We start from the raw sequence: 56,117 nt of genomic DNA, 5'->3' as shown, positions 1-56,117 counted from the left end.
TCCCGGTTCCCGGTCGAAAGAAGCTGTGGCCCGGTGTAAGGGCTGCTCACGGCTTCGCCATCGGCGTGTGCGGAGATGACCGCCGGTCAGGACGAGACGAGGAACTGCGTGGCGGCGAGCTCGCGGTAGAGCGCGTCGGCCGCGACCAGCTCGTCGTGGGTGCCCCAGGCCCGCACGCGACCGGCCTCCATGACCACGATCCGGTCGGCTCCGGTCACGGTGGACAGGCGGTGGGCGATCACCAGGACCGTCGTCTCGCGCGCCACCTCCGCCACGACCTCCCGCAGCCGCATCTCGTTGACCGCGTCGAGCTGGGAGGTCGCCTCGTCGAGCAGCAGCAGCCTGGGCCTGCGCAGCAACGCCCTGGCGATGGCGACCCGCTGCCGCTCGCCGCCCGACAGCAGGATGCCGCGATGGCCGACCGGCGTCTCCAGTCCCTCGGGCAGCCGCTCGACCAGGTCGTCCAGGCGCGTACGGGCCAGGGCGCGGGCGACCTCCTCGTCGGTCGCACCGGGCGCGCCGAAGACGAGGTTCTCCCGGAACGTCCCCGCGAGCACGGGGGCGTCCTGCTCGACGTACCCGAGCATGGCCCGCAGTTCGCCGAGCGGCCAGTCGCGGATGTCGCGCCCGCCGACCGTGATCGCCCCCTCCTGCGGCTCGTAGAACCGCTCGATGAGGCCGAACACCGTCGACTTGCCCGCGCCCGAGGGGCCGACGAGCGCGGTCATGCCGCCGGCCGGCACCTCGAACGTCACGTCGTGGTGGACCACGGGCCGGTCCTCGCCGTAGCGGAAGACGACCCCGGAGAAGGTCACCCCGACAGGCTCGCCGCCGGCCCGCGCCACGGGTGCGGCGGCGGGCTCGGTGCGCAGCATGGCGATCTCCTGGATGCGGGTCACCGCGGCCAGGCCGTTCTGGATCTGGGTGAGGCTCTGGATGATCTGGCCGATCGGGGAGACCAGGTAGAACAGGTACAGCAGGAAGGCGATCAGGGTGGAGATCTCCATCTCCCCCGACGCGACCCGCGCGCCGCCCACCCCCAGCACCGCGAGGAACGCGAGCTGGACCGACATCCAGGCGCCGATGCCGGCCAGCGAGGTCCACGCGGCGGCGGTCACGCCACGGTCGCGCGCCTCGACGGCCGCCGCGCCCACCACCGCGGTCTCCCGCGCCTCCGCGCCGCTGGCCTTGACCGTACGGAACGCCTGGAGGGCGCGGTCGAGCCCCGAGCTCATCTCGCCGAGCGCCACCTGCGCCTGGAGCGAGGCCCGCCGGATGCGCGGCGCGATGGCGGCGCCCATGACGGCGACCAGGCCGACGACGGCGAGCGTGACCCCGAGCAGCAGGCCGTCCATGATCGCCATCATCACGGCGGCGCCGAGGAACATGAAGACGGCCCCGACCAGGGACGCGAGCGCGTCCGTGCACACGGCCCGCAGCAGGGTGGTGTCGGAGCTGACCCGCGACAGCAGATCGCCGGGCTTGAGCCGGTCCACGTCGGAGACCGTGAGCCGCAGGATGCGGTCCACCAGGCCCCGTCGCGAGTCGAGCACGATCGTCTCGCCCATCCGCTCCAGCAGGAACCGCCCGGCCGCCGAGATCAGCGCGCCGACCAGAACCGCGGCCGACAGCCCGAGCACCGGGCCCGCCAGCGCGCCGCCCGCGCCGAACGCGTCGATCACCCGCTTGGCCATGACCGGCATGGCGAGCCCGGCGAGGCTGCCGACGAGGCTGAGCAGGCCGCCCAGCAGGAGCACCCGCCGGTGGGGGCGCACCTGGTCGAGCAGCAGCCGCCAGGAGGCGCGCTCCCCCAGGGACGCCTTCGGCCGTGGCGCGGGCCGACCACCGTCAGGGCCGTCGCCCTCCATCCCCATGGAGCCCCCTTCGCGCGAACCCGGCGTGCGATCTTCCGGAGACCCTAGTTCACCGGAAACGCCGGTGCGCGCGGGGATTTCGACGTCCTGGATCAGTCCACGTCGGGGACGTCGAGGTCGAACTCGGCGTCGCCGTCGTCGACGCGGCGCAGCTTGATGTCCTCCGCCCAGGCGTACGCGAAGCGGCGCACGGCGGCGACGCCCTCCTCGTCCAGGCCGCCGAACGCCTCGTCGGCCAGCAGGTCGACGGTCTCCAGCCGCTCGACCAGGTCCTCCACCCGCCACTCGTCGTCGTAGCGCGCGCCGAGCTGTTCGAGCAGGCGGAAGGAGTACAGGCCGGACACCGCGGCCACGTCGGCGAAGTCGCGCGGCAGCCCGCGGTCCTGCAGGGCGCGGACCTTGAGGCCCACCGCGTCGTCCAGGCCGAGCACCCGGCAGGGGCCGACGTCGGCGGGGCGGTCGCGCAGCGGCTCGCGGAGCAGCGCGACCTCGCACGACTGGCCGGTGATCTCGTCGGTGACGACGACGCGGCCGATGCGGGCGCCGGCCTCGCACACCTCGGCCGACAGGCCGGTGCTCCCGAACGCTTCGGCCAGCGCCCGGCCGACCTCCGCCAGCGGGGCCTCGCCGCCGGTGGCGAAGGTGAGGTCGTCGACGGGGCGCGAGGTACACCCGTGCGCCAGCAGCGCGTAGCCGCCGGCGAGCAGCAGGCCGTAGCGGTCGAGGACGGGCCGCGCGTCCTCGATGAGGCGCAGGTGGAACGGCGGCGCCGGGAAGGCGGAGGACGCGGTCACCACCTCAGTATCGCCCGCGCACCCACCGTGACGATCCCTCATCCCGGCACCCCGTAGAACAGGCGGATCTCCCGGATGGTGTCCATGATCTCGTACCACGTGAGGCACAGGTCGGCCTCGGCCTCCTCGCCGTGTGCCTCCGCCGCCATCAGCCGGTCCCCTGTCAGCAGGGCCGCCTCCCGTTTGAGTTGTGCCGCCATCCGTTGGAACACGAACCGCTCGCGAGACTCCATTGCCGCCCCTCCCGCCCCCCCAACAGCTCTTACCTAGCGTGAAATACCCACAGAACCGGCCGAAATGCTCTTTGAGCGATCAACACACGTCCCGGTAGGGCGTTCCTGGCAGATAGCGCGCCCATTCCTCCCTGGTCAGGGTCCGCCCCGCCCGCGCGCACACCGCCCGCACCATCGGGTCGCCGCCCACGGGCAGCGTGTAGAGCGTGCCGCCGGTGTCCGCGATGTGAAGGCGGGATCCGTCCGGGCCGAAGGCGAGCGTCACGACGACGACGTCCTCCGGCAGCTTGAGCGCGGCGCCGATACGGCGCCTGCCCCGGACGTCCCAGAGTTGGAGCGTCGCGCTCTCGCTCACCGTCGCGAGAACGTCCCCACGCGGGGAGAAGGCCATCGCGCCGATCGTCTCCATCGTCCCGTGCAGCGCCGGCGGCAGCGGGGTGGGTCCCTTCGCGCTCCACAGGAAGACGCGCCCGGTGTACCCGCCCACGGCGATCAGCCCGTCGGCGGGGCTGACCGCGAGAGTGGTATCGGAGGTGAAGGAGCTCCCGGCCTGCTTGCCGGTGACCGCGTCGACGAGTCGGCCGTCGGTGACGACGGTCCGGCCGTCGGGCTCGAAGGCGATCTCGGCGATTTCCCCGTCGACCCGCGTGCTCGCGACCGGCCGGCCGGTCCTGGCGTCCCACTCGCCCAGACGGCTCTCGTTCTGCGCGGTGATGTGGTCGTTCGACTCCTCCCGGAGCTGCGCGTCCCTGTCGGCCTCCTGGTTCACGCGGCTGAGCGACGCGGCGAACAGCCGCCCGTCAGGGGTGAAGGCGCCGCCGTACAGGACGAAGCCGGGCGGCATCCCGTGCTCCCACAGCGGCTTCAGGGTGGCGACGTCCCATGCCCGCAACCGCTCGTGGACCGTGTTCTGCGTGATCAGCGTACGGCCCGCCGGGTCGGCGGCCAGATATTCCCAGTCCGACGAGTCGGGCAGCACGCCGGCGTATCGGCGCCGCCGCGCGTCCCACAGCCGGAGGGGGCCCGTTTCGCCCGCCCGTGCGACCACCCAGCGGCCACCGGGCCCCACCACGCTGTCCATGGCCTTCCCGGGCAGGTGAACGGCCTCCGCCCGGAGGCGGATGTCGAGGGTGACGACGGTGTTGTCCTCGAGGAGGTAGCGCAGGGTGTGCCCGTCCGGGTCGAGACGGGCGTCCTGGACGTCGTCCTCGGCCTGGTAGGCGAACACCTGCCGCTGGTCGGCGGTCCGCCACACGCGCATCGTCCTGCCCGCGAACCCCAGCAGGAACGCGCCGTCCGGGCCGAACCTCAGCCCGGACGTCGCCGCGCTGCCGGGTCCGGCCGCTCCCTTGTCCGCCCAGCGCCACTCGTCCACGTCGAGGGGCACGGGTCTGCCCGTGGCCGTGGACACGAGGGTGACCGTCCGTCCCGCGCAGGCCAGCGACCGGCCGTCCCCGCTGACCGCCACCGCGCCCAGGACTCCCGGGCACGCCTTCCGGAAGCGCGGGTCCGCCGTCCCCGAGGGAAGGCGCCGCACGGCGAGCCTGCCGGTCTCCCTGTCGAGGACGGCGGCGAGCCTTCCCGAGGGCGACACGACGGGCACGGACATGGGCCAGCCGCCCTCGCCACCCACCGCCCGGCCGAACGTCGCGCCGCTCACGAGGTCCCAGACGAAACCGTTGGAGCCCTCCCGTACGGCGAGCATCCGGTCGCCGTCCCCGAATTCCACGTCGCCGTCGACGCCGGCAGGCGTGCGGAGCCGCGCCCGGAGCCTGCCGGTCCGCAGATCCCACACCAGGATCCAGCGCTCGGTGAACACGGCGGCCGCCTTCCCGCCGGGGCTCAGCGCCGCGTCGGTCTGGATCTCCTCGCGGAGCTCCGGAGCCGGCACACGCCGCAACTCCCGCCCGCTGACCAGGTCGTAGAGGCGGATCTCACGGTCCGACACCGTGACGAGTCGCCGCCCGTCCGGGCTCAGCGCCTCGAGCCCGTCCCCAGGCGGGCGGAAGACGGCGACCTCCGGCTGCTCGTAGGCGGCCGTCAGGCTCGACCGGGCCTCGGAGCCGCCGTCGAGGCGCCAGGCCGCCACGCTCAGCAGCATGGCGGCGGCGGGGTCGGTGGTCCGCAGGGTCCCGGCACGCAGCGCCGCCTCCCGGCCGTTGGCCCGGTCGCGCTGGGCGGAAATCTGGTCGCGCTGGACGGCTATCCGGCTGCCCTGGTAGGCCGCCAGGCCGCCGCCCGCGAGCGACAGCGCGAGCAGCACGGCCAGGGCGGTCGTGAGCAGACGGCGGCCACGGGCACGCCGGCGGGTCAGCGCGGCCGACGCGTCGAGGAACTCGCGTTCCAGGGCGTTCAGGGCGAGACGCCGTCGGCCGGTGGCCGCCCAGCCCACGGCCGCGTCCAGGCGGCCGCCCTGCATGAGGTCGGCGGGACGGCGACCGGCCGCGGCCCACTGCCGGGCCCGCAGGCGGATCTCCGCGTGCACCGGCAGGCCGTCCCACTCGTCCGTGAGCCAGGCCCGCAGCCTGGGCCAGGCGCGCAGCAGCGCCGGGCGGCCGAGGCCCACCTCGCCGTCCTTGCGCGACAGCACATAGGCGAACATCCTGAGCACCTCGCCCGATCCGGGCGGCAACTCGTCCTCGGCCGCCCTGCGGGTGGCGAGCTCGCCCTCCGGGCCCACCGCGACCATCCGGAGGAAGATCTGCGGCACCAGGTCGCGCTCCACGGGGCCGAGCGCGTCGTACGCGTCCTCGGCGAGCGCGCCCAGCGCGGGGTCGGGATCGCCCTCCGCGTGCACCGCCCGCGCCGCCCGGCTGCCCTCCGCGAGCAGCCGCGCCGTGTCCACCCGCGAACCCCCGCTGATCAGCGCCATCAGCAGGTCGCGGGCGGACGGGCGGGCGGACGGTTCCTTGACGAGAGCCGCGCCGACCAGCGGGCGGATCGGCTCCGGCAGCACGGACAGGTCGGGATCGACCGACAGCACGCGGTGCATCACCCCGCCCAGGCTCTCCGCGCGGAACGGATCCTCGCCCGTGGCCGCGAACAGCACGATCCCGCCCCAGGCGAACACGTCGGCGGCCGGCCCCGCGCGCTGCCCGGTGAACACCTCCGGCGCCATGTACGTCGGCGTTCCGGCCACCAGGCCGGTGCTGGTCAGCGACATCTCCAGAGTCCTGGCGACGCCGAAGTCGATCACACGGGGGCCGTCCGGGCCGAGCAGCACGTTGTCGGGTTTGAGGTCCCGGTGGACGACGCCGGCGTCGTGGATGGCGGTCAGCGCCGTGGCGATCGCGGTCGCCAGCCGGTGCAGGCCGTCCCCGGCGAAGACCTGCCCCTCCTGCACGGCCCGGCGCAGGCTCCGCCCCTCGACGTACTCGCTGACGATGTACGGCCTGGGCCCGTCCAGCTCGGCGGCGATGACCGGCGCGGTGCAGAACGACGCCACCCGCCGGGCGGCCGCGGCCTCCCGGCCGAACCGCTCCCTGAGCTCCGGGTCAGTCGCGGCGTCGCCGTGCAGCACCTTGACCGCCACCCGGCGGCCCTGGCCGTCGTACGCCTCGTAAACGACGCCCTGGCCGCCGGAGCCGAGCCGCCCCGACAGCCAGTAGTCCCCCAGCCGCTCCGGATCCTCGGGCAGCAGCGTCCCCGTCATGCGTCCACCCCCCCGCGCCGGCACGTGGGATTGGACGCCGACGGGCGCGAAAGGGTTCTGCCGGATCCTCGGCGCGTACGCGGATTTCGATCACATCGCGGCGGGCATCGTCACCATCGGTGCCAGGAGAAGACGAAGCTGACGCCGAAGACGAGCATGGCGAGCAGGAGGGCGATCCCCACGAAATTCCCGGCCAGCCCACCCAGGCCGGTGTCCTCCTCGCTCCTGACGACGTTCACGCTCTCGGGGTCGTAGACGATGCGGACCTTCTCCCCTGTCGCGTACCAGCCGGAGATCTCCTCGACGTGCCGTTGCGTGCCCACCGTGAAACCGATCTTCGTGTAGTTCACGGTGATGGGATGGCCGTCGGTGTCGTTCCATGTCTCCGACCGGGTGGAGAGGGCGACGCCGGTGGTGCGGACGCCGTGCCGCCCGAGGTCCAGGGCCGACACGATGTCGAAGACCTGAGCGACGAGCATCACGATCAGGATGCCGAACCAGGCCGCGAAGAACGCGAACGACCCGACACCCGATAAAGAACGCCGGGATAACCATCGAGCCATCAGTCACAGGCCCCCTTGGCGAAGGCGATCGGGAAAGGCGCGGCTGCCGCCCTGTCTCCTACGACTCCTCCCCGGCCCCGTAGGTTCGGTGACGGTTCACGGTCGCCGCGAGGGGAGAGGTCCCGGCTTCGGGGGTGGCCGGTGGGACTGCGCGCCCCGGGGCGCAGCCCCGAGGCGCACCCGGCGTGATCGCCGGAAAGCTCGGCACGGCATCGGCACCTGTCGCGCAGGCGCGCGGAAACACCCGGGCAGGTGAGATGTTCCCGCGCACGGTCCCGCCGCGGAGCCGCTCCGCGTCAGCAGTTGTGCAGGGCGGAGAACTTGCCCGGCCACTTCCAGGACCAGTTCCAGGTGTGACCGGGGGCGTAGTACGTGCACTTGAAGTCCCTGCGATGGGCCAGGATCACCTTGAACCAGTGCCCCGCGCCACAGCCGTTGGTCACGCTGAGGTGGTCCGTGACGCCGCTGCTCGACAGGTGCCAGTGCACGCACCCCGGAAGAGGGCTGCGCGCCTGGGCGGTGGCCGCGGAGGCCACTCCGCCCGTGGGCAAGAGCAGCGCGGCGACTCCCGCGGACGCCGCGATGGGGAGTGCGATCTTCTTACTGAGTCGCATGGCTTCTTTCTCCTGTCTCCGGTGAAGCAGTTCGCCTGGACTCGGGCCAGGCATGGCCAGCTCACCTGGGAAGACAGGTGTCCGACAAGCGACGCAACAGAATTGGACGCGATTGGCCGATCTTGTACGGCAGGCGTAGAAGTGAACCGCCAGAGGGGACCATGTGACCGTCCCGTTCCCGTCCCTGGAAAGGTGGGTCCACACATGGGCGACGCGGTGACCTCGCCTCCGCCGGATCCGGCGTCGGCAGACAGCGCTCAGGAATTCATCGACTTACTCAAGCGGCTCAGGACCTGGGCAGGGCAGCCCTCACTGCGCCGCTTGCGTCACCTGGCCGGCCGCTCGACCACCTCCGACGGCCACGAGGTGGACGCCCTGCCGTCGAGCACCGTGTCCTACACCCTCAACGGCCGGGGGCTGCCCGGCCTGCCGCGGCTGGCCTTCGTCGAGGCCTACGTGGCGGCCTGCCTGTCCGCCTGCGAGCTGTCGTCCGCGGAGATCGAGGCTCAGATCGCCCGGTGGCAGGACGCCTGGCGGCGAATAGCCAGCCCTGGTGATCACGAGCCCGCCATGGAGCAGACCAAGGGACAGGCCGAGGAGACGACACCCTCGGATGACGCCCGGGGCCCGTCCTCCGAGTCGGCGCTCACTGAGCCGACTCTCACCGGGCCGACGTCCATTGGGCCGAGCCGTACCCGCGTCCTGTCGGCCGGCCTCGCCGGGCTCGTGGCGGGCGCACTGATCGCCACGGTTGTGACCCTGTTCCTGAGGCCCGCCGGCAACGAGATCCCCTTGGTCCGTGGTGAGGATCCCAACCGGTGCGACGCGCCCAGCGTCTGCTTCTACGACCGCGGGCAGACCGGCCGGTTCCACGACGTCACCGACGACTACCAATCCCTCAACGACAGCCGTGACACGGTGGCCATGGTCAACCCGCGCAAGGACGACGTGGTGTGGCTGCGCTGGGAGGACGGTCACAGCGAGTGCACCATGCCGTTCGCGACCTACCGGCTCGCCCCGGGGGTGGCCGAGATCCGCATCAGCCGCGACTACCGCTGCCCTCCGGACGAGAAGGGCAAGCGTCGCGCCGTCCTGGACCCGGCTGCGGTGGTTCCGGCGCCCCTGCCCCCCTGCTACGTCACCGCCTCCCGGCGGCAGGCGACCGAGGAGACGTCATCGGCCTCGACGGTGCCGACCGGAAGATCCCGGTCCGCTACGTAGGTCGGCTCCACCAGCCTGGTCAAGGATCACCGCACACGCCACCCGGCTTTCGGACGGCGGCGTGGACTCAGCGGGCGCGGGGCCGGCCCGACCGCCAGGGGCGCCCGGGGTGGTCCGCCCCCGGCCGGGGACGCGGGGAGACGACCCGCCGCCGTTGGTGCCGGGCGGGCAGCGCGGGCGCGGGCAGGTCGTGGCGGCCGGAGACGAACTCCTGCACCGCGATCTTCGCGCGGATGACCGGGCGGCGCCAGCGCTCCTCCCGGTGGATCGCCTTGGCCATCAGGCGCGGCCGGGGCCGCCTCGCCCGCTCCGAGTAGCACCAGCGGGCCCAGGGCGAGCCGGGACGGGCCACCCGCACCGCCCCCACGTACAGCAGCGGCGGCACGAACAGTCCCAGCAGGCCGCTCCAGATCTTCCCCTTGAGCAGTGTGATCATGGCGAAGACGAGGTTGACGAAGAGGAACGCGGGGGCCGTCCAGCCGCCTCGGCCGTCCGCGCCGTTCCAGGCGAGCGGGCGCAACCCGAGCAGCAGCAGGCCGGTGGCCGCGATCGCCACGAAGACCGCGTCCACGGAGGTGCGGCCCTCTTCCTGCCAGTAGACGTCGCGCAGGTGCAGGATCAGCGCGAACTCGTCGAGCACGAGGGCGGCGCCCACGCCGAACACGGCCGAGGAGAAGGAGTACCACCCCGTGGACACGTCCGACAGGACCAGCCCGGCCACCCCGCCGAGCAGCGTCAGCACCACGCCGAACACCACGTGGTGGATGTGCATCTCGCCGACGCTCACGTTGCCGAGCCACCGCACCCGCGCCCTGATCAGCCGTACGTTCACCCGCGTGAAGACGAACGCCGTGATCAGCGCGACGAAGAAGCAGAAGAGCGGCAGGCGGTGCGCCTCGATGATGCGTTCGCGAAACCAATAGGTCATGAAGCGATCCCCCGGCCTCCGATGCTACGACGCGGCGGGAGTGGTCAGGCGAGAAAGCCGCGCAGCAGGGCCGCCGTGCCCTCCAGGTGCTCGGCCACCGCCCGTTCGGCCGCCTCGGGGTCGCCGTCCAGGATCGCGGCGGCGATGGCGGCGTGCTGGACGGCCGCGTGCTCGATGTTGGGCCGCAGCACGGGGATCGCGTTGAGCAGGTCGGTCACCCGCAGCCGGGCGTCGGCGCACGCGGCGGCCAGCAGCGGCGAACCGCTCAGCTCCGCGATCGCCAGGTGGAACGCGATGTCCATCCGGCGGTAGTCGGCCGGCGCCGCGTCGTTCACCCCGGACAGCCGGGCGGCCAGCGTCTCCCGCTGCCGCGGGGTCAGCTCGGTGGTCGCGAGCACCCGGGCCGCCCCGCACTCGACGGCCATCCGGAACGTCAGCGCGTCCTCGAGATCGTCTTCGCCCATGCGGGTGACGGCCCTGCGCAGGTCGCCCTTGCGGGGGCTCGGCGGCCGGTAGACGACGAAGGCCCCGCCGTACCGGCCGCGCCGTACGTCGAGGTAGCCGGCCTCCTGCAGGGCGCGGATCGCCTCGCGCAGCGTGACCCTGCTGATGCCGAGCCGGGTGGCCAGCTCGCGCTCCGGCGGCAGCTTCTCGCCGTGCGGGACGACGCCGAGCTTGATGGCCTGCAGCAGGCGCTCGACGGTCTCCTCGAACGCGTTGCCCGCCCGCACCGGCCGCAGCAGCGACACCGCGCCGGTGATCCCCACGGCCGCGTCCCGCGACGCGGACGCGGCCGGAGTCCGGGGGCCGGAGACGGACGCCTCCGCCGGGGTGATCTCCATGCGCATCGTCCCTCCACCCGTCACCGCGGGTCCCCCGTCCCTGCGATCGAGGTTAAACCCCCCGGGCATTGTTGACGACGAGGGGAACATGGTGCTTGCATGCCCTCAATGGTCTGATTCCAGACTTTTGGACGGGAGGCACCGTGCTCAGCGTGGAGCGACTCCGCGATGACGTCGAAGCGGGCCGCGTGGACACGGTCCTGCTCGCGGTCACCGACATGCAGGGGCGGCTGCAGGGCAAGCGGCTGTCGGCGCGGTACTTCCTCGAGGAGGTGCTGGACCACGCCGCCGAGGGCTGCAACTACCTGCTCGCCGTGGATGTCGACATGAACACCGTGGACGGCTACGCCATGTCGTCCTGGGAGCGCGGCTACGGCGACTTCGTCATGCGGCCGGACCTGTCCACGCTGCGCCGCGTGCCCTGGCACGAGGGCACCGTGCTGCTGCTGGCCGACCTGGTGTGGGAGGACGGCGCGGACGTCGTGGCCTCCCCCCGGCAGATCCTGCGCCGCCAGCTCGCCCGGCTCGCCGAACGCGGCTGGACCGCGTACGTCGGCACCGAACTGGAGTTCGTCGTCTACGACGACAGCTACGAGCAGGCCTGGCAGCGGGGCTACCGCGACCTGACCCCGGCCAACCTCTACAACGTCGACTACTCGCTGCTCGGCACCTCCCGCATCGAGCCGCTGCTGCGCAAGATCAGACTCGGCATGGAGGGCGCCGGGCTGTACGTCGAGTCCGCCAAGGGCGAGTGCAACCTCGGCCAGCACGAGATCGCCTTCCGGTTCGCCGACGCGCTGACCACTTGCGACAACCACGTGTTCTACAAGAACGGCGCCAAGGAGATCGCCGCCCAGGAGGGCAGGTCGATCACGTTCATGGCCAAGCCGAACCAGCGCGAGGGCAACTCCTGCCACATCCACATCTCGCTGCGCGACGCCGACGGCACCCCCGTGATGGCGGGCGGCGAGCCGTACGGGCTGTCGGAGACCGGCCGGCGCTTCGTGGCCGGGCAGCTCGCGGCGATGCGGGAGCTGACCCTGCTCTACGCGCCCAACGTCAACTCCTACAAGCGGTTCGTGCCCGGCAGCTTCGCCCCGACCGCCGTCAAGTGGGGCGTGGACAACCGCACCTGCTCGCTGCGGCTGGTCGGCCACGGCCCCTCCCTGCGGATCGAGAACCGGGTGCCGGGCGGCGACGTCAATCCGTACCTCGCGGTCGCGGCCATGATCGCGGCCGGGCTGCGCGGCATCGACGCCGGGCTGGAGCTGGAGGAGCCGTTCGGCGGGAACGCGTACGACTCCGGGGCGGAGCGGGTGCCCGCCACGCTCCGCGACGCCCTGGCGCTGTGGGAAGGCTCGCCGATCGCCGAGGAGGCGTTCGGCAAGGACGTGGTCGAGCACTACGCCAACAACGCGAGGGTCGAGCTGGCCGCCTTCGACGCGGCGGTCACCGACTGGGAGCTCTATCGGGGGTTCGAACGGCTGTGAAGATAGTCAATCCGGCGACCGAGGAAGTGATCGCCGAGGTCGAGATGGCGGACGCCGCCGAGGTGGACCGCGCGGTCGAGCGGGCCGCCCGGGCCTTCCCCGCCTGGCGTGCGGTCGCCCCGGGCGAGCGGGCCCGGCTGCTGCGCCGCTTCGCGCAGGTCGTGGAGGACCACACGGAGGAGCTGGCGCGGCTGGAGATCAGCGGCGCCGGCCACACCGTGGGCAACGCCCGCTGGGAGGCGGGCAACGTCCGCGACGTGCTGAACTTCTACGCGGGCGCGCCCGAGCGCAACCACGGCAAGCAGATTCCGGTGCCCGGCGGGGTGGACGTCACGTTCGCCGAGCCCCTGGGCGTGGTCGGGATCATCGTGCCGTGGAACTTCCCGATGGTCATCATGACCTGGGGAGTCGCCCCGGCCCTCGCCGCCGGCAACACGGTGATCGTGAAGCCCGCCGAATGGACCCCGCTGACCGCGCTGCGGCTGGCCGAGCTCGCCCTGGAGGCCGGGCTGCCCGAGGGCGTGCTCCAGGTCGTCCCCGGCGAGGGTGAGGTCGCCGGCGCCCGGCTCGTCGAGCACCCGGACGTACGGAAGATCGTGTTCACCGGCTCGACCGAGGTCGGGAAACTGATCGGCGCCAAGGCGGCCGAGCAGGTCAAGCGGGTGACGCTGGAGCTGGGCGGCAAGAGCGCCAACATCGTCTTCGCCGACGCCGACCTCTCCCGGGCGGCGGAGTCCGCCCCGATGGCGGTCTTCGACAACTCCGGCCAGGACTGCTGCGCCCGTTCGCGCATCCTGGTGGAGCGTTCCGTCTACGACGACTTCCTCGCGCGGCTGTCGCAGGCCGTGCGGGAGGTCAAGGTCGGCGACCCGAACGACCCGGCGAGCCAGATGGGCCCGCTGGTCAGCGCCGAGCACCGGGAGCGCGTCGCGTCGTTCGTCACCCAGGCCGACGTGTACGCCGCCGGGTCGTGCCCGACCGGCCCCGGCTACTGGTTCCCGCCCACGGTGCTGGCCGGCTCGTCCTCGGAGTCCTTCCGCAGGGCGTTCACCGAGGAGATCTTCGGGCCCGTGGTGTCGGTCGTGCCGTTCGAGGACGAGGCCGACGCCGTACGGATCGCCAACGACACGGCGTACGGCCTGTCGGGGTCGATCTGGACCCGCGACGTGGGCCGGGCGCTGCGCGTGGCGCGGGCCGTCGAGGCGGGCAACCTGTCGGTCAACTCGCACTCCAGCGTCCGCTACTGGACCCCGTTCGGCGGCTTCAAGCAGTCGGGCCTCGGCCGGGAGCTCGGCCCGGACGCCCTGTCGGCCTTCACCGAGACCAAGAACGTCTTCATCTCCACGGAGTAGATCAATGCAGCGTTTGCAGGACCGCGTCGCCGTCATCACCGGGGCGGGCAGCGGCATCGGGCTGGCCACGGCCCACCGGTTCGCCCAGGAGGGCGCCAAGGTCGTGGTGGCCGACCTCGACGAGGAGGCCGGCGCGAAGGCGGCCGGGGAGGTCGGCGGCCTGTTCGTCAAGGTGGACGTGGCGAACGAGGACGACGTGGCCCGGATGTACCGGACCGCGTTCGAGGAGTTCGGCAGCGTCGACATCGCGTTCAACAACGCGGGCATCTCGCCGCCGGACGACGACTCCATCCTGGAGACCGGCATCGACGCCTGGCGCCGGGTGCAGGAGGTCAACCTCACCAGCGTCTACCTGTGCTGCAAGCACGTGATCCCGTACATGCAGCGGCAGGGCAAGGGCTCGATCGTCAACACCGCGTCGTTCGTCGCGGTCATGGGTTCGGCCACCTCGCAGATCTCCTACACCGCCTCCAAGGGCGGCGTGCTCGCGATGAGCCGCGAGCTGGGCGTCCAGTTCGCCCGCGAGGGCATCCGGGTCAACGCGCTGTGCCCCGGGCCTGTGGACACCCCGCTGCTGCGGGAACTGTTCGCCAAGGACCCCGAGCGCGCCCAGCGCCGTCTCGTCCACGTGCCGATCGGCCGTTTCGCCCGGGCCGAGGAGATCGCCGCGGCGGTCGCGTTCCTCGCCTCGGACGACGCGTCGTTCATCACCGCCTCGGAGTTCCTGGTCGACGGCGGCATCTCCGGCGCGTACGTCACTCCGCTGTAAGGGGTATGCCCATGGCCCGTCCCGTGATCGGCGTGACGTGCTACGTCGAGCCGGCGAGGTTCACCGTCTGGGACATGCCGGCGGCGCTGCTGCCGTACATGTACGTCGACCACATCGCGCGGGCGGGAGGCCAGCCGGTCATCCTGCCGCCCGCAGGGGAGCCCGCCGCTCTGGCCGGGCGGCTGGACGGGCTGATCATCGCGGGCGGGGGCGACATCGACCCCGCCCGGTACGGCGCGCCGCCCGCCGAACAGACCGGATATGTCCGGGAGTTCCGCGACGAGGCGGAGTTCGGGCTGATGGAGGCCGCCCTGCGCACCGGCCTGCCGTTCCTCGGCATCTGCCGGGGCCTGCAGGTGCTCAACGTGGCGCTGGGCGGCACCCTCCACCAGCACCTGCCCGACCTGGTCGGCCACACCGCCCACTCCCCCGCCCCCGGGACGTTCGGCCGCCTCCCCGTACGGCTCTCGCCGGGGTTGGCCAAGATCTACGACGGCGAGGACCTGACGCCCGCCCACTACCACCACCAGGCGATCGACCGCCTGGCGGACGGGCTGGAGGTCACCGCCCGCTCGGACGACGGCACGATCGAGGCCGTCGAGGTCACGGGCGCGGCGTTCGCCCTGGCCGTCCAGTGGCACCCGGAGGCCGACGAGGACGGCCCGCTGTTCCACGCCCTCGTCGCCGCCGCCCGCCACTGAAGGTCCCGCGGGATCGACGCCGTCTTCGCCGGCCATCCCGTCGAGCGCGCCGACCGGCTCCCGGAAAACCTCGTCCGTCATAAGCCGTACCTCCCCGGGCCGGCGCCGCACCGCGCCGATCATCGCGTAATCGGCGTCACACTCTCACTCCGCGGGCATGGACAGTCGGCGAGAGCTTGATCTGTAACCGATTTCATTTAGGTTATCGGCGTATCGGCGCGCACGGGGGCGGGCATTGCGGCCCACAGAGCGGCGTTTATGGGCTCCGGAGCGGCCGGCATACAAACGACATATTTTTGACTCAAGCCGCCGGAGAGAGATATGGTCAAATGGCGATCAAAGCCGCATCGTCGGCGCGTTCACGCTGCTTTCGTGCGAGGGGAACCGTGTTATACGCCGTACTCGGACCGTTCCTGGCCATGAAACCCTCAGGGGATGTCATCGCCGGGCTCGCCCCGAGGCACCGGCAACTCCTCGCACTGTTCCTGCTCAATCCGAATATCGCGGTTCACCGGGACCGGCTCATCGATCTGTTGTGGAATGGCCGCCCCACTAAATCGGCGCCGCGGAATCTTACCACCTACATCGCACAGGTGCGGCGGCGGCTCTCGCCACGCGACCCCGGCCTTTCTCCGCTGCACACCGTGGACGGCGGCTACCTTCTTTCCGTCCCGCCGGGATCCGTGGATGCTGCAGTATTCAACCATTTCGCGGCACAGGGCAGAATCGCTCGCGAAAATGGCGATTACCACAATGCGGCGAGGATGTTCGAGAACGCACTGAGCCTGTGGCGGGGCGACGCCCTGCTCGCCATGAGGCATGTGGACGAGCTCTCCGCGTGGGCCGAACGGCTCGACGAGGACCGGCGCGCGGTGACCGAAGACCTCTTCGACGTACGACTGGCGCTCGGGCACCATCATGAGATCGTCGGCGGCCTGGCCCAGTGGGCCCGGCGCCACCCGCTGCGTGAACGGCCGCACCGGCAGCTCATGCTGGCGCTCCACCGGTCGGGCCGCACCCACGACGCCTCGGCGTCCTACCAGCGACTGCGCCGCACCCTGGTCGACCGCCTCGGCACCGAGCCGTCCCCCGACACGCAGGCCCTCCACCAGCGGATCCTGACCGGCGACGACCTCCCGTCCGCCCTGATGCGCCTCCGCGCGGGGCATCGGCCGCCGCGCGAGTGCGATCACAGGCCGTAACGAAAGCCCGCGAGGACGGATTTCTTGATCGAGGAAATCGGGGCGATCCTGCCGGTTACGGGGATGCCGGCGAACCACTAGGCTTGCAGCACACCGGTGATCCCGTGCGGGAGAGCGTCCTGGCATCCGGTCAGGGCCCCTGAAGGAGCAAGCCCTCCCCGCGAACCTCTCAAGGCAAAGGACCGTGCGGGCCAGGTGACCTCTGGAAAGAAGGCCGGAAGGCCTCGCCGAAGGTGAAAGTCCGGCAAAGATCGGACGAAGCTCTCAGGCGCCGATGACAGAGGGGGAGGATGCCCGATAGTCAAACGCAGCATCCGTCCTTCCGAGGTGCGCATGTCCCGATCCACCCCGCTCCGCGGGGTCCACGAAAGTCTGGGCGCGACCCTGACCGACTTCGCGGGCTGGCAGATGCCCCTGCGCTACGGCAGTGAGTCGGCCGAGCACAACGCGGTGCGCACGGCCGCGGGGCTGTTCGACCTGTCCCACATGGGGGAGATCTTCGTCGTCGGCGCGCAGGCGGGCGAGGCGCTCGACCGCGCTCTCGTGGGACACCTCAGCGTCCTCGCGCCCGGCCGCGCCCGCTACACGATGATCGTGAACGAGACCGGCGGCATCCTCGACGATCTCATCGTCTACCGCCTCGACGAAGACCAGTACATGGTCGTCGCCAACGCCTCCAACTACGCCCTCGTCGCCCGTGAGCTCGCCGACCGGGTCCGGGGCTACGACGCGCGGGTGACCGACCGGTCGGACGAGTACGCGCTGGTCGCGGTGCAGGGCCCGCGCAGCGCCGAGATCCTGACCGCGCTGACCGACGCCGACCTCGACGATCTGAAGTACTACGCCATCGTCCCCGGCGTCGTCGCGGGCACGCCCGCCCTGATCGCGCGCACCGGATACACCGGCGAGGACGGCTTCGAGCTTTTCGTGCTGAACGAGCACGCCGTGCCCCTGTGGAACGCCCTCGCCGAGGCGGGCAAGGACGCCGGGCTCGTCCCCGCCGGGCTGTCGGCCCGCGACACGCTGCGCCTGGAAGCCGGCATGCCGCTGTACGGCAACGAGCTGAGCGCGGCGATCACGCCGTTCGACGCGGGACTCGGCCGGGTCGTCCGCTTCGACAAGCCCGGCGACTTCGTGGGCAAGGCCGCCCTCGAGCGGGCAGCGGAGAACGGCACCAGGCGGCGCCTGGTCGGGCTGGTGGCGCGCGGCCGCCGCGTGCCCCGCCACGGCTACCCGGTCACCCGCGAGGGCGCCGTCGTCGGCGAGGTGACCAGCGGCGCCCCGTCGCAGTCCCTCGGCCGCCCGATCGCCATGGCGTACGTCGATGAGGGCGCCCTGGAGAAGGGCAGCCTGGCCGTGGACATCCGGGGCAGCCAAGAACCGGTCGACGTCGTCGATCTGCCTTTCTACAGGAGGAGCAAGTGAGCACCATTCCGGACGACCTGAGCTACACCAAGGAACACGAGTGGGTGGCCGGGATCGAGGACGGCCTCACCGTGACGGTGGGCATCACGGCGTACGCGGCCGAGCAGCTCGGCGACGTGGTTTACGTGGAGGTGCACTCGGAGGTCGGCTCGACGGTCGCGGCCGGCGACGCGGTCGGCGAGGTGGAGTCCACCAAGTCCGTGAGCGACATCTTCGCGCCGGTCGGCGGCGAGGTCGTCGAGATCAACTCCGCCGTCGTGGACAACCCCTCGCTGGTCAACTCCGACCCGTACGGCGAGGGCTGGCTGTTCCGCGTGCGCGTGGAGGAGGAGCCGGAGGACCTGCTGTCGGCCGCGGAGTACACCGCGCTGACCTCCGGCGAGTCCTGACAGCCGGCTGAGAGGCGAGGGTCAATGGCGATCAGCGTCTTCGACCTGTTCAAGGTGGGGATCGGGCCGTCCAGCTCGCACACGGGCGGCCCGATGGCGGCGGCGCACAAGTTCGTCCGCGGGCTGCACCAGGACGGGCTGCTGGAGAAGGTGACCCGGGTCGACGCCATCCTGTACGGCTCGCTCGGGCTGACCGGCAAGGGCCACGGCAGCGACAAGGCGGTCCTGCTGGGCCTGTCCGGCGACAAGCCGGAACTGGTCGACGTCGACACCGTCGACGAACGACTGGCGGCGATGCGGGCGAGCGGCACGGTCACCTTGTACGGCGTGCACGAGATCCCGTTCGTGGTCGGCGAGCACCTCGTCTTCGAGCGCAAGCTGTCGCTCCCCCACCACCCGAACGGCATGCGGTTCACGGCGTACGCCGACGACACGGTGCTGCGCGAGAAGGTGTACTACTCGGTCGGCGGCGGCTTCGTGGTGGACGAGAACGCCACCGGCGCCGACCGGATCAAGCCGGACGACACGGTGCTGCCGTACGCCTTCACGACCGCGCACGAACTGCTCGCGCACTGCGCCGAGACCGGCCTGTCGATCTCCGGCCTGACGATGGAGAACGAGAAGGCCTTCGGCCGTACGGAGGAGGAGATCCGGGCCCGTCTGCTGCACCTGTGGGCGGTCATGGCCGAGTGCGTACGGCGCGGCACCGGCCGCGAGGGCGTCCTGCCGGGCGGGCTCAAGGTGCGCCGCCGGGCCCACCAGCTGTACCGGCGGCTGCAGAGCGAGGCCGACGGGACCGACCCGCTGCGGGCGATGGACTGGGTCACGCTGTTCGCGCTGGCCGTCAACGAGGAGAACGCCGCGGGCGGCCGGATCGTCACCGCGCCGACCAACGGCGCCGCCGGCATCGTCCCGGCCGTCCTGTCCTACTACATGCGCTTCCTCCCGGGTGCCGACGAGGACGGCGTCGTCCGCTTCCTGCTCACCGCGGGCGCGATCGGCGTGCTGTTCAAGGAGAACGCCTCCATCTCCGGCGCCGAGGTGGGCTGCCAGGGCGAGGTCGGCTCGGCCTGCTCGATGGCGGCGGCGGGCCTCACCGAGGCCCTCGGCGGGACGCCGGAGCAGGTCGAGAACGCCGCCGAGATCGGCATCGAGCACAACCTGGGCCTGACCTGCGACCCGATCGGCGGGCTCGTCCAGATCCCGTGCATCGAGCGCAACGCCGTCGCCTCGATCAAGGCGATCGCCGCCGCCCGCATCGCGCTGCGCGGCGACGGCCGCCACTTCGTGTCGCTGGACAAGGCGATCAAGACGATGCGCGACACCGGCAGGGACATGCTCGACAAATACAAGGAGACCTCGCGCGGCGGCCTCGCCGTCAACGTCATCGAGTGCTGAACCTCGCGTCGCCGGCGAGCGCCATGATGTCGCGGATGTGACGCATGTGCGGCTCGCCAATATCGTGGTGACTTCCCGTCGAGGAGGAGGGCCGTCACGTGAGGTGGCGCGAGGCGCTGCGCCCACATCGGGCGTTCCTGATCGTGCTGGCGGCGGGCGTCGCGCTGCGCGCGCTCGCCGTGCTCGGCTACCGGCCCGCGCTGTGGTTCTGGGCCGACTCCTTCGCCTACCTCAGCTCGGCCCTCGACCTGCGGCCGCTGCCCTCGCGGCCGTCCGGCTACTCGCTGTTCCTGGCGGTGCTGAGCCCACTGGGGAGCATCACCGCCGTCGTGATCGTGCAGCACCTGCTCGGTCTCGGCATGGCCGTCTGCGTCTACGCGGTGCTGCGCCGGCGGACACGGCTGCCGGGCTGGGGAGCGGCCCTGGCGGCGGCGCCGGTGCTGCTCGACGTCCACCAGATCCAGCTCGAACACCTCGTCATGGCGGACCTGCTGTTCACCGCACTGGTCGTGGCCGCCGTGACGATCCTGCTGTGGCGCCCTCGCCCGGGCGCGTGGTCCGTCGTCGCGGCCCTGCTGCTGCTCGGGTTCGCCACGGCCACCCGCACCCTCGGGCTGCCCCTGCTCGCGCTGGCGCTGCTGCCGGTGCTGTTCGCCGGACGCTGGAGGACCGCGCTCGCCGGGCTCGCCGCCGCGTCCGCCGTGCTCGGCGGGTACGCCGTCTGGTTCCACGACGCCCACGGGTCGTACGGGATGGGCGGCAGCAGCACATGGCTGTGGTCGCGCACGATGACCTTCGCCGACTGCTCGGTGATGAAGCCGCCGAAGGAGCTGGCGGTGCTGTGCCCGTCGGAGCCCAGGCTCGCCGCGCCCGCCTACATCTGGGCCGCCGACTCGCCCATCCAGCGGGTGAAGAAGGACAAGGACCGGCTGGCGAGCGAGTTCGCCTCGCTGGCGATCCGCAGCCAGCCCCTCGACTTCCTGACGACCGGGCTGCACGACGCCATGTGGGCGTTCGAATGGGACCGGAAGGTCTACCCCGCCCCGGGCACCCAGAGCGCGTACGTGTTCCCCGCCTCGGTGAAGCCGTTCACCTCCAAGGTCGCCTCCGGCGGCCGTACGGCGAGCGCGCTGACCACCGCCTACCAGGGGAGCTCCGGGGACACGAAGGTGGCCGAGCCGTTCGCGGGGTGGCTGCGCGCCTACCAGGAGCAGGGCTTCCTGCGCGGGCCGCTGCTGGCGGCGGTCCTGCTGGCCGGGCTCGCCGGGCTGGCGGCCCGGCGGTGGACGGCGCTGCTGCCCTGGGCCGCGGCGGCGGTCCTGCTCCTGCTGCCGCCCCTGATCGCCGCCTTCGACCACCGCTATGTGGTGCCCGTCGTGCCGCTCGCCTGCCTGGCCGCCGGGCTCGCCCTCGGCACGGGCGCGACCCCCGCGCCATGGCGCGCAGAGGGGAGATCAGGGGGCCGGTCAGCGGCGGCGGACGTGCAGGCGAACGACCGCAAGCGCGTCGTCGCGGCCGACCGCGCGGCGAACGCGTGAGACCGCCGATTCGTCCAGCCGCCTGATCACCTGTCGCAGGTCGGCCGACCGCCGGAGCGACACCGACACCCGCAGCCTGCCGTCGCGCACGAGCCTGACCGAGATGTGGCCGATCCCGTCGATCCCCTTCAGCGCCACGCCGAGCATGGCGATGCCGGCGCCGGTGCGGCTGCCGACCCGGCCCCAGCCGAGCGCCATGAAGAGCCAGCGGGTCGCGACCAGGGCGAGCACCATGGCCGCCCCGGCCAGCAGGGGCAGCGCCCACGGCTTCCCTTCGGCCACGCTCGCGCCGGCCACGCTCGCGTCGATCAGGGCCGCGCCGGGCCGCCCCCGCACGGCGGTCAGCAGGCCGAAACCTCCCGCGACCAGCGCGAGGCCCACCAGCAGGAGCCCGACGCGGTTTCCCCAACGCGGACGCACGTCAGCCCCCTCTCCTGCGCAGCCGTACGACCACCTCCTGGCGGGACCGGACGCCGAGGCCCGACAGCCGGTCCCCGACCGCGGCGCCGACCTCGCGCAGGAGGGCGCCGGTCGTGTCCGCGTCGGCCACCACGGCGACCTCGATCCGCCTGCGGAGGATGTGGACGTCGGCCCGCCGGACATGCTCGACCTCGCGGGCCGAGGCGGCGAGCGTCCGGCGCAGACCGGCGCGGGTCAGTCCCATCGCGAGCAGCGGGTCCCGGCATTCCAGGGGCATGAGCCGAGGACGGCCGGGAACGAGCGCGAGGGCCACCAGTCCCGCCCCGCACACGATCATGCCGATCGCGGCGACGGGGACGGCGGGGTCGGCCGTCGTGAGGTTCAGCAGCCGGGGCGGCAGCCGCCAAGGCGGGGACACGCCGAGCATGACGGCGACGACCACGGCGGTGAGCACCCAGCCGAGCAGCGCGATCACGGCGGCGACCACGACGGCGGCCGGGGTCCGGCCCGGCCGCAGGACGCGCACGGCGCTCCGCCGGCCCGCGGCAGCGCCCCTGCCGCCTGTGTCGCTTCCGGCACCCTCGGCGCCCTCGGCGCCCTCGGCGCCCTCGGCGCCCGAGCCGCTGCCCGCGCCTCTGGCGCCCGAGTTGTTTCCGGCGCCCTTGGCGCTCCTCGCCGACGAACCCGCCAGGATTCCCTGCACGACGCTCATCAGCCGTTCACCCTTCCCGCTCACCGGGCCGCGTCCGCTCGGTAGTCACCTCACCATGGGTACACGGAGCGGTGGCGGGACGGGCGGGTCACCCGCCGCCTTGCGCGATCATGGCGGCGCCACGGCGGAGTTTTTGCCCGGGCCCGGTTAACGTGAACCTCGCTCATGTATTTCCGGGCGACGCCGTACTAGGCTGCGCCCATGGACGACCGACAGCGCCTCGACCAGGCGACGGCCCACCTTGAGCCGCCCTTCGCCGTCCTCGACATGGACGCGCTCCGGTCGAACGCGGCCGCCATGGTGCGCCGGGCCAGGGGCAAGCCGATCCGGGTGGCCAGCAAGTCGATCCGCTGCCGGGCGGTGCTCGAACGGATCCTGGCCATGGACGGCGTCTCGGGCGTCATGGCCTTCACGCTGCCCGAGGCGCTGTGGCTGGTCTCCACCGGCCTGCGGGACGTGCTCGTGGCCTACCCCACGGCCGACAGGACCGCGCTGCGCGCCCTGGGATCGGACGAGGTCGCGGCACGGGAGATCACCGTCATGGTGGACTCGCCCGAGCACCTCGACCTCATCGAGAGCCTGCGGCTCCCCCACCGGATCCGGGTGTGCCTGGACGTCGACGCGGGGTTCGTGGCCTTCGGCGGCGCGTTCCGGGCGGGCGCGCTGCGGTCGCCGATTCGCGAGCCCGAGCAGGCCGCCGAGATCGCCGCGCACATCGCCAAGCGTCCCGGGCTTCGGCTGACCGGGCTCATGGCGTACGAGGCGCAGATCGCCGGGGTGGGCGACGACGTTCCGGGACCGTACGGCCGCGCGGTGCGCTGGATGCAGGAGCGGTCGCGCCGCGAGCTGATCGTGCGGCGCGGCCGGATCGTACAGGCCGTACGTCAGGTCGCCGACCTGGAGTTCGTCAACGGCGGCGGAACGGGAAGCATCGAGAAGACCGTCGCCGAGCGGGCGATCACCGAGGTCGCGGCGGGCTCGGGGTTCTTCCACCCCCGGCTGTTCGACTTCTACCGGGGCTTCACCGGCCGTCCGGCGGCGCTGTTCGCCCTGCCGGTCGTGCGCAAGCCGGCTCCGGACGTCGTGACCGTGCTCGGAGGGGGCTATCCCGCCTCCGGGGCCCCCGGGCCCACCCGGCTGCCCCAGCCGTACCTGCCGGCGGGGCTCAGGTATCACTCGGACGAGGGGGCGGGTGAGGTGCAGACGCCGCTTCTGGGCGAGGCCGCGGCCGACCTCCGCCTCGGCGACCGCGTCTGGTTCCGCCACGCGAAGGCCGGGGAGCTGTGCGAGCGCTTCGCCGCCTTGCACCTCGTCGAGGGCGATCGGGTGGCCGAGGAGGTCCCGACCTACCGCGGCGAGGGCAAGACCTTCCTGTGACCGCCGGCCCGGCCCTCTGATCGTCTCTGTGCTCGTCCCTGTGCTCGTCCCCGCGAGAACGCGAACGCCGCCGTGAACCGCGTCACGGCGGCGTCGTCCGGCGGCGGGTCAGCGGGAGCGGCGGCGCAGCAGCACGATGGCCGCGCCCACGACGACGACCACGCCGATCCCGATCAGCACCGGAGCGATGTTGGGCGCCGCATACTCAGCGGGCTGCTCGCCCTCGCCGTCGGCCGGGGCGTACGTGCGCGGCCCCAGGACCATGTCCTCCACGGACGCGACGAAGTCGCGCGCGTTGGCCTTCGCCTTCTCGACGCCGCGCTCCGCGACCCGCTTCGGGCTCACCCGGTCCGCGATGGCGTCGACCGTGCGAGCGAGCTCCGCCCGCGTGCGCTCGATCTTCCGTTCCAGCGCATCGGGATCGGTGTCCGCCATGCGATCCCCCTCCTGTGGTATTCGTGTGTGATCAGTCTGCCAGGTCCGGCGGTCGCCCCGCACAGGGGCTGAGCCGGTAGTTTGGTTGACGCTTGCCCGCCGATCGCCGCGGGTCACCTTTTTCCGGAGGACGTGATGAGCAAGCTCCAGCCCGGCGACGCCGCGCCGGACTTCACCCTGACCGACGCCGACGACAACGAGGTCGCGCTGGAGTCGTTCCGCGGCAGGCGGGTCATCCTGTACTTCTACCCGGCGGCGATGACCCCGGGATGCACCAAGCAGGCCTGCGACTTCCGCGACAACCTCGGCGCGCTGACCGAGCAGGGCTTCGTGGTGCTGGGCGTGTCCAAGGACAAGCCCGCCAAGCTGCGGCAGTTCCGCGAGCGCGACGCGCTCACCTTCCCACTGCTGTCCGACACCGGCCTGGACGTGCACAAGGCGTACGGCGCGTACGGCGAGAAGACGAACTACGGCAAGACCATGATGGGCGTCATCCGCTCCACGTTCGTCATCGACGCCGACGGAAAGGTCGAGAAGGCCCTCTACAACGTGAAGGCCACCGGCCACGTCGCCCGACTCACAAAAGAGCTGGGGATTTCCTGAAATACCCCTTTCGCCACGCTCCCGGAATTGTCGGCGGCGGCCGATAACTTCCGGGGCATGGCGAAGTACAAGTACACCCCCGAGTTGCTCGCCGACGCGGCGGCCGCCGCGAGCAGCATCGCCGACGTGCTGCGCTATCTCGGCATCCCATGGTCGGGTGGCGCCCACGCCCACATCAGCCGCCGCCTCAAGCACTTCGGTATCGACACATCCCACTTCCTCGGCCAGGCCCACAGGCGGGGGCAGGCCTCGCCGCGACGGAGCCTTCCGGCAGAGGTACTGGTCCTGAACCCCCCGGGCGCTCCCCGCGAGAAGCCCACCAAGCTCCGGCGGGTGTTGCGCGAAGTGGGAGTCCCCTACCGCTGCGCAGACTGTAAGATAGGCGGCACTTGGCACGGCCGGCCGCTGACATTGCACATCGACCACATCAACGGAAACTGGCTGGACAACAGAAAAGAGAATCTGAGATTCCTCTGCCCGAACTGCCATTCTCAAACCGAGAATTTCGCAGGAAAAGGAAGAGGAAAAGGGGTCGTAGTCCAACGGCAGGAGACCGCGGCTTTAGGTGCCGTACAGTGCGGGTTCGAATCCCGCCGGCCCCACAACAAATCAATTGAAGATAACGGCGCATCGAATACCGTCGAAGAAGTCGATTCTTTCAGCCGAGAGAAGGCGCCCGCGAAGATGGCCGTGATGGTCACCGCGGACGACCTCGCCTTTCTCGAGCGTCTCGTGTCGACGCAGGGCGCCCCGTCGCGGTCCTCCGCCATCCGGACGGCGATCGCCCTGCTCCGCGCTCAGAGCGAGCGGGGCTGACCGGCACGGGAGGCTGGAGGTGCTCGGCGGGTTCAACCTGAGCGATCCGGACAGGCGCGTGCCGTTCGCCTTGACCCGGGCGGACCGGGTGCTCACCGGCGCCGACTTCGACGTGGAATCGATCGTGCGGGCGTCCGACGGCACCTACTGGATCGGCGACGAGTTCGGCCCGTTCCTGCTGCACTTCTCGTCCTCCGGGCGACTCCTCCAGGCCCCGATCCCGCTGCCCGGCGTGATGGCGCCGGAGAATCGAACCTGAACGGCGGCCAGCCCAACACCCGCAGCAGCAAGGGGTTCGAGGGCATGGCCCGCTCGGTCGACGGCCACCGCCTCCACCCCCTGCTGGAGGGGACGGTGGACGGCGACACGCCCGGCGACCTGCGCATGTACGACTTCGACCTGCGCACGGGCAGGTACGGCACGACCTGGTGGACCTACCGGCTGGAGTCGCCCTCGAACGCCATCGGAGACGCGATCGCGGTCGACGACCACCGGTTCCTGGTCATCGAGCGGGACAACGAGCAGGGTGACGCCGCCGCCTTCAAGCGCATCTACCTGGCCGACGCGGCCGACCGGGACCACGACGGCCGCATGGACAAGACCCTCGTCGCCGACCTGCTGAACCTCGCCAACCCGAAGGGCATCGGCGGTTTCGGCCGGACGTTCCGCTTCCCGTTCCAGACGATCGAGGACGTGGCCCTGCTCGACGACCGCACTCTCGCGGTGCTGAACGACAACAATTTCCCGTTCTCATCCGGCCGTGCGGCGGGCAAGGCCGACGACGACGAGTACATCACCGTACGGCTCTCGCGTCACCTGCACGCCGACCGGCGTGCGCTCCAGTGATCGGCCGGGCGACCAACCCGGGGACGTCGCTCATCCGGTTCGCTCATCCGGTGACCGTACGGATCCCGTGAACGCGGCGATCCCGTAGGTGCCGTGAAACGCACGGAAAACCCGTAGGCGCGCGCCGGCCCCTCCGCCGGCGCGCACCTACCGGAACTCCGGAAGGAAGCCTCAGCCGGGCGCCTGGCAGCGCACTCCGGCGTCGGTCTGCCTGCACCAGGGAGGCAGACCGTCCTGGGACTGCGGCGCGTCCTGACCGTAGCCGCGAGGGAAGAAACGCTGCCGGTCTCCTCCACCGTCCCAGCTCGTCCCCGCGTCCGCCCGGTCCCAGGCCATGCCGGTGACGGCCACGATGCCACCGCCGAGGAGTGCTCCGACGATCGCGGACGCCACGCCGACGGCGACGAGCTGCCCGGCGTGTCCACGGGGAAGCCGGGCCGCCAGGCGCGCGGGGGCGCCGGGCCGCGGGGCCGACGCGAACCGTTGCCGCGGGTCCTGCCAGCCCGGGGCGCTCCATCCCGCGCCGCCGGGGCCGAAGGCATACCCGCTGCCGCTCGGAGGCGCGCTCGCGGGTCCCGATCCGGGCCGGCCCGGGCCCGCGGGGCCTGCCCAGGTCGAATACGGCCCTGCCGCGCCATGCCTGTTCCCGGGGCCGGACCATGGCGAACCCGGCCCAACGCCCCCGGACGTGTTCGCCGGGCTGGTCCAAGGTGATGCGGGATTGCTCCGAGGTGGCAGTGGCGCGGTCGGCCCGGTCGGCCCAGCCGGCCCGGTCGACGAAGTGGACCCGGTCGGCGCAGGTGCGACCAGCCCGGCTCCGGCCGGCCCGGTTGGCGCGCCCGGCGCAGCGGGCTCGGCCGGCGCAGCGGGCTCGGCCGGTGCAGCGGGCTCCGCTGATCCGCTGGTCGCGGTCGGCTCACTCGGCCCGGCCGGCCCGGTTTCCGGCTCCGGGCGCGGGCCGCGCGGCTCGTCCCCTGCGCCGCGCGACGCCGCGTCCTGATCCGCCATCCCAATCTCCCTTTACCCGCTTCACAGAAGCGTTCCCGAGGACAAGGATGCGTCGCGATCCGTAAGAACGGCGTAAGCGCGGCGGGCGGCTGCGACCTGAGTCGTACCGCCGTATCCGCCGCAAGGGTGAGACCTTTCTGAGCAGCCGATACATATGGTTGGGTACGTGTTCGGCAGACTGCGCGCCTGGACCCGGCGCCACAGCAAGCTCGTGGACGCGCTCACGGTCTCCCCGCTGGCGCTGTTGAGTCTGGTCACCGTCGAGGCCTTCAGCCGGACCGGCTCGCTCGGGGCGCGGCAGGTCGGCGTGCCCGGGCTGCTGCTGCTGTCGGCCGCGCTCATCATTCCGCTGACATGGCGCCGCGACCACCCCCGTGAGGTGTTCGCGGCGGTCGCCGCCGTCAGCTTCGTCCAGTGGCTGCTCGACGTCGTCGTCCTGCCCGCCAACATCGCGGTGCTCGTCGCCGTGTACGGCGTCGCCTCGCGCTGCACGCTCCGGTGGGCGCTGGCCGCCGGGGCGGTCGCCGAACTCGGGCTGCTGCTGGCGATGCTGCGCTGGTCTCCCGACGCCGGCCAGGCATGGCCGTCGTCTTCGGCCTTCATCGTCGCCGTCTGGATCGCCGGGATCTACGCCAACACCCGCCGCCGCTATGTGGAGGGCCTGGTCGAACGCGCCGAGCGGGCCGAGCGGGAACGCGACCAGCAGGCGCGCATCGCCGCCGCGGCCGAGCGCGCCCGCATCGCCCGCGAACTGCACGACGTGGTTGCGCACAACGTCAGCGTGATGGTCGTCCAGGCCGACGGCGCGGGATACGCCATCGACGGCGACCCCGAGCAGGCCCGGCGCGCGATGCAGGCGATCTCGGCGACCGGGCGGCAGGCGCTGGCCGAGATGCGCAGGCTGGTGGGCGTGCTGCGGCAGGACGCGGGCAGCCCGGCGGAGGAGTACGCTCCGCAGCCCGGCGTCGCCCAGCTCGGCGACCTGATCAGGCAGGTCAGGGACTCGGGGCTGCCGACCGAGTTCACCGTGTCCGGCACCGCGCGAACCCTGCCGGAGGGCGAGCAGCTCGCCGTCTACCGGATCGTGCAGGAGGCGTTGACGAACACGCTCAAGCACGGCGGTCCGGGCACACGGGCCTGGGTGGAGATGACGTACGGCAGGGGCGAGATCGAGCTGAGGATCAGCGACGACGGCAGGGGCGCCGCGGCGCCGCGTCTGGTCGGCGGGCACGGGCTGATCGGCATGCGGGAGAGGGCGGCGATGTACGGCGGAAGCGTCGAGGCGGCCCCCCGGTCCGGCGGCGGGTTCCGGGTGGTCGTCCGGATTCCCGTCGGGGTGGCCGCGTGACCCGACGCGACCGTCCGTTCACCGCGGTGACCGGCCCGCCCCCGGCCGCGGTGTCCGGCCGTCCCCGGACCACGGTGACCCGGCTGTCTCCCGACCGCGTACGGTTACGGGGATCGCGGCGATGACGAGCGGAGCGGAGCGGCAGTGATACGCGTCATGCTGGTGGACGACCAGGAACTGGTGCGGACCGGGTTCCGGATGGTCCTCGGCGCGCAGCCGGACATCGAGGTCGTGAGCGAGGCGGCGGACGGGCTGGCGGCCGTCGAGGCGCTGCGCACGGTCGAGGCGGACGTGGTCCTCATGGACGTCCGCATGCCGCGGATGGACGGGGTGGAGGCGGCCCGCGTGATCTGCGCGGCGCCGGACGGTCCCAAGGTGCTGATCCTGACGACGTTCGACCTCGACGAGTACGCGTTCGCCGCGATCAAGGCGGGCGCGGCGGGGTTCCTGCTGAAGGACGTGCCGCCGGCCGAGCTGATCAGTGCGATCCGGTCGGTCCACTCCGGCGACGCGGTGGTCGCGCCGAGCACGACCCGCCGCCTGCTCGACCGTTTCGCCGTGCTCCTGCCGGACGGGGACGCGCGGCGGCAGGACGCGGGCGTGCTGACGGCGCGGGAGCGGGAGGTGATGGTCAACGTGGCCCGCGGCCTGTCGAACTCCGAGATCGCGGCGCGGCTGCATCTCGCGGAGGCGACCGTGAAGACCCACCTCGGCCGGATCCTGGCCAAGCTGGGGCTTCGCGACCGGGCCCAGGTGGTCGTCTACGCGTACGAGACCGGTGCGGTCTCCCCCGATCATCCGCGGGGCTGAGACCGGACTACCTCACAAGTCGCACACGTCCCGGCGGGCCGGTCCCGGGGCCGCACGCCGAGAACGTCCGCGAGGCCGAGGAAACGCCCTGATCACGGCCATAGCGTGGCGTCATGACCACAACAACCCAGGTTCGCACCGCCGTCGTCGCGCGGGAAGTGACGAAGGTGTACGGCGAGGGCGACGCGGCCGTGCACGCGCTGCGCGGCATCGATGTCGGCTTCGCCGCGGAGGAGTTCACCGCGATCATGGGGCCGTCCGGCTCCGGCAAGTCCACACTGATGCATTGTCTGGCCGGATTGGACACCGTGACGGACGGGCAGGTGATCATCGGTGATGTCGAGATCACCGGTCTGAACGACAAGCAGCTCACGCTCCTGCGGCGCGAGCGCGTCGGTTTCATCTTCCAGGCGTTCAACCTGCTGCCGACGCTGACGGCCGAGCAGAACATCCGACTCCCGTTGGAGATCGCGGGCCGCCAGGCCGACCAGGCGTTGTTCGACCGCGTGATCGAGACGGTCGGCCTGCGGGACCGGCTCAGGCACAAGCCGAGCGAGCTGTCGGGCGGCCAGCAGCAGCGCGTCGCCGTGGCGCGGGCGCTCATCAGCAAGCCCCAGGTGATCTTCGCCGACGAGCCGACCGGCAACCTCGACTCGCGCAGCGGCGCCGAGGTGCTGGCGTTCCTGCGCAGGTCCGTACGCGAGCTCGGGCAGACGATCGTGATGGTGACGCACGACCCCGTGGCGGCGTCGTACGCCGACCGGGTGGTCTTCCTGCGCGACGGGCTGCTGGTGAGCGAGGTCGAACGGCCGACGCCGCAGACCGTGCTCGACACGCTGATGGCGCTGGAGGCCTGAGCCGTGTTCAGGACCACCCTCACCGGGCTCCTGGCGCACCGCCTGCGCCTGGTGCTCACCTCTCTGGCGATCGTGCTCGGGGTCGGCTTCATCGCGGGCACGTTCGTGCTCACCGACACCATCGACGCCGGGTTCACCCAGTCGTTCGCCGCGGACGCCGACAAGGTGGACGTGGTGGTGACGCCCAAGGACGACGCCGGGCCCGACGGGAACCTGCCGGAGAGCGCGCTCGCCGCGGTCAAGGCGGTGCAGGGTGTCAAGGACGCCCAGCCGATGGTGTCCGGGGACGCGCCGCTGATCGGCAAGGACGGCAAGGTCGTGGGGGACTCCCCCACCGCCGGGGTGTCCATCCCGGCGAACCGCATCAAGATCACCTCTGGGAGGGCCCCCTCCGCCGCCGGCGAGGCGGTGCTCGACAAGAACACCGCCAAGACGCAGGGGCTCGCGCCCGGAGCCACCGTCACGGTGCTCGACCTGGCCGGCAAGCGACAGGAGTTCCACCTCGTCGGGATCTTCGACGTGGGCCTCGACCAGAACCTCGCCTATCGGGGCGCGGTCGCCTTCACTCCCGACACGGCGCGGCGCGTCACCGGCGCCAAGGGCTTCACCGAGATCGACGTCGTCTCCTCGGGACCCTCGCCGGAGAGCCTGCGTACGGCCGTCGCGGCGGCCGTGGGCGACGCGAAGGCCGTGACCGGGCGGGAACGCGCCGACGAGGTCGCCAAGCGCAACCACATGGACACGTCCTTCATCCGGCTGGGCCTGCTGCTGTTCGGCGCGGTCGCGCTGCTCGTCGCCGCGCTCGTCATCTACAACACCTTCAACATCCTGGTCGCGCAGCGGATGCGCGAGATGGCGCTGCTGCGGTGCATCGGCGCCACCAAGCGGCAGGTCTTCGGCTCGATCGTGCTGGAGTCGGCCGTGGTCGGCCTGCTGTCGTCGGTGCTCGGCCTGCTGACGGGCCTCGGCCTCGGGGCCGCCGCGGTCGCCGTGCTGCGGGCCGTCGGAACGGACATCCCCACGGGCACCGTGAGCCTGTCCCCGCAGACGATCGCCGTCGGCATGTGCACCGGCGTCGTCATGACGATGGCCGCCGCCCTGCTCCCGGCGCGGCAGGCCACCCGCGTGCCGCCCGTCGCGGCGCTGCGCACGCAGGTCGAGGAGCACGCGTTCCGCGCCGGGGTCGTACGGGTGGTCGTCGCCGCCCTGTTCGTGCTGGCCGGGGCCGGCCTCACCGCGGCGGGCATGCTGCAGAAGCCGGGCCAGGCGGCGCTGCTGGCGGTCATGGCGGGTGGCGTGCTCGTGTTCTTCGCGGTGCTCATCCTCGGCCCGGTGATCGTACGGCCGCTGAGCGGGCTGGCCGGCTGGGTGCCCGCGCGGCTGTTCGGCGTGCCGGGACGGCTCGCCGTGGACAACGCGCGGCGCAACCCCAAGCGGGCGGCGACCACGACGGTGGCCCTGACCGTCGGCGTGACGCTGATGACGTTCATGGCGGTCCTGACCTCCACGGTGCGGACCACCGTGAGCGGCCAGCTCGACCAGCAGTTCCCCGCCGACTACATCCTGTCCTCGCAGACGGGCACGATCCCCCGCTCGGTCGCCGACACGCTGCGCGCGAACCGCGACCTGGCCGCGGTGACCGAGTTCCGCGGGAAGAAGGCCAAGGTGAACGGCCGCGAGTTCGAGGTGGGCACGGTCACCCAGTCGGCCATCGGCACCGCCATCAAGCCGGAGGCGTCGTCCGGCACCATGGACGGCTTCGGCGCGGGCGAGGTCGCGGTGGCCGACTACGTGGCCCGGGACCTCGGCGTCAAGGTGGGCGACACCGTGACCGTCGCGTCAGGCGGCCGGAAGACCCCTCTCAAGGTCGTGGCGGTGCTGAAGGCCGACGTGTCCCTGCTTCCGTCGTTCACCATGACCGAGCAGGCGTTCGAGCGGCAGTTCGGCACGGTGGGCGACGCGCAGATCCTGGTGGACGCCGCCGACGGCGTGGCCCCCGAGCGGGCGCGCAAGGTCGTGGACGACGCCACGGCGGCCTACCCGGCGGTCAAGGTCGGCAGCACCACCGAGATCCGCGGCCAGTTCGACGAGGCCATCGACTCGATCCTTATGATCATCACCGGGCTGCTGGCCCTCGCGATCGTCATCTCACTGCTCGGCATCGCGAACACGCTGTCGCTGTCGGTGCACGAGCGCACCCGCGAGTCCGCGCTGCTGCGCGCCCTGGGCCTGACCCGGCCGCAACTGCGGGGCATGCTCTCGGTCGAGGCGCTGATCCTCGGCCTGGTGGGCGCGATCGTCGGCGTCCTGCTCGGCATCGCGTACGGCTGGGCGGCGACGGCGACGCTCACGGAGAACGTCTCCTTCCAGCTCCCGATCGGGCAGATCCTGATCTTCATCGCCGCCTCGGGCCTGGCCGGAGTGCTCGCCGCGGTGCTGCCCGCCCGCCGTGCGGCCCGGGCCTCGGTCGTCGGGGCGCTGGCCGCCTCCTGACCGCCGCTCGCCCCGTCCCGGCCGGGTCGGCACGGGGCCGCCCGGGCCGCCCGCGCGAGCGGGTGCCCCGGGCGGCGCTCACACACGGGCCGTCACAGGCGGCGGCCCTGGCGGTCGATCACCACCGCGAAGACCCCGGTGACGTCCTCGTACGGCGGTTCCACGGCCATGTGACCCCGCTGGGCGTCGATCCACAGGACCTCGCCCCGGCAGTTGACGGCGTTCCACGCGTGGCTGCCTCCCCCGGCCCAGCGGGTGATGAGGACGGCGGCGGCACCGTGACCACCGAAGATCAGCCGCTGCGCGATCGCCACGTACGCCCGGCGGCCGTGGCCCACGTATTCGAAGCGGTGCCCGAGCCACTCCTCGGCGCGGGCGACGCCTCCGGTCTCCCCGGTCAGCAGCGGGCGTCCCGACCCGTCGTACTCCGGCTGCCTGCGTGCCGCCACGACGGGCTCGCCGTGCCAGGTGGACATCACCGACAGCGCGCAGTCGACGGCGTTGTTGGACCTGAACGCGTCCTCCGTCGGGCCTTCGGCGTTGATCAGGCGGATCCAGGTGCCGCGCGGGTCCGGGAAGCGCCCGCTCACCGCCTGCACGAGGCTCACCTGGCCGTCCGGATCCGCCTCGGCCAGGCCGCCGGGCCTGCCGTACGGGCGGGTCTCCTCCAGCCGTCTCGGGCGGCCCGGACAGTCCAGCCAGTCGCGCTCGGTCTCGTCGTGCAGCACGGCCGACCAGAAGTCGTCGGCGTCCGCGAAGTCGCCCGTCTCCGGACCGTCGTCCACGGCCCCGCCGGGCGTCTCCTCGTGCCGCTCGTGCCGCTCGTGCCGCTCGTCCCGGCCCGTCCCCGCCGCCTCGAACGCCGCCGCAGGCGCCGTCTCACCGGGCGGTCGCCCCTGTCCGGCGCCGGCGGCGGTTCCGTTCGGGTGTCCGGAACGCCCCGCCTCGGCCGCGGCCCTGTCCGCCTGCACGGTGATTCTCGGTGCGGGCGCGGTCTCCGCGAGCCACTCGCCCTGTCCGGTCTGGGCACCGGCGTCGTGTCCCGCCCCAGACAGCAACTCGGGCAGCAACTCGGGCAGCGGCTCGGGCAGCGGCTCGCCCGGCCGATCGCCTTCGACGGACGCCACGGCCGTCGAGGTCTCGTCTGCCGCCGCACCGTCCCGCGTTCCGACGACGGCGATCTCCAGGTGATCCCCGGGCTCGGCCGGATCCTCGACGTCGTCCCCGTGCTCGGCGTCGTCGGCCCCCGCGTCGGCCCCCGCGTCGGCCTCGACATCGGCCGCCTCGATCCCGGCGGCCGGGCGCGTTTCCATGTGCGCGAGATCACCGGAGCCGGGCGAGCCGGACTCCCCCGGGCCTGCGTCGCACGGGCCCGAGTCAGGCGAGCCGGGCTCCCCCGAGCCGGACTCCCCCGAGCCGGACTCTTCCAGCGGCGGCGAGCCGTCGGGTGCGGCGTCGGCGGCGGTTCCCGCGGCAGCTTCCCCGGCGGTGTCCTCGGCCGCCGCCTCTTCCGTCACCTCTCCCGCCACCTCCCGGGCCTCCCCGGCGTCCTCGAAGTCCCCGAACTCCTCAGAGTCCTCGGCGTCGTCCGGGTCCCCGGTGTTCCGAGTGTTCCCGGCGCCGGCGGGCGTCGCGGCGGGGACGGCTTCCCGGGGGTCTGGCGACCCTGCTTCCCGAGGGTCTTGCGACCCTGCGCGCCGTCCGGCCGGCGCCCCCAGGCCATGGCCCCCGCGTCCCCCGATCTCGCCGTTCCTGGCGGCCGGCACCACCGGCATGGTCACGGTGTCCACGCCCAGCGGCAGCGCCGCGAGCCGCACTTCCAGGCGGCGGTCCTCCAGCGAAGGAGCAGGCGCCTCGGCGGCCTGCTCGTAGTCCCGCCATCGCCGGCCGTCGGCCGATACGACCGGGTTGTACACACCGGACGGCAACCGCCACCTCGCATGCCGGCGCGCCCTGTCCTGGTTCACGCGCTTGGCCCCCCTCCTCGCGCCCATCAGGGTGCCGATGGTAGAGGCGGGCCGTCCGGGGCACGGCGGGTTTTCCCAACTCCAGACCCGGCTCTCGATCGGGAGACCGCGCGGGGGACGGTCAGCGGGCCGTGACGGTGACGGTGTGGTGGCCGGTGGCGCCGTCGGGGGCGGGCGGGACCTCGTCCGCGGTCTGGGTGTAACCGGTCGCGTCGGTGGCTCGCACGGAGATCGTGTGCCGGCCCGGCGTCAGGTCCAGGTCGAGCGACCACTGCCGCCAGGTGTCGGGGCCGGGCACGTCGGCGAGCCTCGCCTGCCGCCACGCGCCGCCGTCCGCCTGCACCTCGACCGCGTCGACGCCGCGGTGCTGTGCCCAGGCGACGCCCGCCACGGTCGTACGGCCCGCCGTGACCTCGTCCCCGTCTCGGGGCAGGTCGATCCTGGACTGGGTCTTGATCGGGCCCCGGGGGGCCCAGCCGCGCGGCGTCCAGTAGGCCTCTTCCCGGTCGAACCGGGTGACCCTGATCTCGGTGACCCACTTCGTCGCCGATACGTACCCGTACAGTCCGGGCACGACCTGTCGGACCGGGAAGCCGTGGGCCTCCGGGAGCACCTCGCCGTTCATGGCGACGGCGAGCAGCGCGTCGCGGCCGTCCATGACCACGTCGACCGGTGTGCCGCAGGTCCAGCCGTCCTCGGAGACGCTGAGCAGCATGTCGGCCTCGCTGCGGATCCCGGCCTCGCGCAGCACGTCGGCGAGCCGGGCGCCGAGCCAGCGGGCGTTGCCGGCGTACGGCCCGCCGACGTCGTTGGACACGCAGGTCAGCGTGACGTCCGCCTCCGTCAGGGGGCGTTTGAGCAGATCGGCGAAGGTCACCTCGACCGGCCTGTCCACCAGCCCGTGGATCTTCAACGTCCAGCGGGCCGGGTCCACCGACGGCACGACGAGGGCGGTGTCCACACGGTAGAACTCCGCGTTGGGCGTGACGAACGGCGCGAGGCCGGGAATCCGCAGGTCCGCCCCGGCGGGGATCGGCGCGGCCGGGCGCGCCGCGCGCGGCAGCAACCTGGCCACGCCGCGCCGGGCCAGTTCGGCGTCCTTGGTGCCCGACAGCAGCCATCCGCCGAGACCGGCGGCGCCCGCCACCGCGACCCCCGCGGCCGCCCCGGTCAGAAGCCTGCGCCGGTCGAAGGCGTGCGGCGCGGAGTCCGATCCCGCGCCCGGCCCCGCGCCTGGCCCCGTGCCCGCCCGCATGACGGCCGGCAGGGCGGGGCCGGGCTCCGCCGCACGGCTCTCCTCCCGCAGGCTCGCGGCTCTCGTGCGCTCAGCCGACGACGATCCTGCCGGCGCGGGCGCCGTCAGGACCGTGTCGCCCATGCCCTGGTCGGCGGCCCGGCTGGCGGCCACGTACTCTTCCTCGCCACTGCCCATGGCGCGGCGCGTCAGGCGCGACAGGGTCCAGGCGCCGGCCGCGGCGCCCGCGATCGAGGGCAGGACGTGCGCCACCCCGGCGTCCGGACGGGACAGCGCAGCGGCGGCGCCGACGAGGCCGAACAGGGCCAGTCCCAGCGTGCCGTACGCCGCCCGGCGGCGGGCGAGCAGGCCGAGACCGGCGGCGACGAGTGCGAGCACGACGACGATGCCGCCGAGCAGGACCGGCTTGTCGTTGGAGCCGAAGGTGCGGATCGCCCATTCCTTGAGGCCGGCGGGCGTGGCGTCGACCACCGCGCCGCCCACGGCGACGACCGGCGCGGCGCCGGGATCGATCAGACCGGCGACGATCTGGGCCGCCCCGAGCGCCACCGCGCCGGCGACGAGGCCGGTCAGCGCGGCCGCCCAGGCGGGCATGCGGGTGCCTGCTGCGTTCACCTTCCGAACGCTACGCCCGCCCGGCCGCCGGCGGTCTTACGGCGGTATTACGAGACGACCTCGGCGATCACCGGGGCGATCGCCCGGAACGCCTTGCCCCGGTGGCTGATCGCGTTCTTCTCCTCGGCCGACATCTCGGACGTCGTGCGGGTCTCGCCGTCCGGCACGAAGATCGGGTCGTAGCCGAAGCCGCCGGTGCCGCGCCGTTCGCGGATGAGGTGGCCGTGCACGGCCCCCTCCACCACGTGCTCCTCCCCCGTCGGCAGCGCGAGCGCGGCCGTGCAGGCGAAGTGGGCCTGACGGCGGCCGTCCGGCACGTCGGCGATCTGCGCGAGCAGCAGGTCGAGGTTGGCGTCGTCGTCGCCGTGGCGGCCCGACCAGCGGGCGGAGAAGATGCCCGGCATGCCGTTCAGCGCCTCGACGCACAGGCCGGAGTCGTCGGCGATCGCGGGCAGGCCGCTCTGCGAGGCGACCGCGTGCGCCTTGAGCAGCGCGTTCTCCGCGAACGTGAGGCCGGTCTCCGCCACGTCGCCGATGTGCGGGAACGCTTCCAGGCCGACGAGTTCGACCGGCACACCGGCGTCGGCGAGGATCCGGCGCAGTTCGACGATCTTCCCGGCGTTCCGGGTGGCCAGAACCACCTTGTTCATGCTGTCGTTCTCCCGTGGATCAGGCGAGGGCCTCGGCCTGCAGGCGGGTGAGCTCCGCGCAGCCGGCCGCGGCGAGGTCGAGCAGGCCGTTGAGCGCCGTCCGGTCGAACGGCGTGCCCTCGGCGGTGCCCTGCACCTCGACGTAGTCGCCCCTGCCGGTCATCACCACGTTCATGTCGGTCTCGGCCTTGACGTCCTCGCTGTAGTCGAGGTCGAGCATCGGCTCGGTGCCGACGACGCCGACCGAGACGGCGGCGACCGAGTTCACCAGGGGGTCGCCGGGACACATCCGGCGCTGCCGCATCCACGCGATCGCGTCCGCGAGGGCGACGTACGCGCCGGTGATGGCGGCGGTGCGGGTGCCGCCGTCGGCCTGCAGCACGTCGCAGTCGAGCAGGACGGAGTTCTCCCCCAGGGCCTTGTAGTCGACACAGGCCCGCAGGGACCTGCCGATCAGCCGGGAGATCTCGTGGGTGCGCCCGCCGATCTTGCCGCGGACCGACTCGCGGTCGTTGCGCGTGTTGGTCGACCGGGGCAGCATGGCGTACTCGGCCGTCACCCAGCCAAGACCGCTGCCCTTGCGCCAGCGGGGCACGCCGCTTTCCACCGTCGCGGCGCACAACACCCTGGTGCCCCCGAACTCCACCAGTACGGAACCCTCCGCGTGGGCGAGCCAGTTCCGGGTGATGGTCACGGGGCGAAGCTGGTCGGAACGACGACCGTGTGAACGAGCCATACGGGTCACCCTAGGTCATACACGGCCCCGCTCCGCGCCAACTCCATCGGGCCGGCGAAGCCGCCGCGCGAGGCGTCCTCCAGGATGCGGGACTTGTCGTACCAGGGGACGAGATGGGTGAGGACGAGCGCGCCGGCCTCGGCGCGGGCGGCGTGCTCGGCCGCCTGCCTGCCGCTCAGGTGCAGGCCGGGGGTCAGGCCGGGCTCGTCGAGGAAGGACGCCTCGCACAGCAGCACGTCGGCCTCGTGGGCGAGCTTGACCAGCTCGGCCGACTCGCCGGTGTCCGCCGAGTACGCGACGGAACGGCCCTGGTGGGTGACGCGGAAGCCGTAGGTCTCCACCGGGTGGTTCATCGGGGCGGCCGTCACCTCGAACGGGCCGACGTGCCGGGTGCCGGGCGACAGCCGTACGAAGTCGAAGGAGTTCTCCAGGACGGGCTCGTCCGGCATCGCGTACGCCGCGTTGAGCCGCTTGGAGGCGCCGGCGGGGGCGTGGACGGGCAGCTTCGGCAGCGGGCCGTCGGGGGTGTAGGTGCGCACGACGTGGTAGGCGCACAGGTCGAGGCAGTGGTCGGCGTGCAGGTGGGACAGGAGGATGGCGTCGACGTCGTAGAGCCCGGCGTGCCGCTGCAGCGCACCCAGCGAACCGTTGCCGAAGTCGAGCAGCAGCCGGAAGCCCTCGGCCTCCAGCAGGTAGCAGGAGGACGGGCTGTCGGGGCCGGGGAAGCTGCCCGAGCACCCGATGATCGTCAACTTCATCGCGAACTCCCTACGCCGCTGACGTCGCCGATGCCGGAGGCGGTCCGCTCCACCGACTGGAGCTCGGGACCGAGGAAGCGCTGCCCGAGCCGTTCGAACAGCTCGGTGTCGCCGGTCGCCCGGAAGCGGTGCCTCGGCTCGCCCGCGCCGTTGGACAGCCCGCGGTCGTGCAGGATGCGGTAGACGTCCTTGGCCGTCTCCTCGGCGCTGGACACCAGCGTGACCCCGTCCCCGGCGACGTACGACAGGGCGCCGGTGAGCAGCGGGTAGTGCGTGCAGCCGAGGATGAGCGTGTCGCAGCCCGCGTCCTGGACCGGCTTGAGGTAGCCCCTGACCACCTCGATGAGCTCCTCGCTCATCGTCTCGCCCCGTTCGACGAACTCCACGAGCAGGGGGGCGGCCACCGCGACCAGTTCCACGTCGGGGGCGGCGGCGAAGGCGTCGTGATAGGCCATCGACTCGATGGTGGCCCGCGTGGCGATCACGCCGACCCTGCCGTTCCTCGTGGCGCGCACGGCCCGCCGGGTGGCGGGCTGGATCACCTCGACGACCGGGACGTCGTAGCGCTCCCTGGCGTCCCTGAGCACGGCCGAGCTCGCGCTGTTGCACGCGATGACCAGCATCTTCACGTCGTGCTCGACCAGGTGGTCCATGACCTCCAGCGCGTACGCGCGGAGCTCGGCGATCCTCTTGGGCCCGTAGGGCTGGTTGGCCGTGTCGGCCACGTAGAAGATCGATTCGTGGGGCAGCTGGTCGATGATCGCCCGGGCGACGGTCAGGCCGCCCACCCCGCTGTCAAAGATCCCGATCGCCCTGGTGTTGTCCTCCGGCACGCTTCCCAAGGTTAGGGGACTGATCCCCGCCGCTGACGGTAAGAATGCTCACACCGCGCGCCGGGCGGCGGGCAGGCGCGGCGATCGAACAACGCGTGCCGAAGGCGCGGCGATCGAACAGCCCGCTGGAGTGAACCCAGCTCAGCCGCGGCCCAGACGCGCGATCTGGCGGGACTGGGCGACCAGCCGGCCCGCCGAGTCCCACACCTCGACCTCCTCGTCGAACCAGCCGTCGCTGATCAGCCGTCCGCCGCCGATCAGGGTCAGCCACCCCGGCGCGGGCAGGGCCCGCAGGTGCCAGGTCAGCTCCACCGTCGGGGCCCATCCCCGCGCCCCCGCCGAGAACACGACCGGCGGCAGCGCGTCCACCGCGAGCGCCAGCACGTACGGGTCGGGGTCCTGCGGCTCGGCCAGCCGGAAGTACGCCCGCGACTCGGGCCGTCCGGTCGGCGCGCCGGTGAGCCAGCCGATCGTGGGCGGGTCGAACGCGAGCTCCATCTGGGCGCTGAAGTTCATGTTCGACTGGGGCTTGGGTTGGGGCAGGCGCACGCAGTCCGCGAGGTCCGGCATGGCGGCGGAGGGGCCGTCCGCCCAGTCGGGGGCCGCCTCCCCGTCCAGCGTCGCGGTCGTGACGAGCATCTCGATGAACGACTCGCCGTCCTGGACGAGCCGCGCCCGGCTCATCGCCGCCGTACGGCCCGTCTTGAGCGGCTCGAGCAGCACCCGGGCCGGGCCGGGCCGGGCCACCCGCAGGAACTGGGCGCTCGTGGAGACGGGGTGCGCGTGCGGCGAGGCGTCCACCACGGCGCGCAGCATCGCGGCCATGAGGTATCCGCCGTTCAGCGGCCCTCCGATGGAGTACCCGTCGTCGAGACACACGTCATAAGTGGTGTCGTCGACCCGGATGGCCTGCGTCGCCTCGTCGAACTTGGTCATGCGCCCCTCGCCGCTCTACCGAATATTGTTCTGCTCATTACTCTAGCGTGGCGCCCCGGCGGACCGCGCCGTGGGCTCGTGGGGTCGGCACCGGCCCTGCGCCGGGCTTTCACTGGGCTTTCACTGGGCCGGCACCGGGCTTTCTCCGGGGGGCACCGGGCTCGCGGTCAAGCGGGCTGCAAGCGCGTCGCTACCGGCCGGGCCTAGCGTCGCGGCGTACCTGACGACGACGCATGTGAGTGAGCCCCATGTCCCCCGACACCTCCCCGCACACCCCGAGCCCCTGGCAGCCGGGTGACGAACCCGACCTCGACCGCACCGTCGCCTATCGCGTTCCCCGCACCGCCGCGAACGAGGCCCACGAGGCGCACACCGTGCGGCTGCCGTCCTGGACCGAGCCGGAGGAGATCGGCTCCGCCACCGTACCCGGCCCGCCGGCGCCTCCTCAGGACCGGGCCCGCCGGGGGCGCGGCTGGATCCTCGCGCTGGTGGCCGCCGTGCTCGTCGGGGTGGTCGGCGGCGGCGGCGTGTGGGCCGCCTCGAAGCTGAGCGGCGGCGGCACCCAACCGCAGGACGTGCTGCCCGCGAACGCGATGGCCTACGTCCGGCTCGACCTCGACCCGTCGGCCGGGCAGAAGCTCGCGTTGTTCGGCATCGCCCGCAAGTTCTCGGCCACCCGCGACTCCTTCGGCGGCGACGACCCGCGCAAGGCCCTCGTCACCGCGCTGCAGAAGGACGACCAGGACCTCTCGAAGGTCGACTACGCCAGGGACGTCGAACCCTGGCTCGGCGACCGCGTCGGCCTCGCCGTGCTCCCCGCGGACGGCGGCGGCGACCCCGTCGGGGCGCTCGCCGTACAGGTGAAGGACGAGGCGGCGGCCCGGACCGGCATCGCCAAGATGGGCCTCGGCGGCGGCAAGGGCGGCCTGGCCTTCCGCGAGGGGTACGCGATCATCGCCATGAGCCAGAAGCTGGCCGACGAGTACGTCAAGGCGGCGCCGCTGTCCGGCGAGCCGCGCTTCGCCGCCGACCTCGGCGCGCTGGGCGAGCAGGGCGTGCTGTCGTTCTGGATGGACGTGGAGAAGGTCGCCGACGCCGGCTGGAGCGAGGTCGCCGCGACGCCCGTGCTGCAGCAGATCAGGGGCATGCGGTTCGCCGGCGCCCTCCGGTTCTCCGGCGACTACGCCGAACTGGCCGGGATCACCCGCGGCGGGACGGCCGCGTCGGGCCGGCCCGAGCCGGTGAAGATCGGCGAGCTGCCCGCCTCCACGGTCGCGGCGGCCTCGATCTCCGGCCTGGGCGACCTGCTGCGCGAGCAGTGGCCGTCCATCGAACAGACCGCGAGCGGCTCGGGCGGCGAGACGGTCAGGCAGGCCCTCGACGAGGCGCGGACGCAGTATGGCCTGTCCCTGCCGGACGACCTCGCGACGCTGCTGGGCCGCTCCCTCACGCTCGCCCTGGACGAGCGGGACCTCGACGGCGCACAGCCTCGGGTGGGCGCCGTGCTCACGACGGACACCGCCAAGGCGCGCGAGCTGGTGGACCGGGTCAAGGGCCACCTGAACGGCATGGAGAGGTCCGCCGACATCGCCACCGCCGAGGGCGACGGGCGGTTCGTGATCGCGAGCACCCAGGAGTATGCCGACGCGCTGGGCGGCGGCGGCACGCTCGGCGAGAGCGAGACGTTCCGCCTGGCCGTCCCGGACGCCGCGAACGCCACCTACGCCGTGTACGCCGACCTCGACCGGCTGGAGAAGCTGTACCTGGACGGCCTGAACGGCCAGGAGCGCGCCGACGCCGAGAAACTGCGGGCGGTCGGCCTGAGCGGCACCCACGGCGAGGACGGCTCGAGCTTCACACTCCGGGTCGTGTTCAACTGATCCCCATACTCCGGCTCATCCCGCCCGAACCGGATCTCCGGCCCACCCATGCCGGAGCGGGCGGGGTGAGCCGGTCGGCCTTCAGCGGCGATCAGGCCCAGAGCTGGCCTTCGAGCCGGTCCTCCGCCTCGTCGAGGGTGCCCTCGTACGCGCCGGTGGACAGGTATTTCCAGCCGCCGTCGGCCACGATGAACACGATGTCGGCCCGCTCGCCCGCCTGGACGGCCTTGCGGGCCATGCCGAGAGCCGCGTGCAGGGCACAGCCCGTCGAGATGCCCGCGAAGATGCCCTCCGCGGCCAGCAGCTCACGCGTCCGGCGCAGCGCGTCGGCCGAGGTCACCGAGTAGCGGGTGGTCAGCACGGACGCGTCGTACAGTTCGGGCACGAACCCCTCGTCCACGTTGCGCAGGCCGTAGACCAGCTCGCCGTATCGCGGCTCGGCGGCCACGATCCTCACGTCCGGCACGTGCTCGCGCAGGTAGCGGCCGACGCCCATGAGGGTGCCGGTCGTGCCGAGCCCCGCGACGAAGTGGGTCACGGTCGGCAGGTCCGCGAGGATCTCCGGCCCCGTCGACTCGTAGTGGGAGCGCCAGTTGGCGGGGTTGCCGTACTGGTAGAGCATCACCCAGTCGGGATGCTCGGCCGCGAGGCCCTTGGCCACCCGCACCGCCTCGTTGGAGCCGCCCGCGGCCGGCGAGGAGATGATCTCGGCGCCCCACATGCGCAGCAGCTGGCGGCGCTCCTCGGAGGTGTTCTCCGGCATGACGCAGATCAGCTTGTAGCCCTTGAGCCGGGCCGACATCGCCAGCGAGATGCCGGTGTTGCCGGAGGTCGGCTCCAGGATCGTGCAGCCCGGCGTGAGCAGCCCGTCTTTCTCGGCCTGCTCGATCATCCACAGCGCCGGCCGGTCCTTGACCGACCCGGTCGGGTTGCGGTCCTCCAGCTTCGCCCAGACCCGTACGTCGGGGGACGGCGAGAGCCGGGGCAGACCCACCAGCGGGGTGCGCCCGACCGAGTCGATCAACGAGTCGAAGCGCATTCAGCGCGCTCCGCCCGCGACGGCCGGGAGCACGGTCACGGTGTCGCCGTCGGCGACGGGGGTGCCGAGCCCGCCGAGGAAGCGTACGTCCTCGTCGTTGAGGTAGACGTTGACGAAGCGGCGCAGCCCGGACTCGTCCACCAGCCGGTCCTTCAGGCCGGGGTGGCGCGCCTCCAGGTCGCCGATCAGCTCTTCGAGGGTCGATCCCTTGGCGTTGACCGCCTTGGCGCCCTCGGTGTAGCTGCGGAGGATGGTAGGAATGCGGACCTCGATGGCCATGTCGGCTCAATCTCCTTGATCAGTGGTCGTCGTTATGGTGGGCGTCCACCTGCTCTGAACAGGGGCAGGCGGGCGACGATTCCAGCGGTCTTCTTCCCCGGCGCCGAACAGGCGGCCGGATTCAGCGACAGTCGTAGACGACGACAGACGGCGTGTGCGCGAAGAGGAACGCCTGAACAGGAGATTCCGGGCGTACCCGGCGCGACAGGACAGCCGGTGACGACACGGGACGAGCGTCATCGTTAGCCATGGTTCAAGTTTAACCGTACGACTCTATGATCTTGACTTCCTCCTCGGTCACGACACCGTCCACGATCCGGTAGGACCGGAAGGGCGCCTCCTCCTCGGAGGCGGTCGACACCAGCACATAGTGGGCGTCGGGCTCGGAGGCGTAGCTGATGTCCGTACGGGAGGGGTAGGCCTCGGTGGCGGTGTGGGAGTGGTAGATCACGACAGGCACCTCGTCGCGGTCGTCCATCTCCCGCCACACGCGGAACTGCTCCATCGAGTCGAACCGGTAGAACGTCGGGGAACGCTCGGCGTTCTCCATGGGGACGAACCGCTCGGGACGGTCGGACCCGGCGGGCCCGGCCACGACGCCGCACGCCTCGTCGGGGTGGTCGGCCCGGGCATGGGCCACGATCTTGTCGACCAGCTCGCGTGAGATCGTCAGCATGCTGGGAAACCTACCAAAGCGCCCTGACAAGGGTGTCCTGCAGGTAGGTCAGCCAGTCGTAGGTCACGTACGCCGGATAGCGAGGGTCGTCCTCGGACATCGAGGCGATCTCCTCGTGGACCTCCTCGGTGACCTCCAGCCGCACGCCGAGCGCGAGGCGGACGTCGTTGATCGCCCGCAGCCACGCCTGCCCCTGCTCGGCCGTCAGCGTCAGCCTGCCCGGCGCCGCCGTCTCCAGCAGCGTGGTCGCGTCGGCGCGCTTGCCGTCGCGCAGCGTCGCCTCCGTGTAGCGCCGGAACTCCTGCGCCGCGTCCTCGTCGTCGGCGTACGCCGAGGGGAACAGCCGCGCGAGCACGGGGTCGGCCGGCGGGGCCGCCGAGCCGATGCCCAGGGCGCGCTCCAACGGGTCGTCGCCGGTGGTCCCCGGCTCGACCAGGCCGAGCACCTGCGACACCAGCGAGCGCAGGATCGACACCTCGCCCGCGTCGAGTTGGACGGTCACCCCGTCGCGCGTCGCCCGAAATCCCGTGCTCATCATTTGTCCTGCTGAACGGTCGCCCACAGGCCGTAGGAGTGAAGGATCTGCACGTCCCGCTCCATCTCCTCCCGGGTGCCGCTGGCGACGACGGCCTTGCCCTTGTGGTGGACGTCCATCATCAGCTTCTCGGCCTTCTGCCGGGGATAGCCGAACACGGTCTGGAAGACGTACGTGACGTACGACATCAGGTTGACCGGGTCGTTCCACACGATCGTGAGCCACGGCAGATCGGGCCGCACGTCCGACGACGGACGCTCGACCTCGGTTGGAGCTGTGCTACCCACGTACCCATCCTGCACCACGACCGTCGTAGTCTTCGACACGTGCGCATGACCACGGGCACGGCCCTGCTGACCGACCAGTACGAACTGACGATGCTGCAGGCCGCGCTCGCCAGTGGCGCGGCCCACCGGCGGGCGGTCTTCGAGGTGTTCGCCCGGCGACTGCCGGGGGGACGGCGCTACGGGGTGGTGGCCGGCACCGGACGGTTCCTCGACGCGCTCGAGGACTTCCGCTTCGAGGAGCAGGACATCGAGTTCCTGTGCTCCTCCGGGATCGTGGACGAGCCCACCGGCGAGTTCCTCGCCGGCTACCGCTTCTCGGGCAACGTGTACGGCTACCGCGAGGGCGAGGCGTTCTTCCCCGGCTCACCGATCATGGTGGTGGAGGGGACGTTCGCCGAGGCCGTGCTGCTGGAGACCGTGGCCCTGTCGATACTCAACCACGACTGCGCGATCGCGGCGGCCGCCTCCCGGATGGCCCAGGCGGCCGGCGACCGGCCGCTGATCGAGATGGGCTCGCGCCGCACCCACGAGTACGCCGCGGTCGCCGCCGCCAGGGCGGCCTACCTGTGCGGCTTCACCTCCACCTCCAACCTCATGGCCGGCCACCTGCACGGCGTGCCGACCGCCGGCACCGCCGCCCACGCGTTCACCCTCCTGCACGACTCGGAGAAGGACGCCTTCCGGGCCCAGATCGACTCCCTCGGGCTCGGCACCACTCTGCTCGTGGACACCTACGACGTGGCGGAGGCGGTACGCACCGCGGTGGAGCTGGCCGGGCCCGACCTCGGCGCGGTGCGCATCGACTCCGGCGACCTCGCGGTCGTGGCGGTTGAGGTGCGCCGCCTGCTCGACGAGCTGGGCGCGAGCCGCACACGGATCGTCGTCACCGGCGACCTGGACGAGTTCGCGATCGCGGCGCTGGCCGCGGCGCCGGTTGACGCCTACGGCGTCGGCACCGCCCTGTCCACGGGTTCCGGCCATCCGACGGCCAGCCTCGTCTACAAGCTCGTCGCACGGGAGGACCACACGGGACGGCTCCAGCCGGTCGCCAAGGCGTCGGTCGGCAAGCCGAGCGTCGGCGGGCGCAAGTGGGCCTACCGCAGGACCAGCGGCGGCACGGCGACCGCCGAGGTCGTCACCCGCGAGCCGGTGGAGACGGAGGACCGCCCGCTGCTGGCCGAACTCGTGCGGGACGGCAAGGTCGTCGAGCGCGAGAGCCTGGAGGCCGCGCGCGACCGCCACCGGGCGACTTTGGCCGAGTTGCCACTGGAGGCGTGCAGCCTCTCCCCCGGAGACCCCGCAGTCCCTACTATCTTCAAGTGATCGCGGGGGACCGGCGCATGAGGACGACGCCGGTCCTCCGTGATCGCCACTGTGAGGTGACCCCATGAAGACCGCGCTCGTCGTCGTGGACGTGCAGAACGACTTCTGCGAGGGCGGCAGCCTGCCGGTCGGCGGCGGCGCCGAGGTGGCCGCCGCGATCAGCCGGCACGTCCACGAGCACGCGTACGACCACGTGGTCGCCACCCGCGACTACCACGTCGATCCCGGGGCCCATTTCGCGGCCGAGCCCGACTTCGTGGACTCCTGGCCGCCGCACTGCGTGGTGGGCACTTCCGGCGCCGACTTCCACCCGGCCTTCGACACCGCGAAGGTCGAAGAGGTCTTCAGCAAGGGCGCGCGGCAGGCGGCCTACAGCGGGTTCGAGGGCGCCACCGCCGACGGCGCGGGCCTGGCCGCGTGGCTGCGCGAGCGCGGCGTGGAGGCCGTCGACGTCGTCGGCATCGCCACCGACCACTGCGTCCGGGCCACCGCCGTCGACGCGGCGGCAGGAGGCTTCGCCGTACGGGTCCTGCTGGACCTGACGGCCGGCGTGGCCAGGGAGACGACCGAGTCGGCGCTCGCCCGCCTCGCCGAGGCCGGGGTGGAGCTCACCGGGGAGCCCGTCCTCCGCTCCTGATCCGCGAATCCGGCGACCCGGGCGGCTGAGCCGGGACACGCGCCGGATCAGACGTCAATGTCTTCACCACGAAGCGTCACGGGTGTATTACCTAGAGCGACGACCCTTCGTGGATTGGCGGCCCCGATGTTCGCGTTCCTGCTCGGCCTCACCTGGCTCGTCCTGACCCCGGTCTGCATCTGGCTGCTCTTCGGCCGCGGCCACCGGGGCGTGCTCCGCGTCACGGGCGCGCTGACGCTGGCGGCCCTGCAGGCGGTCACGATGGTCGTGGGATTCGGCCAGGAGTCCGCCCGGGTCCCCGCCCAGACGGTCGCCGTACGCGACCCACGCGCCGACGCCGATCAACCGGCGGGCGACCAGGCCGCGCAGCCCCCTCGGGTGGCGACGGCCGCGACACCGTCTCCGGCACCGGCACCGACACAGGGCGGCCCTCCCTCCTGCGACTCCCGCGTCCCCAACCCCGAGGCCGTACGACTGTCGTTCCACGGCAGGGCCCTGCACGGCCTCACGGTGTACTGGCCCGCGTCGCCCGCGCAGTGCGACACGGCGACGGTGGCCGTCCACCAGGCCGGGCACCGGCTGCGCATCTGGGTGCGCGAGGGCGTCGAGGCGAGGCAGCACGAGGGAGCGCACAACGTTCCCGTACGCGTGGAGCAGGGCATGGCCTCCCTCAGCCTCCGGCTCAGCCCGGCCACCCGGCACCACCGGCGTTACGTGGCGATCAACGGCCACACCGGCGACAGGATCCCGTTGCGCTCCCGCACCTCCTGACGCGGCCACCGCCCGTTCGGTCTCAGCCGGCCGGCGTCGATGTGCTTGCGAACGGGCTGCCGGCGTCCGGCAGAGGTCCGCCGTCCGGCAGAGGCGGACGCTTGCCGGCCCGGTCATAGATCGCGGCGGTCCACCGGCCCGGTTGTCCGCCGGCCATGGCGGACAGCTGGTCGCGCACCTCGGGGCGCAGCAACGCCCGGCCCTGCACGGACTCGTCGCACTCCTCCGGCATCTTCCGGCACGCCACCTCCCGTATCGGAGCGTCCGCGGGGAAGACCCAGACCTGGATGGACTGCGGGCGTTTCAGCCAGCCGGACGGCGCCGACTTCCGGTCGTGGTGCCCGCCCACCGACTCCCCGCACCGTCCGGCCGAGCCGCCCGTCTCGCCGCCCTTGAGCGGCATCGCCACGACGACCCACGCTCGCGGGTCGTCGCAGGCCACCTTGATCGCGGTGGAGTAACTGGTCGGGGTGAAGGTCAACCTCTGCCCGGCGCCCACCGTCTCGAACCGCCCTGTATAGATGGGACGGAGGTCGAACTTCTCGGCTCCCAGCACCACGGGAAACCTGTCGGGGAGCTTCGGCCAGCGCGCGGGCTGGGCGGAGCCGGTGGGCCGCGCGGCGACCGTCGTCCGGTCGGCCCCGGAGCGGCCGATCAGCAGGCCGTTTCCCAGCGCGAAGGCGGCGACCGTGAAGGCCACCGCGGCTCCGGCCGTCGCGGCCCGCCGAGTCCGGCGCATGCGTCGGCCCCGCCGCACGATCGCGTCGAGAGGGGCGGCCGGTTCCCCGCCGTCGCGTTCCCGGCCGTGCTCATGCAGCAGCGTGCGCAGGTCGCTCTCGGTGTACCTCATCGCTGGGCCCTCTCCATGGTCATGGTCTGGATGTCCGGATCGACGCGAAGGCGGCCGAGGGCCCGGCTGAGCTGGGTCTTCACCGCTCCCAGTGAGCAGCCGACGATGTCGGCGACCTGGGTGAGCGTCCGTCCCTCGTAGTAGTGGAGGACGATCACCGCGCGCTGCCGCGGGGAGAGCGCGCCGATCGCGCTCCACAGCGCGACCTGATCGGCCACCTCCGCCGCCGCGTCGCGGGGGTCGGCCGCCTCGGGAATCGTCTCGGCCGGGATCTCCCCGCGCCAGCGCCTGCGCCACCAGGAGGCGTGGGTGTTCACGATGATGCGATAGACGTAGGGGTCGGGGTTGCCCTCGATCCGCCGCCAGGCGACCCATGCTTTCGCCAGCGCGGTCTGCACCAGGTCCTCGGCCGTACCCCAGTCCCGGGCGAGGAGATACGCCATCCGGCACAGCCGTAGATGCCGCTGTGCCACGTATTCGGCGAACCCGTCGTCCATCGATCATCTCCGTCTCGTCGTCTCCGGCGATGACTACGCCCCGGGAGGCGGGATCGGATGACAGACGAAATCACGGAAGAGACCGGCCCGCCCGGCATCCGGGCTCGGACCGCGTGCTGGGCAGGCCGGGCGCGCCGCCTCAGACTGCGGGGCAGGCGGGCCCGGCGGGGGTCACCTGCGCTGGGTGGCCCACTTGCGGATCATCGCGATGCGTTCGCGGACCTGCTCGGCGGTGGCCTGGGCGATGGCGGGGCCGCCGCAGGCGCGGCGCAGCTCGGCGTGGATGACGCCGTGCGGCTGGCCGGTGCGGTGGTTCCACGCGCCGACGAGGCCGTTCAGCTCCTTGCGGAGCTCGGCGAGCTGCTCGTGCGGCGCGAGGGCGGGGGCGCTGTCCTCGCTCCCCTTCTTGGTCTTGCGCTTGGCCGCCTGCTGGTCGGCCTGGCGCTTGCGCAGCAGTGAGGCCACCTGGTCGGGCTCCAGCAGGCCGGGCAGGCCGATGAAGTCCTCCTCCTCGGGCGAGCCGGGCGCGGCGGCGGTGCCGAACTCGCCGCCGTCGAACAGCACCCGGTCGAAGGTGGCGGACGCCTCCAGCGTCTGGAAGGGCAGCTCGTCGCCGAGCGCGTCGGGCTGCTTCTTCTCCTGCTGGGCCTGTTCGAGCAGCATGTCGTCGAGGCCGTCCTCGTCGCGGCGGCGGCCCAGCACGTGGTCGCGCTCGGCCTCCATCTCGCCCGCGAGGCCCATCAGGACGGGCACCGAGGGCAGGAAGACCGACGCGGTCTCCCCCCGCTTGCGGGCGCGGACGAAACGCCCGACGGCCTGGGCGAAGAACAGCGGGGTCGAGGTGCTCGTGGCGTAGACCCCGACGCACAGCCGGGGAATGTCGACGCCCTCGGAGACCATCCTGACCGCGACCAGCCAGCGCCGGTCGGAGCCGGCGAAGTCCTTGATCTTCTTGGAGGCGCCCGGGTCGTCGGAGAGCACGACCTCCGCCCCCTCCCCGGTCACCGTGCGGATGTGCCGGGCGTAGGCGCGGGCCGACTCGTGGTCGGAGGCGATGACCAGCCCGCCCGCGTCGGGAACGCCCCGCCGCACCTCGGTGAGACGGCGGTCGGCCGCGTGGATGACCTGGCGGATCCAGTCGCCCTTGGGGTCGAGGGCGGCCCGCCACGCCTGCGAGAGCTGGTCCTTGGTCAGCGGCGTGCCGAGAGTGGCGGCGATCTCGTCGCCCGCGCGGGTGCGCCACTTCATCTCTCCCGAGTACGCCAGGAAGATGACCGGCCGGACGACGTTGTCGGCCAGAGCCGGGCCGTACCCGTAGGAGTAGTCGGAGACGCTCCGCATCGCCCCCTCGCCGTCCTCGACGTAGGTGACGAACGGGATCGGGCTGTCGTCGGACCGGAAGGGCGTGCCGGTCAGCGCGAGTCGTCTGGTCGCGGGCTCGAACGCCTCGCGGACGCCGTCGCCCCACGACTTCGCGTCGCCGGCGTGGTGGATCTCGTCGAAGATCACCAGAGTCTTGCGCGCCTCGGTGCGGGCCCGATGCAGCGCCGGGTGCATCGCGATCTGCGCGTAGGTGACCGCGACCCCGACGTAGTCGCGCGAGGTGGCGCCCTGGCTGTTCTTGAACTCGGGGTCGATGCCGATCCCGACCCGGGCCGCGGCGTCGGCCCACTGCCGCTTGAGGTGCTCGGTGGGGGTGACGATCGTCAGCGCGCGCACGACCCCGCGGCTGAGCAGTTCGCTGGCGATCCGCAGCGCGTACGTCGTCTTGCCGGCGCCGGGGGTGGCGACGGTCAGGAAGTCGCGCGGCTCACGGCTGAAGTAGAGGTCGTAGGCCTGCTGCTGCCATGCGCGCAGCTTCGGGGCGGTGCCCCAGGCGGCTCTGTCGGGGTAGGACGGGGAGAGGTGGGACGCGGCCGAAACGCTCAACGACGCCTCCCCGAACTCATCGGAACACTGGTGTCTCTATCGGTTCGCTCCCTCACAGTGGATTCAGACTAGCCCGCCGGACCGACAAGACGTGCCGCCCACGCGCAGGGTGGTCCGAAATAGCCCGGTGTGGCAATCCCCACAGCATCGGGATCGGCGCCGCCGTCCACGGTCGCCCCATACCGGCCGAGCCGCCGCCCGAGACCGCACATCGGCGCCTTCCGCCCCTTTGCCTGCCTGCGTGCCGCTGCCGTGCCGCTGCGTTCGTTCACCGGCGGGAAGGTGCTCCCGCGGTAGCCGCGTCCTCGCGCGCCGGTGCCCTGACACGCGAGGGCGGACAGCCCCGGGAGCCGTCGGGCTCCCGGGGCTGTCCGCCCTGGCTGCTATCTGGCCGGACCGGCCGTCACACCGTCTGCGCGGCGGTGCAGTTGCCGGTGGTCAGCGCCTGGAATGTACCGATTGTCCCAGCGCCGCTGAGGGAGCTGACCCTGCAGTCGGTGCGGAGGATCGCGCCGTCCGCCCTCCGCACCGTGACCCTGACCTGCCCCGCGGGAGCACCCGTGGCCGGGAACGTGATCCCGGTCGCCCCGGCCGGGACCGCCGTGCTGGGTGACGGAGCCAGGGCGATGTCGTAGAAGTAGCCGATTCCGAAGACCTGCGACAGGTCCGTCCAGGTGGCACCGTCGTTGACGAACACGTGACCCCTGCGCGCGGAGCCGGTGAAAGTCCGAGATGCGGTCGGGGCGACGGTTGTCGCGCCGGCGGTGAATGTGAAGTCCGTGACGATGTTCGTCGCGTCCAGGCGCGGGAAGGGAATGAACTTCTTCTCCCCGCCCTGCGGGCTCGCCGCCTGCGTGGCCGGGGTGGTCTTCGTCGAGGCGGCGCTCGCCGCGACCGCACCCGACAGCGCCACAGATGCGCACGTCACGGCCACCGCGGCGCCCCGCGCCAGCAGGCGACCGGCGCCACGCGAACCAGAGGCCGAGCTGCTCGTACGAGTAATCAACTGAATTTCCCCCATGGTGAGAATTCTCTTTCAGTTCGCCGCACCCCGGGCAAAGAATCCCGAAGCTGCCTCTTCATAGAAGAAGGGCTCGCGGCAGATATCAGGCGGGCACTGTCAGGCGGTGTCGGACAATCGCCGCGGCCGCCCTGAGCGTCTTTCTTCGGACCTTTTCCGACGGGCCCGGCCGACCGGTGGCCCGCCGGGCCGCACGCGGCCGCCCGCCCCCAGAACCGGCACCGGGCGACCGTGCCCGCTCACGTCACAGACGCGTCGGGGCCGTGCAGCGGCTGGCGACCAGCGGAAGCGTGGAGGCGCCGCTCGTGTTCGAGACGCTGCAGTCGGAGTAGAAGAGGCTGCCGTCCGCCTTGCGCACCGTGACCCTGACCAGCCCAACGGGAATCCCGCTGGTGCCGAGGCGGGTCAGCACACCGCCGGTGAGCGCGAAGGCGGTGGACGGTGCGGGGGCCAGCGTCACGTCGTACAGGTAGCCCGGGGAGAACACCGAGGTGAGGTCGGCCCAGTCCGTGCCGTCGTGAACGAAGACGCGGCCCCTGCGCGCCGACCCCGTGAAGGTCCTCGACTCGGTCGGAGTCACGGAGGTCGCGCCGATCGTGAACGCGGTGACGATGTTCGCGCTGTCGAGACGCGGGTACGGGATGGACTTGTTGTCCTTCTCCCCCCCGCCCTGCGGGCTCGTCGCCGCCTGCGTGGCGGGGGCGGCCTTAGCCGGGGTGGCGCTCGCCGCGACCGAGCCCGACAGCCCCACGGTCGCACAGGTCACCGCCACCGCGGCGGACCACATCAGCAGGCGACCGGTGCCACGCGAACCAGAGGCCGGGCTGCTCATATGAGAAATCAATTTGATTTCCCCCCAAGGTGAGAATTGGTCTTTCGGGTCACCGCGTTTTCGTGCGATGCGACCTCGAAGATACCTGTCCCGGGAAACGCGGGCAGCGCGCCACTTATCGGATGGCGGCAAACAGATGTCACGCCTATCTCAAAGCCGTTCCGGCGATATCGGAATATTCCGCCATATCGGGATCGAAGGCTCGAGGCGCGGCCAACGCGGCCGTATCGGCATTCGGCGGCACGGGGACGGCGAAGCGCCGGGCCGAAATGCGCACACCTTTCCCTTTTCGAGGGCTATACGTCGTGAACGCCCTCACCAGGGCTTGCGGCATGCGGGAGGAGCGGAGCACGCGCGGCTCAGCGGGCTCCCCACATCAGGCCCTCGATCTCCGCGCGCGACTGGGGGCGGTCGGGATGGGCCAGCCCGAGCAGGACCGTGCTGCCGCCGTCCGGCCGGGTCAGCAGGGTCACCCGCATGAAGGCGGGCTCGTTCACCACGTCGGTGTACTCGGCGCGTACGGCCCGCGTGTGACCCGGCCGCCCGCCGACGGTCACCGCGCGGTCGTCCAGCACCTCGACCTTGTCCCCGTGCAGCAGCAACTGCGCGTAGAGATCGCTCAGGTCGATGACCGCAGAACGCAGGTTGGGCGGGTCCACCCGGTCGCCGGAGCGGGCCATGACCGTGGCGCTGTCCCCGCGCGCGGCGACGGAGGTGAAGCCGGTCACGGGCGCGACCACGCCCTCCCGCCACTCCGGCGGCAGCGTGTAGGAGACCCCGGCGATCTGGTCGTCGATCACCGTGGGGGGCGTGCCCTCGGCCCGGTGCAGGACCGTGACGACCACCGCGCCGATGACGGCGGCCGAGCAGACCAGCGCGAGGCCGCCGACGAGAAGGCGCCGCAGCCACCGCGGCATCGGGCGGGGAGGCGTCTCGGGCGCACGGTAGCGGCGAGCCGACGGGGGCAGGTCGTCCTCGGGCTCCGGGGACTCCAGGCCCAGCGAGGGCCAGACCGGGCGGTCGGCCTGCCGCCGTTCGGAGACCGGCGCGCCGTACAGGCCGGTGAGGCTCTCCTCTGCGGGGTTCCGGTCCGGCTCACGGCCGCCGTACGGCCGTGTGGGCCACTGGGGGGACGCCGGCGGCGTGGACGACCGCGGCGACCCGCCCGGGGCGCCGTACGGGCGGGTGAGGCCCTCCTTGGACGGCGGGGACCCCTCCTCGGCGGGGGGCCAGACCCGGCGCATCCACTGGTCATCCACAAAGCCTCCCCGGGCGGCCTGGCCGGGCGCGTGGGACGGAACCGGCGAGCGACTTCGGCGCTCAGGACCGGGCGCGAAGCTTCGTGACCATGAACGCTGCTGTGGAGTTACTCACACCCGCGCCGCGACGTCAACGGCTCCGGCCGATTCGTCATCGCCCTGTTCCTCCTGACGATTCCTCGTCGCCCTGTATGTCGTCGGCCGGGCCCTCAGGGCCCTGTGCGGCGAGGCTCGGCACGGGGTCGTTCATGATGCCGTTCGTGGTGCCGGTGGTGCCGGTGGGGCCGCCCGTGCTGTCCGCGGCGTCCGCGGCGACCCCATGAAGCCCGGCGGCGGCGGCTTTCTGCAGCCCCGCGTCGGCTCCCTGCGGCGCGGGGCGGCGATAGGCGTCCCACATCTGGTGGACGCGCACGCCCTGGCCCGCGGTGAACTCGCGCATGCAGCGGTCCTGGGCGTAGTCCATGAAGTTGTGCGTCGGGTCGCCACCCGGGGCGGGGCAGGTGTCCTTCTTGGAGGGGCAGCCGTTCGTCGGGTACGCCTCGGCGGGAGTGTCGTCCACCGAGTCGCCCGGGGCCTTGCAGCCGTTCTCGAAGGTGTGCAGCAGGCCCAGCCAGTGGCCGATCTCGTGCACGGCCGTGAAGCCTCTGGCGAAGTCGCGCAGCGGGCCGCCGGGGACGCTCCGCCAGTCGATCACGACGCCGTCCAGCACGGGCTCGTCGTCGTACCAGTACGGATAGGTGGAGTAGCCGAGCACGAGCCGGCTCAGCTGCGCGATGTACAGGTTGAGCGTCTCGGGACCCCCGACCCGCAGCTTCTTCTTCATCGGCTCCTCGTAGCCGAGGGGGTCGCGGAACCAGCTCCGGTTGTCGGTGTGGGTGATGCCCTTGAGCTCGAAGCGCACGCCGGTGTCGGCCCCGCCGTACCCGCCGGAGTAGGCGGTGTTCAGCACCGCGATCTGCCGGGAGACGGCGGCGTCGGGCAGGCCGAGCGCGTGGTCCCTGATGATGTGCACCCACACCGGAACGGTGATCCGCTCGACGGCCCGGGGAACGCTCCGCCGGTCGTTCGCACCGCTCCCCGGCCGCGCCGTGCCCCCGGGCCGCGGGGCGACTCCGGGCTGCGCCGTGACCCCCGGCTGCGCTGTGACCCCCGGCTGGGCGGTTTCTCCCGGCTGGGCTGTTGCTCTCGGCTGCGCTGTGCCGATCCTGCGGGCCAGGTCGGCCGCCATCCGGGCGACCTCGTCCGGCCCCGGCTCACGCGGCTCCAGGGCGTGCGTGAGCGCGCCCAGGCCGTGCCGGCGCCGCGGAACGGCGTGGTGGGCGAGGCAGGCGTCCGGCCTGGAGGCCGGCGATTCGCGCGGTCCGGCGCCGGCGAGACCACCGGTCGCCCGGGAGCCGGCGGACGCCGGGGCGGCGCAGGCGCCGCCCAGCGCGTAAAGGCATGCAAGGAAGACGGCGATGGGTCGCCGAACCATTCGTTCCCCCGATACGGCTGGTCAGAAGGCAGACCCTAGCCGTCGGGGGGGCGATGATCCCGTATCGACACTCACTCGCCGGAGGGCTCGCCCTTGGGCAACCCCTCGTAGATCTCCTTGCACTCCGGGCAGACCGGGTACTTCTTCGGGTCGCGGCTGGGCACCCAGACCTTGCCGCACAGGGCCCGCACCGGCGCGCCGGTCACGTAGCTCTCAGTGATCTTGTTCTTGTCGGCGAAGTGCGAGAAGCGCTCGTGGTCACCGTCGCCGTGCGAGAGCCGGGGTGTTACGTCGCTCTCGGGAAGAATCTTCGTGCCGCTCACGGATACCAAGTCTACTGAGCGAGCAGGCACCTGCGGCCCGGACGC

At 72.3% G+C, this 56,117-nt stretch carries 54 protein-coding genes, 1 tRNA gene, 1 pseudogene and 2 riboswitches; of the genes and pseudogenes, 24 read left to right on the top strand and 32 right to left on the bottom strand.

All coding sequences use genetic code 11. The annotated features are described in order from the left end of the window. Positions 1-86 precede the first annotated feature (86 nt). The 6 genes from FH610_RS19590 to FH610_RS19565 form a co-directional block, all read right to left on the bottom strand. On the bottom strand, positions 87-1,874 hold the full coding sequence (locus tag FH610_RS19590) for an ABC transporter ATP-binding protein (RefSeq protein ID WP_139575947.1): 1,788 nt from the start codon (positions 1,872-1,874) through the stop codon (positions 87-89). Positions 1,875-1,966: 92 nt separating this feature from the next. Next, positions 1,967-2,668: a hypothetical protein gene (locus tag FH610_RS19585; RefSeq protein ID WP_240809065.1), complete on the bottom strand. Its 702-nt coding sequence runs from the start codon at positions 2,666-2,668 to the stop codon at positions 1,967-1,969. Positions 2,669-2,706: 38 nt separating this feature from the next. Next, the gene (locus FH610_RS19580; protein WP_139575946.1) at positions 2,707-2,901 is read right to left on the bottom strand and encodes a hypothetical protein; all 195 of its coding nucleotides are present in this window, start codon (positions 2,899-2,901) and stop codon (positions 2,707-2,709) included. Between the two features lie 79 nt (positions 2,902-2,980). Beyond that, entirely contained in the window at positions 2,981-6,553 is a 3,573-nt protein-coding gene (locus FH610_RS19575) for a serine/threonine-protein kinase (RefSeq protein ID WP_139575945.1), read from the bottom strand. 110 nt (positions 6,554-6,663) lie between these two features. Continuing rightward, on the bottom strand, positions 6,664-7,116 hold the full coding sequence (locus tag FH610_RS19570) for a DUF3592 domain-containing protein (RefSeq protein ID WP_139575944.1): 453 nt from the start codon (positions 7,114-7,116) through the stop codon (positions 6,664-6,666). Positions 7,117-7,412: 296 nt separating this feature from the next. Continuing rightward, positions 7,413-7,730: a hypothetical protein gene (locus tag FH610_RS19565; protein WP_139575943.1), complete on the bottom strand. Its 318-nt coding sequence runs from the start codon at positions 7,728-7,730 to the stop codon at positions 7,413-7,415. Between the two features lie 204 nt (positions 7,731-7,934). Between FH610_RS19565 and FH610_RS19560 the strand changes: the two genes are divergently transcribed. Then, positions 7,935-8,951 carry a hypothetical protein gene (locus FH610_RS19560; protein WP_139575942.1) on the top strand — a complete coding sequence of 339 codons (1,017 nt, stop codon included), beginning with the start codon at positions 7,935-7,937 and terminating at the stop codon, positions 8,949-8,951. 67 nt (positions 8,952-9,018) lie between these two features. Here FH610_RS19560 and FH610_RS19555 read toward each other — a convergent pair whose 3' ends face one another. Together FH610_RS19555 and FH610_RS19550 are read right to left on the bottom strand one after the other, a co-directional pair. Beyond that, positions 9,019-9,879: a hypothetical protein gene (locus tag FH610_RS19555; RefSeq protein ID WP_225897839.1), complete on the bottom strand. Its 861-nt coding sequence runs from the start codon at positions 9,877-9,879 to the stop codon at positions 9,019-9,021. Positions 9,880-9,923: 44 nt separating this feature from the next. Next, a complete protein-coding gene (locus FH610_RS19550; RefSeq protein WP_240809064.1) occupies positions 9,924-10,727 on the bottom strand; it encodes a FadR/GntR family transcriptional regulator in 804 nt (267 codons plus the stop codon). A 146-nt stretch (positions 10,728-10,873) separates the two neighbouring features. Here FH610_RS19550 and FH610_RS19545 point away from each other — a divergent pair, with 146 nt between their 5' ends. The 9 genes from FH610_RS19545 (at position 10,874) to FH610_RS19505 (ending at position 20,985) form a co-directional block, all read left to right on the top strand. Next, entirely contained in the window at positions 10,874-12,211 is a 1,338-nt protein-coding gene (locus tag FH610_RS19545) for a glutamine synthetase family protein (RefSeq protein WP_276607691.1), read from the top strand. Then, complete coding sequence (locus FH610_RS19540) at positions 12,178-13,563, top strand: aldehyde dehydrogenase family protein (RefSeq protein ID WP_476703417.1); 1,386 nt, start codon at positions 12,178-12,180, stop codon at positions 13,561-13,563. Before FH610_RS19545 ends, FH610_RS19540 begins: the two co-directional genes overlap by 34 nt. Positions 13,564-13,567: 4 nt before the next feature. Next, positions 13,568-14,332, top strand: coding sequence for a 3-oxoacyl-ACP reductase (locus tag FH610_RS19535; RefSeq protein WP_139575940.1), 765 nt, complete (start codon positions 13,568-13,570; stop codon positions 14,330-14,332). Between the two features lie 11 nt (positions 14,333-14,343). Next, the gene (locus FH610_RS19530) at positions 14,344-15,033 is read left to right on the top strand and encodes a gamma-glutamyl-gamma-aminobutyrate hydrolase family protein (protein WP_139575939.1); all 690 of its coding nucleotides are present in this window, start codon (positions 14,344-14,346) and stop codon (positions 15,031-15,033) included. 329 nt (positions 15,034-15,362) lie between these two features. After that, complete coding sequence (locus FH610_RS19525; RefSeq protein WP_139575938.1) at positions 15,363-16,235, top strand: AfsR/SARP family transcriptional regulator; 873 nt, start codon at positions 15,363-15,365, stop codon at positions 16,233-16,235. Positions 16,236-16,332: 97 nt separating this feature from the next. After that, positions 16,333-16,430, top strand: a riboswitch (glycine riboswitch). Beyond that, positions 16,431-16,526, top strand: a riboswitch (glycine riboswitch). It abuts the riboswitch before it with no gap. Positions 16,527-16,568: 42 nt separating this feature from the next. Beyond that, positions 16,569-17,660, top strand: a complete 1,092-nt coding sequence (gene gcvT / locus FH610_RS19520) for a glycine cleavage system aminomethyltransferase GcvT (protein WP_139575937.1) — start codon at positions 16,569-16,571, stop codon at positions 17,658-17,660. Further along, on the top strand, positions 17,657-18,049 hold the full coding sequence (gene gcvH / locus FH610_RS19515) for a glycine cleavage system protein GcvH (RefSeq protein ID WP_139575936.1): 393 nt from the start codon (positions 17,657-17,659) through the stop codon (positions 18,047-18,049). Before gcvT ends, gcvH begins: the two co-directional genes overlap by 4 nt. A 24-nt stretch (positions 18,050-18,073) precedes the next feature. Beyond that, positions 18,074-19,447, top strand: coding sequence for an L-serine ammonia-lyase (locus FH610_RS19510; protein WP_139575935.1), 1,374 nt, complete (start codon positions 18,074-18,076; stop codon positions 19,445-19,447). A gap of 98 nt (positions 19,448-19,545) precedes the next feature. Beyond that, complete coding sequence (locus FH610_RS19505) at positions 19,546-20,985, top strand: hypothetical protein (protein WP_139575934.1); 1,440 nt, start codon at positions 19,546-19,548, stop codon at positions 20,983-20,985. Here the strand turns inward: FH610_RS19505 and FH610_RS19500 are convergent. Together FH610_RS19500 and FH610_RS19495 are read right to left on the bottom strand one after the other, a co-directional pair. Beyond that, the gene (locus FH610_RS19500; RefSeq protein WP_139575933.1) at positions 20,914-21,405 is read right to left on the bottom strand and encodes a hypothetical protein; all 492 of its coding nucleotides are present in this window, start codon (positions 21,403-21,405) and stop codon (positions 20,914-20,916) included. The genes FH610_RS19505 and FH610_RS19500 overlap by 72 nt on opposite strands. A gap of 1 nt (position 21,406) precedes the next feature. After that, positions 21,407-22,117, bottom strand: a complete 711-nt coding sequence (locus tag FH610_RS19495) for a DUF6286 domain-containing protein (RefSeq protein WP_139575932.1) — start codon at positions 22,115-22,117, stop codon at positions 21,407-21,409. A gap of 201 nt (positions 22,118-22,318) precedes the next feature. Between FH610_RS19495 and FH610_RS19490 the strand changes: the two genes are divergently transcribed. Beyond that, positions 22,319-23,494, top strand: a complete 1,176-nt coding sequence (locus FH610_RS19490) for an amino acid deaminase/aldolase (RefSeq protein WP_139575931.1) — start codon at positions 22,319-22,321, stop codon at positions 23,492-23,494. 108 nt (positions 23,495-23,602) lie between these two features. On the opposite strand, the gene FH610_RS19485 is transcribed toward FH610_RS19490, so the two are convergent. Then, on the bottom strand, positions 23,603-23,929 hold the full coding sequence (locus tag FH610_RS19485) for a DUF3618 domain-containing protein (protein WP_139575930.1): 327 nt from the start codon (positions 23,927-23,929) through the stop codon (positions 23,603-23,605). Between the two features lie 135 nt (positions 23,930-24,064). Between FH610_RS19485 and bcp the strand changes: the two genes are divergently transcribed. From bcp to FH610_RS19465, 4 genes and pseudogenes are all read left to right on the top strand, one after another. Beyond that, entirely contained in the window at positions 24,065-24,532 is a 468-nt protein-coding gene (gene bcp / locus FH610_RS19480; RefSeq protein WP_139575929.1) for a thioredoxin-dependent thiol peroxidase, read from the top strand. Between the two features lie 528 nt (positions 24,533-25,060). Next, a tRNA-Leu gene (locus tag FH610_RS19470) sits at positions 25,061-25,134 on the top strand. Positions 25,135-25,216: 82 nt separating this feature from the next. After that, positions 25,217-25,348 (top strand): hypothetical protein, encoded by a 132-nt coding sequence (locus FH610_RS45245; RefSeq protein ID WP_276607690.1) that lies wholly within the window; start codon positions 25,217-25,219, stop codon positions 25,346-25,348. A 19-nt stretch (positions 25,349-25,367) separates the two neighbouring features. Next, positions 25,368-26,194: pseudogene (locus FH610_RS19465) on the top strand (esterase-like activity of phytase family protein). 171 nt (positions 26,195-26,365) lie between these two features. Here FH610_RS19465 and FH610_RS19460 read toward each other — a convergent pair. Continuing rightward, positions 26,366-26,587 (bottom strand): hypothetical protein, encoded by a 222-nt coding sequence (locus tag FH610_RS19460; RefSeq protein WP_139575928.1) that lies wholly within the window; start codon positions 26,585-26,587, stop codon positions 26,366-26,368. 781 nt (positions 26,588-27,368) lie between these two features. On the opposite strand from FH610_RS19460, the gene FH610_RS19455 reads away from it, so the two are divergent. The 4 genes from FH610_RS19455 (at position 27,369) to FH610_RS19440 (ending at position 32,710) form a co-directional block, all read left to right on the top strand. Further along, positions 27,369-28,550 (top strand): sensor histidine kinase, encoded by a 1,182-nt coding sequence (locus FH610_RS19455; RefSeq protein WP_240809062.1) that lies wholly within the window; start codon positions 27,369-27,371, stop codon positions 28,548-28,550. Positions 28,551-28,694: 144 nt separating this feature from the next. Continuing rightward, positions 28,695-29,360: a response regulator transcription factor gene (locus FH610_RS19450; RefSeq protein ID WP_240809061.1), complete on the top strand. Its 666-nt coding sequence runs from the start codon at positions 28,695-28,697 to the stop codon at positions 29,358-29,360. A 113-nt stretch (positions 29,361-29,473) separates the two neighbouring features. Then, the gene (locus FH610_RS19445; protein ID WP_139575926.1) at positions 29,474-30,217 is read left to right on the top strand and encodes an ABC transporter ATP-binding protein; all 744 of its coding nucleotides are present in this window, start codon (positions 29,474-29,476) and stop codon (positions 30,215-30,217) included. Positions 30,218-30,220: 3 nt separating this feature from the next. Beyond that, a complete protein-coding gene (locus tag FH610_RS19440; RefSeq protein ID WP_139575925.1) occupies positions 30,221-32,710 on the top strand; it encodes an ABC transporter permease in 2,490 nt (829 codons plus the stop codon). A gap of 92 nt (positions 32,711-32,802) precedes the next feature. Here FH610_RS19440 and FH610_RS44510 read toward each other — a convergent pair whose 3' ends face one another. From FH610_RS44510 to FH610_RS19405, 7 genes are all read right to left on the bottom strand, one after another. Beyond that, positions 32,803-34,704, bottom strand: coding sequence for a toxin glutamine deamidase domain-containing protein (locus tag FH610_RS44510; protein WP_240809060.1), 1,902 nt, complete (start codon positions 34,702-34,704; stop codon positions 32,803-32,805). 94 nt (positions 34,705-34,798) lie between these two features. Continuing rightward, positions 34,799-36,547 carry a molybdopterin-dependent oxidoreductase gene (locus FH610_RS19430; RefSeq protein ID WP_338104557.1) on the bottom strand — a complete coding sequence of 583 codons (1,749 nt, stop codon included), beginning with the start codon at positions 36,545-36,547 and terminating at the stop codon, positions 34,799-34,801. Between the two features lie 47 nt (positions 36,548-36,594). After that, positions 36,595-37,197, bottom strand: coding sequence for an RdgB/HAM1 family non-canonical purine NTP pyrophosphatase (rdgB, locus tag FH610_RS19425; RefSeq protein WP_139575924.1), 603 nt, complete (start codon positions 37,195-37,197; stop codon positions 36,595-36,597). 19 nt (positions 37,198-37,216) lie between these two features. Further along, complete coding sequence (gene rph / locus FH610_RS19420; protein ID WP_139575923.1) at positions 37,217-37,933, bottom strand: ribonuclease PH; 717 nt, start codon at positions 37,931-37,933, stop codon at positions 37,217-37,219. 5 nt (positions 37,934-37,938) lie between these two features. Next, positions 37,939-38,691 (bottom strand): MBL fold metallo-hydrolase, encoded by a 753-nt coding sequence (locus FH610_RS19415; protein WP_139575922.1) that lies wholly within the window; start codon positions 38,689-38,691, stop codon positions 37,939-37,941. After that, positions 38,688-39,524 (bottom strand): glutamate racemase, encoded by an 837-nt coding sequence (murI, locus tag FH610_RS19410; protein WP_420813729.1) that lies wholly within the window; start codon positions 39,522-39,524, stop codon positions 38,688-38,690. Before murI ends, FH610_RS19415 begins: the two co-directional genes overlap by 4 nt. Positions 39,525-39,665: 141 nt before the next feature. Next, the gene (locus FH610_RS19405) at positions 39,666-40,460 is read right to left on the bottom strand and encodes a thioesterase family protein (RefSeq protein WP_139575920.1); all 795 of its coding nucleotides are present in this window, start codon (positions 40,458-40,460) and stop codon (positions 39,666-39,668) included. Positions 40,461-40,708: 248 nt separating this feature from the next. On the opposite strand from FH610_RS19405, the gene FH610_RS19400 reads away from it, so the two are divergent. Then, positions 40,709-42,340 (top strand): DUF3352 domain-containing protein, encoded by a 1,632-nt coding sequence (locus FH610_RS19400; protein ID WP_139575919.1) that lies wholly within the window; start codon positions 40,709-40,711, stop codon positions 42,338-42,340. Between the two features lie 91 nt (positions 42,341-42,431). Here the strand turns inward: FH610_RS19400 and FH610_RS19395 are convergent, their stop codons facing one another. The 5 genes from FH610_RS19395 to clpS all read right to left on the bottom strand — a co-directional run bounded on the left by FH610_RS19395 (position 42,432) and on the right by clpS (position 45,156). After that, complete coding sequence (locus FH610_RS19395) at positions 42,432-43,379, bottom strand: PLP-dependent cysteine synthase family protein (protein ID WP_139575918.1); 948 nt, start codon at positions 43,377-43,379, stop codon at positions 42,432-42,434. After that, positions 43,380-43,658, bottom strand: coding sequence for a MoaD/ThiS family protein (locus tag FH610_RS19390; protein ID WP_139575917.1), 279 nt, complete (start codon positions 43,656-43,658; stop codon positions 43,380-43,382). Positions 43,659-43,917: 259 nt separating this feature from the next. After that, positions 43,918-44,334: a M67 family metallopeptidase gene (locus FH610_RS19385; protein ID WP_139575916.1), complete on the bottom strand. Its 417-nt coding sequence runs from the start codon at positions 44,332-44,334 to the stop codon at positions 43,918-43,920. A 10-nt stretch (positions 44,335-44,344) separates the two neighbouring features. Beyond that, complete coding sequence (locus tag FH610_RS19380; RefSeq protein ID WP_139575915.1) at positions 44,345-44,869, bottom strand: DUF2017 domain-containing protein; 525 nt, start codon at positions 44,867-44,869, stop codon at positions 44,345-44,347. Continuing rightward, positions 44,869-45,156, bottom strand: a complete 288-nt coding sequence (clpS, locus tag FH610_RS19375; RefSeq protein WP_079315320.1) for an ATP-dependent Clp protease adapter ClpS — start codon at positions 45,154-45,156, stop codon at positions 44,869-44,871. The genes FH610_RS19380 and clpS overlap by 1 nt, the downstream gene beginning before the upstream one ends. 39 nt (positions 45,157-45,195) lie before the next feature. Here clpS and FH610_RS19370 point away from each other — a divergent pair, with 39 nt between their 5' ends. From FH610_RS19370 to FH610_RS19360, 3 genes are all read left to right on the top strand, one after another. Continuing rightward, positions 45,196-46,479: a nicotinate phosphoribosyltransferase gene (locus FH610_RS19370; protein WP_420813728.1), complete on the top strand. Its 1,284-nt coding sequence runs from the start codon at positions 45,196-45,198 to the stop codon at positions 46,477-46,479. 64 nt (positions 46,480-46,543) lie between these two features. After that, positions 46,544-47,116 carry a nicotinamidase gene (locus FH610_RS19365; RefSeq protein ID WP_139575914.1) on the top strand — a complete coding sequence of 191 codons (573 nt, stop codon included), beginning with the start codon at positions 46,544-46,546 and terminating at the stop codon, positions 47,114-47,116. Positions 47,117-47,230: 114 nt separating this feature from the next. After that, a complete protein-coding gene (locus tag FH610_RS19360) occupies positions 47,231-47,887 on the top strand; it encodes a hypothetical protein (RefSeq protein WP_139575913.1) in 657 nt (218 codons plus the stop codon). A 22-nt stretch (positions 47,888-47,909) separates the two neighbouring features. On the opposite strand, the gene FH610_RS19355 is transcribed toward FH610_RS19360, so the two are convergent. The 4 genes from FH610_RS19355 to FH610_RS19340 all read right to left on the bottom strand — a co-directional run bounded on the left by FH610_RS19355 (position 47,910) and on the right by FH610_RS19340 (position 51,860). Continuing rightward, positions 47,910-48,737: a hypothetical protein gene (locus tag FH610_RS19355; RefSeq protein WP_139575912.1), complete on the bottom strand. Its 828-nt coding sequence runs from the start codon at positions 48,735-48,737 to the stop codon at positions 47,910-47,912. After that, a complete protein-coding gene (locus FH610_RS19350; protein ID WP_139575911.1) occupies positions 48,734-49,234 on the bottom strand; it encodes a SigE family RNA polymerase sigma factor in 501 nt (166 codons plus the stop codon). Before FH610_RS19350 ends, FH610_RS19355 begins: the two co-directional genes overlap by 4 nt. Before the next feature lie 171 nt (positions 49,235-49,405). Further along, the gene (locus tag FH610_RS19345) at positions 49,406-51,163 is read right to left on the bottom strand and encodes a DEAD/DEAH box helicase (RefSeq protein ID WP_139575910.1); all 1,758 of its coding nucleotides are present in this window, start codon (positions 51,161-51,163) and stop codon (positions 49,406-49,408) included. A gap of 403 nt (positions 51,164-51,566) precedes the next feature. Next, positions 51,567-51,860: a hypothetical protein gene (locus tag FH610_RS19340; RefSeq protein WP_139575909.1), complete on the bottom strand. Its 294-nt coding sequence runs from the start codon at positions 51,858-51,860 to the stop codon at positions 51,567-51,569. A gap of 82 nt (positions 51,861-51,942) precedes the next feature. Here FH610_RS19340 and FH610_RS19335 point away from each other — a divergent pair, with 82 nt between their 5' ends. Then, positions 51,943-52,173, top strand: a complete 231-nt coding sequence (locus FH610_RS19335) for a hypothetical protein (RefSeq protein ID WP_139575908.1) — start codon at positions 51,943-51,945, stop codon at positions 52,171-52,173. Between the two features lie 255 nt (positions 52,174-52,428). On the opposite strand, the gene FH610_RS19330 is transcribed toward FH610_RS19335, so the two are convergent. The 4 genes from FH610_RS19330 to FH610_RS19315 all read right to left on the bottom strand — a co-directional run bounded on the left by FH610_RS19330 (position 52,429) and on the right by FH610_RS19315 (position 56,081). Continuing rightward, on the bottom strand, positions 52,429-53,016 hold the full coding sequence (locus tag FH610_RS19330) for a hypothetical protein (RefSeq protein WP_139575907.1): 588 nt from the start codon (positions 53,014-53,016) through the stop codon (positions 52,429-52,431). Between the two features lie 359 nt (positions 53,017-53,375). After that, positions 53,376-54,275, bottom strand: a complete 900-nt coding sequence (locus FH610_RS19325; protein WP_139575906.1) for a hypothetical protein — start codon at positions 54,273-54,275, stop codon at positions 53,376-53,378. A 151-nt stretch (positions 54,276-54,426) separates the two neighbouring features. Further along, positions 54,427-55,749 (bottom strand): zinc metalloprotease, encoded by a 1,323-nt coding sequence (locus tag FH610_RS19320; RefSeq protein WP_240809059.1) that lies wholly within the window; start codon positions 55,747-55,749, stop codon positions 54,427-54,429. A gap of 71 nt (positions 55,750-55,820) precedes the next feature. Next, positions 55,821-56,081 (bottom strand): DUF3039 domain-containing protein, encoded by a 261-nt coding sequence (locus tag FH610_RS19315; protein ID WP_030510937.1) that lies wholly within the window; start codon positions 56,079-56,081, stop codon positions 55,821-55,823. Positions 56,082-56,117: the final 36 nt, after the last annotated feature.

Origin of the sequence: Microbispora catharanthi (genome assembly GCF_006334915.2) — a bacterium.
GTDB lineage: Bacteria > Actinomycetota > Actinomycetes > Streptosporangiales > Streptosporangiaceae > Microbispora > Microbispora catharanthi.
Note: the sequence above shows the minus strand (reverse complement) of the source record. Positions and strands in the feature narration are given on the sequence as shown.

Coding starts and splice junctions, on each gene's coding strand:
- FH610_RS19590 (WP_139575947.1), bottom strand. CDS start 1,874: ATGGGGATGGAGGGCGACGGCCCTGACGGTGGTCGGCCCGCGCCACGG.
- FH610_RS19565 (WP_139575943.1), bottom strand. CDS start 7,730: ATGCGACTCAGTAAGAAGATCGCACTCCCCATCGCGGCGTCCGCGGGA.
- FH610_RS19570 (WP_139575944.1), bottom strand. CDS start 7,116: ATGGCTCGATGGTTATCCCGGCGTTCTTTATCGGGTGTCGGGTCGTTC.
- FH610_RS19445 (WP_139575926.1), top strand. CDS start 29,474: ATGACCACAACAACCCAGGTTCGCACCGCCGTCGTCGCGCGGGAAGTG.
- FH610_RS19550 (WP_240809064.1), bottom strand. CDS start 10,727: ATGCGCATGGAGATCACCCCGGCGGAGGCGTCCGTCTCCGGCCCCCGG.
- FH610_RS19535 (WP_139575940.1), top strand. CDS start 13,568: ATGCAGCGTTTGCAGGACCGCGTCGCCGTCATCACCGGGGCGGGCAGC.
- FH610_RS19530 (WP_139575939.1), top strand. CDS start 14,344: ATGGCCCGTCCCGTGATCGGCGTGACGTGCTACGTCGAGCCGGCGAGG.
- FH610_RS45245 (WP_276607690.1), top strand. CDS start 25,217: ATGGCCGTGATGGTCACCGCGGACGACCTCGCCTTTCTCGAGCGTCTC.
- FH610_RS19385 (WP_139575916.1), bottom strand. CDS start 44,334: ATGCTGACGATCTCACGCGAGCTGGTCGACAAGATCGTGGCCCATGCC.
- FH610_RS19415 (WP_139575922.1), bottom strand. CDS start 38,691: ATGAAGTTGACGATCATCGGGTGCTCGGGCAGCTTCCCCGGCCCCGAC.
- FH610_RS44510 (WP_240809060.1), bottom strand. CDS start 34,704: ATGGGCGCGAGGAGGGGGGCCAAGCGCGTGAACCAGGACAGGGCGCGC.
- gcvT (WP_139575937.1), top strand. CDS start 16,569: ATGTCCCGATCCACCCCGCTCCGCGGGGTCCACGAAAGTCTGGGCGCG.
- FH610_RS19495 (WP_139575932.1), bottom strand. CDS start 22,117: ATGAGCGTCGTGCAGGGAATCCTGGCGGGTTCGTCGGCGAGGAGCGCC.
- FH610_RS19330 (WP_139575907.1), bottom strand. CDS start 53,016: ATGAGCAGCCCGGCCTCTGGTTCGCGTGGCACCGGTCGCCTGCTGATG.
- FH610_RS19355 (WP_139575912.1), bottom strand. CDS start 48,737: ATGAGGTACACCGAGAGCGACCTGCGCACGCTGCTGCATGAGCACGGC.
- FH610_RS19400 (WP_139575919.1), top strand. CDS start 40,709: ATGTCCCCCGACACCTCCCCGCACACCCCGAGCCCCTGGCAGCCGGGT.
- FH610_RS19560 (WP_139575942.1), top strand. CDS start 7,935: ATGGGCGACGCGGTGACCTCGCCTCCGCCGGATCCGGCGTCGGCAGAC.
- FH610_RS19380 (WP_139575915.1), bottom strand. CDS start 44,869: ATGAGCACGGGATTTCGGGCGACGCGCGACGGGGTGACCGTCCAACTC.
- bcp (WP_139575929.1), top strand. CDS start 24,065: ATGAGCAAGCTCCAGCCCGGCGACGCCGCGCCGGACTTCACCCTGACC.
- FH610_RS19365 (WP_139575914.1), top strand. CDS start 46,544: ATGAAGACCGCGCTCGTCGTCGTGGACGTGCAGAACGACTTCTGCGAG.
- FH610_RS19510 (WP_139575935.1), top strand. CDS start 18,074: ATGGCGATCAGCGTCTTCGACCTGTTCAAGGTGGGGATCGGGCCGTCC.
- FH610_RS19405 (WP_139575920.1), bottom strand. CDS start 40,460: ATGACCAAGTTCGACGAGGCGACGCAGGCCATCCGGGTCGACGACACC.
- FH610_RS19485 (WP_139575930.1), bottom strand. CDS start 23,929: ATGGCGGACACCGATCCCGATGCGCTGGAACGGAAGATCGAGCGCACG.
- FH610_RS19350 (WP_139575911.1), bottom strand. CDS start 49,234: ATGGACGACGGGTTCGCCGAATACGTGGCACAGCGGCATCTACGGCTG.
- rph (WP_139575923.1), bottom strand. CDS start 37,933: ATGGCTCGTTCACACGGTCGTCGTTCCGACCAGCTTCGCCCCGTGACC.
- rdgB (WP_139575924.1), bottom strand. CDS start 37,197: ATGAACAAGGTGGTTCTGGCCACCCGGAACGCCGGGAAGATCGTCGAA.
- FH610_RS19395 (WP_139575918.1), bottom strand. CDS start 43,379: ATGCGCTTCGACTCGTTGATCGACTCGGTCGGGCGCACCCCGCTGGTG.
- FH610_RS19555 (WP_225897839.1), bottom strand. CDS start 9,879: ATGACCTATTGGTTTCGCGAACGCATCATCGAGGCGCACCGCCTGCCG.
- FH610_RS19490 (WP_139575931.1), top strand. CDS start 22,319: ATGGACGACCGACAGCGCCTCGACCAGGCGACGGCCCACCTTGAGCCG.
- FH610_RS19525 (WP_139575938.1), top strand. CDS start 15,363: ATGGCGATCAAAGCCGCATCGTCGGCGCGTTCACGCTGCTTTCGTGCG.
- FH610_RS19580 (WP_139575946.1), bottom strand. CDS start 2,901: ATGGAGTCTCGCGAGCGGTTCGTGTTCCAACGGATGGCGGCACAACTC.
- FH610_RS19575 (WP_139575945.1), bottom strand. CDS start 6,553: ATGACGGGGACGCTGCTGCCCGAGGATCCGGAGCGGCTGGGGGACTAC.
- FH610_RS19390 (WP_139575917.1), bottom strand. CDS start 43,658: ATGGCCATCGAGGTCCGCATTCCTACCATCCTCCGCAGCTACACCGAG.
- FH610_RS19320 (WP_240809059.1), bottom strand. CDS start 55,749: ATGGTTCGGCGACCCATCGCCGTCTTCCTTGCATGCCTTTACGCGCTG.